This window comes from Pseudoxanthomonas kalamensis DSM 18571 (assembly GCF_010211745.1).
In the GTDB taxonomy this organism is placed as follows: Bacteria; Pseudomonadota; Gammaproteobacteria; order Xanthomonadales; family Xanthomonadaceae; genus Pseudoxanthomonas_A; species Pseudoxanthomonas_A kalamensis.
On the sequence record NZ_PDWQ01000002.1, the window covers coordinates 445,886 to 502,946 of the forward strand.

General features: G+C 62.5%; 56 protein-coding genes (2 of these 56 cut by a window edge). 16 read left to right on the plus strand and 40 right to left on the minus strand.

Translation table 11 applies throughout. The features are described from left to right. The 5 genes from CSC70_RS06085 to CSC70_RS06105 form a co-directional block, all read right to left on the minus strand. A protein-coding gene (locus CSC70_RS06085) for a hypothetical protein (protein WP_162455758.1) crosses the window boundary here: on the minus strand, nt 1-31 show its 5' portion. 455 nt of this gene lie to the left of the window's left edge; only the first 31 of its 486 coding nucleotides appear in the window; the start codon lies at nt 29-31; its stop codon lies beyond the left edge, outside the window. A gap of 30 nt (nt 32-61) precedes the next feature. Continuing rightward, nucleotides 62-796 carry an HAD family hydrolase gene (locus CSC70_RS06090; RefSeq protein ID WP_162455759.1) on the minus strand — a complete coding sequence of 245 codons (735 nt, stop codon included), beginning with the start codon at nt 794-796 and terminating at the stop codon, nt 62-64. A 110-nt stretch (nt 797-906) separates the two neighbouring features. Further along, a complete protein-coding gene (locus CSC70_RS06095) occupies nt 907-1,227 on the minus strand; it encodes an EF-hand domain-containing protein (RefSeq protein ID WP_162455760.1) in 321 nt (106 codons plus the stop codon). 196 nt (nt 1,228-1,423) lie between these two features. Continuing rightward, complete coding sequence (locus tag CSC70_RS06100) at nt 1,424-1,825, minus strand: hypothetical protein (RefSeq protein ID WP_162455761.1); 402 nt, start codon at nt 1,823-1,825, stop codon at nt 1,424-1,426. Between the two features lie 12 nt (nt 1,826-1,837). Then, the gene (locus CSC70_RS06105) at nt 1,838-2,284 is read right to left on the minus strand and encodes a DUF4920 domain-containing protein (RefSeq protein WP_211369429.1); all 447 of its coding nucleotides are present in this window, start codon (nt 2,282-2,284) and stop codon (nt 1,838-1,840) included. 313 nt (nt 2,285-2,597) lie between these two features. Between CSC70_RS06105 and CSC70_RS06110 the strand changes: the two genes are divergently transcribed. Beyond that, a complete protein-coding gene (locus CSC70_RS06110; RefSeq protein ID WP_162455763.1) occupies nt 2,598-3,263 on the plus strand; it encodes a restriction endonuclease in 666 nt (221 codons plus the stop codon). Between the two features lie 28 nt (nt 3,264-3,291). Here the strand turns inward: CSC70_RS06110 and CSC70_RS06115 are convergent, their stop codons facing one another. From CSC70_RS06115 to CSC70_RS06135, 5 genes are all read right to left on the minus strand, one after another. Continuing rightward, nucleotides 3,292-3,498 (minus strand): hypothetical protein, encoded by a 207-nt coding sequence (locus CSC70_RS06115; RefSeq protein WP_162455764.1) that lies wholly within the window; start codon nt 3,496-3,498, stop codon nt 3,292-3,294. A gap of 183 nt (nt 3,499-3,681) precedes the next feature. Next, nucleotides 3,682-4,638 (minus strand): SphA family protein, encoded by a 957-nt coding sequence (locus CSC70_RS06120; RefSeq protein WP_162455765.1) that lies wholly within the window; start codon nt 4,636-4,638, stop codon nt 3,682-3,684. Between the two features lie 257 nt (nt 4,639-4,895). Beyond that, entirely contained in the window at nt 4,896-5,714 is an 819-nt protein-coding gene (locus tag CSC70_RS06125) for an N-acetylmuramoyl-L-alanine amidase (RefSeq protein ID WP_162455766.1), read from the minus strand. A 297-nt stretch (nt 5,715-6,011) separates the two neighbouring features. Next, nucleotides 6,012-6,785, minus strand: coding sequence for an enoyl-CoA hydratase (locus CSC70_RS06130; RefSeq protein WP_162455767.1), 774 nt, complete (start codon nt 6,783-6,785; stop codon nt 6,012-6,014). Then, complete coding sequence (locus tag CSC70_RS06135; RefSeq protein ID WP_211369430.1) at nt 6,782-8,527, minus strand: AMP-binding protein; 1,746 nt, start codon at nt 8,525-8,527, stop codon at nt 6,782-6,784. The genes CSC70_RS06130 and CSC70_RS06135 overlap by 4 nt, the downstream gene beginning before the upstream one ends. A gap of 169 nt (nt 8,528-8,696) precedes the next feature. Between CSC70_RS06135 and CSC70_RS06140 the strand changes: the two genes are divergently transcribed. Next, nucleotides 8,697-10,076, plus strand: a complete 1,380-nt coding sequence (locus CSC70_RS06140) for an aminotransferase-like domain-containing protein (RefSeq protein WP_162455768.1) — start codon at nt 8,697-8,699, stop codon at nt 10,074-10,076. A gap of 77 nt (nt 10,077-10,153) precedes the next feature. Here the strand turns inward: CSC70_RS06140 and CSC70_RS06145 are convergent, their stop codons facing one another. The 4 genes from CSC70_RS06145 to CSC70_RS06160 form a co-directional block, all read right to left on the minus strand. After that, nucleotides 10,154-11,605: an aldehyde dehydrogenase family protein gene (locus CSC70_RS06145; RefSeq protein WP_162455769.1), complete on the minus strand. Its 1,452-nt coding sequence runs from the start codon at nt 11,603-11,605 to the stop codon at nt 10,154-10,156. 44 nt (nt 11,606-11,649) lie between these two features. Beyond that, a complete protein-coding gene (locus CSC70_RS06150; protein ID WP_162455770.1) occupies nt 11,650-12,522 on the minus strand; it encodes a transporter family protein in 873 nt (290 codons plus the stop codon). Nucleotides 12,523-12,587: 65 nt separating this feature from the next. Then, on the minus strand, nt 12,588-14,813 hold the full coding sequence (locus tag CSC70_RS06155; protein ID WP_162455771.1) for a PQQ-dependent dehydrogenase, methanol/ethanol family: 2,226 nt from the start codon (nt 14,811-14,813) through the stop codon (nt 12,588-12,590). Between the two features lie 400 nt (nt 14,814-15,213). Then, nucleotides 15,214-15,867 (minus strand): TetR/AcrR family transcriptional regulator, encoded by a 654-nt coding sequence (locus CSC70_RS06160; RefSeq protein WP_162455851.1) that lies wholly within the window; start codon nt 15,865-15,867, stop codon nt 15,214-15,216. Between the two features lie 130 nt (nt 15,868-15,997). On the opposite strand from CSC70_RS06160, the gene CSC70_RS14800 reads away from it, so the two are divergent. The 7 genes from CSC70_RS14800 (at nt 15,998) to CSC70_RS06190 (ending at nt 24,751) form a co-directional block, all read left to right on the plus strand. Next, nucleotides 15,998-16,123, plus strand: a complete 126-nt coding sequence (locus CSC70_RS14800; RefSeq protein ID WP_281349592.1) for a hypothetical protein — start codon at nt 15,998-16,000, stop codon at nt 16,121-16,123. Beyond that, nucleotides 16,123-17,730: a carboxyl transferase domain-containing protein gene (locus tag CSC70_RS06165; RefSeq protein WP_162455772.1), complete on the plus strand. Its 1,608-nt coding sequence runs from the start codon at nt 16,123-16,125 to the stop codon at nt 17,728-17,730. The genes CSC70_RS14800 and CSC70_RS06165 overlap by 1 nt, the downstream gene beginning before the upstream one ends. Nucleotides 17,731-17,737: 7 nt before the next feature. Next, nucleotides 17,738-18,535: an enoyl-CoA hydratase/isomerase family protein gene (locus CSC70_RS06170; RefSeq protein WP_162455773.1), complete on the plus strand. Its 798-nt coding sequence runs from the start codon at nt 17,738-17,740 to the stop codon at nt 18,533-18,535. 2 nt (nt 18,536-18,537) lie between these two features. After that, nucleotides 18,538-20,526, plus strand: a complete 1,989-nt coding sequence (locus CSC70_RS06175) for an acetyl/propionyl/methylcrotonyl-CoA carboxylase subunit alpha (RefSeq protein WP_162455852.1) — start codon at nt 18,538-18,540, stop codon at nt 20,524-20,526. Then, entirely contained in the window at nt 20,523-21,440 is a 918-nt protein-coding gene (locus tag CSC70_RS06180; RefSeq protein WP_162455774.1) for a hydroxymethylglutaryl-CoA lyase, read from the plus strand. The genes CSC70_RS06175 and CSC70_RS06180 overlap by 4 nt, the downstream gene beginning before the upstream one ends. 76 nt (nt 21,441-21,516) lie before the next feature. Then, complete coding sequence (locus tag CSC70_RS06185; RefSeq protein WP_162455775.1) at nt 21,517-23,643, plus strand: TonB-dependent receptor family protein; 2,127 nt, start codon at nt 21,517-21,519, stop codon at nt 23,641-23,643. 178 nt (nt 23,644-23,821) lie between these two features. Beyond that, a complete protein-coding gene (locus CSC70_RS06190) occupies nt 23,822-24,751 on the plus strand; it encodes a hypothetical protein (protein WP_162455776.1) in 930 nt (309 codons plus the stop codon). A gap of 241 nt (nt 24,752-24,992) precedes the next feature. On the opposite strand, the gene CSC70_RS06195 is transcribed toward CSC70_RS06190, so the two are convergent. The 23 genes from CSC70_RS06195 to CSC70_RS06305 all read right to left on the minus strand — a co-directional run bounded on the left by CSC70_RS06195 (nt 24,993) and on the right by CSC70_RS06305 (nt 47,419). After that, nucleotides 24,993-25,337: a 2Fe-2S iron-sulfur cluster-binding protein gene (locus CSC70_RS06195; RefSeq protein WP_162455777.1), complete on the minus strand. Its 345-nt coding sequence runs from the start codon at nt 25,335-25,337 to the stop codon at nt 24,993-24,995. Beyond that, nucleotides 25,315-25,755 carry a tautomerase family protein gene (locus CSC70_RS06200; protein ID WP_162455778.1) on the minus strand — a complete coding sequence of 147 codons (441 nt, stop codon included), beginning with the start codon at nt 25,753-25,755 and terminating at the stop codon, nt 25,315-25,317. The genes CSC70_RS06195 and CSC70_RS06200 overlap by 23 nt, the downstream gene beginning before the upstream one ends. Nucleotides 25,756-25,774: 19 nt before the next feature. After that, nucleotides 25,775-26,530 carry an SDR family NAD(P)-dependent oxidoreductase gene (locus CSC70_RS06205; RefSeq protein WP_162455779.1) on the minus strand — a complete coding sequence of 252 codons (756 nt, stop codon included), beginning with the start codon at nt 26,528-26,530 and terminating at the stop codon, nt 25,775-25,777. A 4-nt stretch (nt 26,531-26,534) separates the two neighbouring features. Next, nucleotides 26,535-27,593, minus strand: a complete 1,059-nt coding sequence (dmpG, locus tag CSC70_RS06210; protein WP_162455780.1) for a 4-hydroxy-2-oxovalerate aldolase — start codon at nt 27,591-27,593, stop codon at nt 26,535-26,537. Continuing rightward, nucleotides 27,593-28,516: an acetaldehyde dehydrogenase (acetylating) gene (locus CSC70_RS06215; RefSeq protein ID WP_162455781.1), complete on the minus strand. Its 924-nt coding sequence runs from the start codon at nt 28,514-28,516 to the stop codon at nt 27,593-27,595. Before CSC70_RS06215 ends, dmpG begins: the two co-directional genes overlap by 1 nt. Continuing rightward, nucleotides 28,513-28,737 (minus strand): tautomerase family protein, encoded by a 225-nt coding sequence (locus tag CSC70_RS06220; RefSeq protein ID WP_162455782.1) that lies wholly within the window; start codon nt 28,735-28,737, stop codon nt 28,513-28,515. The genes CSC70_RS06215 and CSC70_RS06220 overlap by 4 nt, the downstream gene beginning before the upstream one ends. Before the next feature lie 17 nt (nt 28,738-28,754). Next, nucleotides 28,755-29,561, minus strand: a complete 807-nt coding sequence (gene dmpH, locus CSC70_RS06225) for a 2-oxo-3-hexenedioate decarboxylase (protein ID WP_162455783.1) — start codon at nt 29,559-29,561, stop codon at nt 28,755-28,757. Next, nucleotides 29,558-30,388: a 2-oxopent-4-enoate hydratase gene (gene dmpE, locus CSC70_RS06230; protein ID WP_281349593.1), complete on the minus strand. Its 831-nt coding sequence runs from the start codon at nt 30,386-30,388 to the stop codon at nt 29,558-29,560. The genes dmpH and dmpE overlap by 4 nt, the downstream gene beginning before the upstream one ends. Before the next feature lie 2 nt (nt 30,389-30,390). Further along, nucleotides 30,391-31,050, minus strand: a complete 660-nt coding sequence (locus tag CSC70_RS06235; RefSeq protein WP_162455784.1) for a glutathione S-transferase family protein — start codon at nt 31,048-31,050, stop codon at nt 30,391-30,393. Nucleotides 31,051-31,058: 8 nt separating this feature from the next. Further along, nucleotides 31,059-32,519, minus strand: a complete 1,461-nt coding sequence (locus CSC70_RS06240) for a 2-hydroxymuconic semialdehyde dehydrogenase (RefSeq protein ID WP_162455785.1) — start codon at nt 32,517-32,519, stop codon at nt 31,059-31,061. 80 nt (nt 32,520-32,599) lie between these two features. Next, nucleotides 32,600-33,016, minus strand: a complete 417-nt coding sequence (locus tag CSC70_RS06245) for an NAD(P)H-dependent oxidoreductase (RefSeq protein WP_162455786.1) — start codon at nt 33,014-33,016, stop codon at nt 32,600-32,602. Between the two features lie 9 nt (nt 33,017-33,025). Beyond that, entirely contained in the window at nt 33,026-34,087 is a 1,062-nt protein-coding gene (locus tag CSC70_RS06250; RefSeq protein WP_162455787.1) for an NADH:ubiquinone reductase (Na(+)-transporting) subunit F, read from the minus strand. Nucleotides 34,088-34,091: 4 nt separating this feature from the next. Further along, nucleotides 34,092-34,448, minus strand: coding sequence for a phenol hydroxylase subunit P4 (locus CSC70_RS06255; protein WP_162455788.1), 357 nt, complete (start codon nt 34,446-34,448; stop codon nt 34,092-34,094). A gap of 10 nt (nt 34,449-34,458) precedes the next feature. Beyond that, nucleotides 34,459-35,976, minus strand: coding sequence for a YHS domain-containing protein (locus CSC70_RS06260; RefSeq protein WP_162455789.1), 1,518 nt, complete (start codon nt 35,974-35,976; stop codon nt 34,459-34,461). A 45-nt stretch (nt 35,977-36,021) separates the two neighbouring features. Beyond that, nucleotides 36,022-36,294: an MmoB/DmpM family protein gene (locus CSC70_RS06265; RefSeq protein ID WP_162455790.1), complete on the minus strand. Its 273-nt coding sequence runs from the start codon at nt 36,292-36,294 to the stop codon at nt 36,022-36,024. Nucleotides 36,295-36,305: 11 nt separating this feature from the next. Beyond that, on the minus strand, nt 36,306-37,298 hold the full coding sequence (locus CSC70_RS06270) for an aromatic/alkene monooxygenase hydroxylase subunit beta (protein ID WP_162455791.1): 993 nt from the start codon (nt 37,296-37,298) through the stop codon (nt 36,306-36,308). A gap of 46 nt (nt 37,299-37,344) precedes the next feature. Then, nucleotides 37,345-37,638: a phenol hydroxylase subunit gene (locus CSC70_RS06275; RefSeq protein ID WP_162455792.1), complete on the minus strand. Its 294-nt coding sequence runs from the start codon at nt 37,636-37,638 to the stop codon at nt 37,345-37,347. A 9-nt stretch (nt 37,639-37,647) separates the two neighbouring features. Beyond that, nucleotides 37,648-38,583 (minus strand): catechol 2,3-dioxygenase, encoded by a 936-nt coding sequence (locus CSC70_RS06280; RefSeq protein WP_162455793.1) that lies wholly within the window; start codon nt 38,581-38,583, stop codon nt 37,648-37,650. 335 nt (nt 38,584-38,918) lie between these two features. After that, nucleotides 38,919-40,643, minus strand: coding sequence for a sigma-54-dependent Fis family transcriptional regulator (locus CSC70_RS06285; RefSeq protein ID WP_211369432.1), 1,725 nt, complete (start codon nt 40,641-40,643; stop codon nt 38,919-38,921). Between the two features lie 89 nt (nt 40,644-40,732). Then, a complete protein-coding gene (locus CSC70_RS06290; protein ID WP_162455794.1) occupies nt 40,733-43,126 on the minus strand; it encodes an efflux RND transporter permease subunit in 2,394 nt (797 codons plus the stop codon). Continuing rightward, nucleotides 43,123-44,217 (minus strand): YCF48-related protein, encoded by a 1,095-nt coding sequence (locus CSC70_RS06295; RefSeq protein ID WP_211369433.1) that lies wholly within the window; start codon nt 44,215-44,217, stop codon nt 43,123-43,125. Before CSC70_RS06295 ends, CSC70_RS06290 begins: the two co-directional genes overlap by 4 nt. Before the next feature lie 133 nt (nt 44,218-44,350). After that, nucleotides 44,351-45,721, minus strand: a complete 1,371-nt coding sequence (locus tag CSC70_RS06300) for a DUF1329 domain-containing protein (protein WP_211369434.1) — start codon at nt 45,719-45,721, stop codon at nt 44,351-44,353. Between the two features lie 30 nt (nt 45,722-45,751). Then, a complete protein-coding gene (locus tag CSC70_RS06305) occupies nt 45,752-47,419 on the minus strand; it encodes a DUF1302 domain-containing protein (RefSeq protein ID WP_162455795.1) in 1,668 nt (555 codons plus the stop codon). Between the two features lie 218 nt (nt 47,420-47,637). On the opposite strand from CSC70_RS06305, the gene CSC70_RS06310 reads away from it, so the two are divergent. Beyond that, entirely contained in the window at nt 47,638-48,528 is an 891-nt protein-coding gene (locus tag CSC70_RS06310) for a LysR family transcriptional regulator (protein ID WP_162455796.1), read from the plus strand. Between the two features lie 105 nt (nt 48,529-48,633). On the opposite strand, the gene CSC70_RS06315 is transcribed toward CSC70_RS06310, so the two are convergent. The 3 genes from CSC70_RS06315 to CSC70_RS06325 form a co-directional block, all read right to left on the minus strand. Beyond that, nucleotides 48,634-49,455: a TSCPD domain-containing protein gene (locus CSC70_RS06315; protein ID WP_162455797.1), complete on the minus strand. Its 822-nt coding sequence runs from the start codon at nt 49,453-49,455 to the stop codon at nt 48,634-48,636. A gap of 107 nt (nt 49,456-49,562) precedes the next feature. After that, nucleotides 49,563-50,081: a hypothetical protein gene (locus CSC70_RS06320; RefSeq protein ID WP_162455798.1), complete on the minus strand. Its 519-nt coding sequence runs from the start codon at nt 50,079-50,081 to the stop codon at nt 49,563-49,565. Between the two features lie 155 nt (nt 50,082-50,236). Further along, nucleotides 50,237-52,390 carry an adenosylcobalamin-dependent ribonucleoside-diphosphate reductase gene (locus tag CSC70_RS06325; protein ID WP_162455799.1) on the minus strand — a complete coding sequence of 718 codons (2,154 nt, stop codon included), beginning with the start codon at nt 52,388-52,390 and terminating at the stop codon, nt 50,237-50,239. Nucleotides 52,391-52,989: 599 nt separating this feature from the next. Here CSC70_RS06325 and CSC70_RS06330 point away from each other — a divergent pair. The 6 genes from CSC70_RS06330 to CSC70_RS06355 form a co-directional block, all read left to right on the plus strand. Beyond that, nucleotides 52,990-54,444 (plus strand): Do family serine endopeptidase, encoded by a 1,455-nt coding sequence (locus CSC70_RS06330; protein WP_162455800.1) that lies wholly within the window; start codon nt 52,990-52,992, stop codon nt 54,442-54,444. An 85-nt stretch (nt 54,445-54,529) separates the two neighbouring features. After that, complete coding sequence (locus CSC70_RS06335; RefSeq protein WP_162455801.1) at nt 54,530-54,898, plus strand: hypothetical protein; 369 nt, start codon at nt 54,530-54,532, stop codon at nt 54,896-54,898. A 16-nt stretch (nt 54,899-54,914) separates the two neighbouring features. Beyond that, nucleotides 54,915-55,406, plus strand: a complete 492-nt coding sequence (locus CSC70_RS06340) for a phage holin family protein (RefSeq protein WP_246189335.1) — start codon at nt 54,915-54,917, stop codon at nt 55,404-55,406. After that, entirely contained in the window at nt 55,403-55,819 is a 417-nt protein-coding gene (locus CSC70_RS06345; RefSeq protein WP_162455802.1) for a protein sip-5, read from the plus strand. Before CSC70_RS06340 ends, CSC70_RS06345 begins: the two co-directional genes overlap by 4 nt. Nucleotides 55,820-55,896: 77 nt before the next feature. Next, nucleotides 55,897-56,451 (plus strand): DsrE family protein, encoded by a 555-nt coding sequence (locus CSC70_RS06350; RefSeq protein WP_162455803.1) that lies wholly within the window; start codon nt 55,897-55,899, stop codon nt 56,449-56,451. A gap of 39 nt (nt 56,452-56,490) precedes the next feature. Further along, nucleotides 56,491-57,061, plus strand: partial view of an HAD family hydrolase gene (locus CSC70_RS06355; protein WP_162455804.1) — the 5' portion only. It continues 152 nt past the right edge of the window; only the first 571 of its 723 coding nucleotides appear in the window; it begins with the start codon at nt 56,491-56,493; the stop codon falls past the right edge of the window.

Here is a 57,061-nt window from a genome sequence, read left to right on the forward strand (position 1 = left end):
TCCGGAACAGGCGGGCGCGACGCGGCAACATGCGGGCATTCTGCCAGAAACCGCGCTCGCCTCAGCCGATCCCGGCCGCGCGCGCGGCCTGTTCGATCTCGGCCAGCGCCTGCGGCAATCCGGCCGCTGCATCCACTTCGCGCCAGCGCCCGGCGTCGGCGATTTCGTCGTGCTCGGCCTCGTGCGCCCAGGTCACCGGATACGGCAGGTACACACCCCAGCCGCCCACCTGCAACACCGGCGCGATGTCCGAGCGCATCGAATTGCCGATCATCACGAAGCGCTCGGCCGGCACGTCCAGTTCGCGCAGCACGCGGCGATAGGTCGCCGGATCCTTCTCCGACACCACCTCGATGCGATGGAACAGGTCGGCCAGCCCGGACTGTTCGATCTTGGATTCCTGATGGAACAGATCGCCCTTGGTGATCAGCACGATCTCGTGTTCGGCGGCGACCGCCTCGACTGCGGCGCGGATGCCGTCGATCAGCTCGACCGGGTGCTGCAGCGTGGCGCGGCCGATCTCGATGATCCGGTGCAGGTCGCGCGCACTGATCCGCTCGCCGGTCAGCTCGATGGCCGCCTCGATCATCGACAGGGTCATGCCCTTGGCGCCGTAGCCGAAGATGCGCAGGTTGCGGCGCTCGGTTTCCAGCAGCCGCTCCAGCGTGCGCCGGTTGTCCAGGTCCAGGTAGGTGCCGAGGATGCCTTCGAACTCCAGTTCGGCGGCGCGGTAATAGTCCTCGCTCTTCCACAGCGTGTCGTCGCCATCGAATCCCACCCAGCGTATCGCGCGCATCGCTCCGGCATCCTTCGTTCCCTGACCTCAAGATGATAAGCCCCGGAAAACGCACAGGAGCGATGCCCGGCATCGCCCCTGTGGCGGAAATCGCCCGGCGGGCGAAACGATTACTCCTTGGCCGGGTAATTCTTGCCGACGAATCCGCGGTACTCCTCCGGCGTCAGCTTGCCGTCGGCGTCGGCATCGGCGCGCTCGAACACCTGCGCCAGACCCGGGCTGGCCGCGGCCTCTTCGCGGGTGATGCTGCCGTCGCTGTCGGCATCGATCTGGGCCCAATCCATCTGCGAATCCGTCGCGGCTTCCGGCGTCGCCTGCGCCTCCTGCACGGTGGCGTCCTGTGCCTGCTGCGCTTCCTGGGCGAACGCGGCCGGCACGGCCAGGGCCAGCACGGCAGCAATGGCGATCGGGTAACGATACTTGTGAATCATGGTCTGCTCCTCGGTAGGGAAGGCGTGCCTAGTGCACGTCGCCACGTTGACGTCAGCCGAATGAACCGCGATTGCGTGCCGAACTGAATCTCCACGCGCGCTTAACCACGTCGTTCCGCATTGCGACTACCAACATCGTTAAGCGCCGGTGGCGACGGCGTGACGGCATGCCCCACAACCAGCCTGAAGCGTGATTTCAGTCGCGATTCGCGCCGCTTTCGCCGACTTCACCCACGCTTGATTCGTCCGAATGCCGGTTGAACGCCGCGTATCCGATCGCCACCCCGGACAGGGCGCCGACCACTTCGCACAGCACGCGCGCGCCAAGCGAATCGGCATCGTGGATGCTGGCCAGGGCCAGTCGCGCGTACAGCGGCGATTCCAGCCGGGTGAATCCCAGGTAGAACAGGTTCCAGGCGTCCAGTCCGGCGCCGACCACCAGCGCACTGACGCAGGCCCAGCCGATGGCGCGACCGGCGCTCCAGCCGAAGCGCATAGCCAACCAACGCCAGACGGCGTAAGCGACCATGCCCAGCAGCAGCGCGATCAGGCCGGCCTCGACCACACCGAGGAAACCGAAATGCAAGGGCAGGTTCATCGCTCCGGCCGCTCAGCCGGCCGGCTCGATTTCGACCCCATCGGCGACGATGCGGTATTCCACCGGCGAAACCTCGAGCTTGCCGCCGCCGTCTTCGCGCAGGTGCTCGATCTGCTCCGCGGTGAGCTCGCGGCGCGAGAGCACGCCATGGACCCGGGCCAGGCCGGCGCTGTCCTTGGGGATGACGAAGGCATGGTCCTTGAACTGCACGCGCGCGGACTGGCCGTCGTCTTCCAGCACCATCCAGCAACCTTCGGCCTGGCAGACCTGAGCAATGCGGCCGCTGTACTGCTGCGGCTTGCCGGCATACCGCTCGTATTCCGCCACGGCCTGCGCCACCGGCACCGCGACGGCGGCCGGCACGGGCTGACCGTAGGATTCGGCAGCGGCGGCCTGCGTCGCCAGGGCCAGCAGGCCGGCGGCGACCAGGGCCATTGGGTTCATCACAGTCGGACGCATCACGCTCGGGTGCATCGAATCGATTCCTGACAAAACGGTGGCTACAAGATACCTGCCGAACCGGGCTGATGCAGCGGCGGCATTGCGGTCCGGGGCAAGCGCCCCGTCACCGCCGAAATTTATCCCGAATCGGACAAACCCGGATTTCCCCGGCAATAGCCCGCATACGAATACATGACGCACTGCGTGAATCCGCACGGGGTACCGGGGCAAAAAGTGACCCTGAAGGTCGCCGGATCGGGTATTTTGGACGCGCTAGGGACATGGCATGGAGCTTGCGTAGGTCCCCTCAACGTATTCCGGACCTCACCGCATGGAGCACCAACCCGAGACGCCACGGCCTGGCCAGCGTCCACGTCGTCCCGATCTGATCGCACGCCGCCCGCTGGAGCTGGCGCTGGCCGACTATTACCGCGGCCAGGGTTACGCGGTCACGCGCCTGGAAAGCGATGGATCCAGCCGCGACTTCGACGGCTTCGACCTGTTGCTGAAGCTGGACGAACGATTCATCGTGCTGGCGTGCCGCCATGATCCGCTGCATCCGGTGACGCAGCACACGATCCTGGGCCTGTACGCGCGCCTGCCGCGGCTAGGCGCCAGCGACCTGATCGTGGTGACGACCGGCCAGTTCACCGTCAGCGCGCGCGAAGCCGCTGATCACTACCCCAACCTGCAGCTGGTCGACGGTCGCCTGTTGCGCATCCTGCTCGGCGAAGAGCGGCTGGATACGCTGCACCGCGATCTGGAACTGGCGCGGCAGGTCTCCGAATCGAACCGCGCGACCGACACGAAACCCAAACCGCGACCAGCCCTTGCCCTGTGCGAACCACAGCAGGGCCGGTTGCCTCGCGCCTGCCTGGCACTCGCTTCGCTGGCATTGCTGTCGGCCGTGGTCCTGCTCGGCTGGATGTTCTCGTCGCATTCGGGCGACAAACCTGCGGCCAAGGCCGACGATCCGGTCGAACAGTCGCCGCCCTGATCGACGAAGTCGAGCGTTCGCGCAGACGCTATTCGCGCACGGCGGTGATGTAGGCGCCGGTATCGATGACCTGGAACGTGTCGGTATCCACGCGGCGGACCCAGCTGCCGTTCCGTAACCGATAGACCGGCGCGTTGTCGCGACGCGCGCCGCTGGTGATCTGCGAGGTTGCGATCTTTTCAACGCGATGCAGGTTGCCTGCCTCGTCGCGTGCCAGGAAATGCGGGTTGTCCATGTGGCGTCCTCCCGTTCAACCGTTTTCGTCAGTCTAGGACAAGGCCACGACGGAAAGGTTTGTTTTGCGTGATTGCGGCATCGAACGATGCCTGAACTCCCCCGCAGCACCATCAAGCAGCCAGGAAAGGTTCGTAAGGTATTCCCGGCCCGCGTGAAAACGTGGCCCCGCCGCCGGCCGCGGTCAGAAATTCACGCCCGCGCTGATCATCAGCGGCGACCCCTCGAAACGGTTCTTGACGCTGAACTCCTTCACGTAGCGCAACGACAGGCTGACGCTGTCGCCGTCTTCCCAGGTCTTGCTGAAAGTGACGATCGGGCCGACGCCCAGCGAGCTGCCCTTGAAACCGTTCAAGGCGTCGGCCAGCGCACCTTCGTCGTCCTCGATCTGCTGGATGTAGCCGGCCGCCAGACCCCCGCCCCAGCCCGAAGGCGTGCGCAGGATGGCCAGGCCTTCCAGTCGTCCGACCATGCCGTTGCCGTAGCCGGTATCGTCGTTGTCGCTGTACCAGTCCACCGCCGCGCTGGCGCTCAGCTCCAGCCCGCCCTGCAGGTACAGCTTGGTGAAGCCGACGGTCGGCGAGACCGTCCATACGTTCAGACCCTCGTTGGCCAGTCGGTCGGTCGAATAATTTGCCGTCGGCGCATAGACGTAGGCGGCGAACGACCAGTGCGTCATCGGGTCGACGTGGTAGCTGGCGATCACCGGGGCGAAGAACAGGTCGAACTGGCCCGAGGCGCTCTGCTGCACGCTGCGGGTGCCACCGAGCGCGGACACCGAGGCGGTGACGTCGTTGCCGATGTACGGCAGGGTCACCATCGAGGCGAAATTCCACTTCTGCCCCCGGGTCGGCCAGATGTACACGCCGGTGGCGCTGAACAGGTCGACGTCCGCCTCCAAGCCGAAGGCGATCTGCCCGGCCAGCGGCACTTCGCGGCCGGCGCCGATCTCGCCGCTGTAGTGCACATAACCCAGCGACCACTGCATGCCCGGATCGGGCGGGATCAGGCCGGTGAACGGCTGGATCTGCATTGCCGTGATCGGGCGGCCCAAGGCACCCTCGGTCGCCTGCACATCGGTCATGAATCCCAGACCGGCCATGACCAGTCCCGTCGCCAGCAGTGCACTACGCAAGTTCATGAAAATCTCCGGAAATTCTGGTGGCGGTGCTGCCTGTCGCCTTTGATCTTCGGGACGACAAGACATTGACACACAAGAGAAAAACGGCGCACCGGACATCGACATGCAGCTCGGGATGGCACCTGCCTGATGATCGCGGGACCCTTCGGTCACGGAAGGTAATTAATGTGAGAAAACAACACTATCCCGTTCAGGACGATCCAGCCGATCATCCCCGCAGACGGATCGCGATAGTGGTGTGCCTGCCGTGTCCCGGCTCAGTTGCCGGGTTCGGCTTGCATGCGCATGCCACCGGGCGTGGTGGCCACCTCGAGCAGCGCCGCCGTTTCCGCATCGGGCTCGCCGGCAATATCGGCGGGACGGTATTTCATCTGGAACGTGCTGATCGCCGCGCGCGTGGGCTCGTCGAGTTCGCCGCCGTCGGGCACGCGATAGCCGACTGCCGCCAGCTTCTGCTGAAACCAGGCCACCTCCGGCAACGGCTGTCCACGATAAAGCGCCAACCGCTCGGCAACCTGCGCCGGGTCCGGCCACGGGATGATGCCGGCCTCGGCCAGACGTTTCCACGGGAAAAGCGGACCCGGATCCTGCTTGCGCCCCGGCGCGATGTCGGCGTGCCCCAGCACGTGATCGGGGCGAATGCCGTGGCGGGCGACGATCTCCTTCACCAGCCGGATCACGGTATCGATCTGCGCCGGCGGGTACGGCGCATAGACGCGTCCCTCCGGTGTGTTCACATAGCCGGGATTGACGATCTCGATCCCGATCGAGGACGCGTTCAGCTCCGCTGCGCCGGCCCAGTAGCTGCGGCCGGCGTGATAGGCCATCCGAGATTCGTCGACCAAGCGATAAACCCGCACCGGGTCGTCGCGCACCAGGTAGTGCGACGACACCCGGCCCTTCTCGGCCAGCAGGTACACCGACTCGTCGAAATCGGACACCGTGTAATGCAGGATCAGGTACTGCACGCGGTCGCCCTGCGCGACCGAGTCATAGCGGGTATCGACACGCACCGGCGCGGTCGAGCAGGCGCCAAGCGCCAGCACGAGCAGCAGGGCAAGCAGTGGATTGCGCATGTTCACGTGATCAGGAAATGCCAACGGAAGCCAAGCTGTCCTTCTGCAAGCATGACGACTGCAGCACCTGTACCGCAACCCCTGCCGGAGCCGACATGGACCGATCAGCCAGCGGAAACGATCGCAGGCAGATACCGCATGTCCGTTCCATCCGAGCATGGCCACCGGTCAGGCACATGCTTAACGTCATGAGCCCACCCGGCGTGAAACCTGAACTCCCTCCCGTGGATCCGTCATGCAGGCCTCGCCCTCGGCCACGCACTCAACCCACCATGCCGGCTCGCTCCCGGGTATCCGTTACCGATTCCTGAAAACCGGAAGACGCCGTTCCTCGAATGCACGCATCCCTTCCTTCTGGTCCTCGGTTGCAAACAGCGAGTGGAACAGCCTGCGTTCGAAACGCAGGCCGTCGTTGAGCGAGGACTCGTAGGCCTGATTTATCGCCTCCTTGATCATCATCACCGACGGCAGGGATTTGCCGGCAATCGTCTTGCCGATTTCCAACGCCGCATCATGCAGATCTTCGGGCGGCACCACGCGGGATACCAAGCCCGCGTGCTCGGCCTCCCGGGCATCCATCCGGCGCGCCGTCAGACACATGTCCATGGCTTTTGCCTTGGAAACGGCGCGTGGAAGCCTTTGCGTGCCGCCCGCCCCCGGCATGATGCCGAGCGTGACTTCCGGCAAGCCGAACTGCGCGGTTTCGCTGGCAACGACCAGATCGCACATCAGCGCCAACTCGCAACCACCCCCAAGCGCATACCCGGAAACGGCGGCGATGACGGGCTTGCGGATCTCCCGGATGGCCTGCCAGTCGATGATGTTGCCGGTGAATGCCTCCACGAAACCGTACTGAGCCATTGCGCCGATGTCGGCGCCGGCCGCAAAGGCCTTTTCGCTTCCACCAATAATGATGGCGCCTATCTCCGGGTCCGCATCGCATCGTCTCAACGCAGACACCAGCTCCTGCATCAATTCGTCATTGATTGCGTTCAGCACCTGTGGGCGATTCATCTGAATCACCCCCACCCGTTCCACGACTTCAAGTCGCAAGTACCGGTACGCCGTCATGCCTGCGTACCGGCGACCGCATGCTGCGTACGCATCCGAAGCTCGCGACGCAATACCTTTCCGGTCGTGGTGGTCGGCAGATCGTCCAGGTATTCGATGAGCCTCGGGTACTCGTGCCCGGCCAGCTTGCAACGCACATGCTCCTTCAATTCGCGGGTCAACGCATCATCCGCGCGGTAGCCTTCATTGAGGACGATGAAGGCCTTGACCACTTCCGTGCGCTTATCGTCAGGCACCCCGATCACGGCTGCCTGACGGACGGCAGCGTGCCCCAGCAGACAATCCTCGATCGGACCCGGACCAATGCGGTAACCGGCGCTTGTGATGACATCATCATCCCGGCCAACGAAACGGATGAAACCGGCCTCGTCCATCTCGCCCTGATCGCCGGTGATCAGATACTCGCCGATGAACTTCTCCTCGGTGGCCTTCGGATTGTTCCAGTAGCCCAGAAAAGTGACCGGATCAGGCTGGTGCACGGCAATGAGCCCCAACTTGCCTGCCGGCAGTACCTTTCCCGAAGCATCGATGACCCGCACATCGTGTCCAGGCACGGCCTTGCCCATCCAGCCCGGCTTTGCCGGGAAAAACCGGTCACAGGAGGAAACCACCATGTTGCACTCGGTCTGCCCGTAGAACTCGTTGATCTGCACACCGAGCACGGCACGCCCCCAGTCCAGCAGTTCCGCGCCCAGACTCTCGCCGCCGCTGGCTACCGAACGCAACGACAGGCCGTAATCGCGGCCGACCGTGGTCTCGGCACGCAGTATCTTCAATGCCGTCGGCGGCAACATCACGTTGCGGACACGGTGACGCGCCATCAGGTCGATCGCCAGCTTTGCGTCGAACTTCTCGAAACGTCTTGCAACCACCGCCACTCCGTGGTGCCAGGCCGGCATCAGAACGTCCAGCAAGCCGCCTATCCATGACCAGTCCGCCGGTGTCCACATCAGATCGTCCGAGAGACCCAGCCCCCCGTGCGACATCTCGACACCGGGAAGATGCCCGAGCAAGACACGTTGCGCATGCAGCGCGCCTTTCGATTTGCCGGTCGTGCCGGACGTATAGATGATCAGCGCAGGATCGTCCGAACAGGTATCGACCGCAACAAAGTCATCGCGGCAACCCTGTCTGGCCGCATGAAAATCATCCGCACCGTCCATACCCCCATCAATGCAGAACACGCGCTTCAGCATCGGCAAGCGATGACGGATAGCACGCAGTTTTTCCACGCCCTGCCGATCCGTCACCAGAACCTCGGCACCACTGTCGGACAAGCGATGCTCAATGGCCTCTTCGCCAAACAGCGGAAACAACGGAACCGCAATCGCTCCGGCCTTGTAGATGGCTACATGCACATATGCGGTTTCGGGCCGCTGCGGAGCCATCAGCGCCACCCGGACTCCTGGCGCCACACCGGCATCCCGCAACAGATCGGCAGTTTGATTCGAAAGCGTCTCGATGTCCTGAAAAGTGAATCGCTGGATCGATTCGCCGGTATCGTAGATCAGGGCCAGCCGCTCGGCGCCTTTCGCCCACTTCGTGCAGACATCGACACCGATGTTGTACCTGTCCGGGATAGCCGGCATGCGAATAACCAGCGATGCATCTGCTGCCGCGCTTTCGATCGACCCGACTTTCTTCATGACCCTCCCCTTCAGCGCGAAAAGATGCACGATTTCCGCGCACATCCGTTTACCATGCAGGGAAGGAAAAATTCGGAACTGCGATTTCGCCCGCATGACGAATCATCGGAACGATCCTCGGCAAGCAACCCGGACGATCCCTTCCCGAGACTCCAAACCGGCCAGGACTTGCAACAAATGAAACTAGCGAGGCCTGGCAGGCAGTGAAAGGTACAGTCGGGAAAAACAGTTCGCCGGAACATCACGCTACGATTCTGTTTACATCATGAAAAAAGCAAGTACCGCGGAAACGATTGCGCAAGACATCGCGAAACAAATCCTTAACGGAACCCTGAAGAAGGGCGAGAAGCTGCCATCACTGCGGGAATACGCGCGTCTCTATTCGCACTCCCTGAACACGGTGGTCGCCGCCTTCGAAATTCTCGCGCAATGGGAAATGGTGCAAGCCCATCGAGGTAAAGGGTTCTTTGTCCGCGGCGCTCCGGACAAACCCCAGGCCGAGGACGAGCCTCCACAGGCCTACCACCGTGCCATCGACACGATCTGGCTGATGCGGCAGCAATTGCTGCAGGCCCCGGGCGAATCCAACCTGAGCATTGCATTGCCGCCATCGCAATGGCTGGCCGACATGCGGCTCGACAAGTTCCACCGCCAGATCACCCGCAGCGGCATCGGCGGTCTGTTCCGCTATGGAAGCCGCTACGGCAACCACAACCTACGCACGCACCTGAATCGCAAACTCGCCAGCCACATGATCACCGCGTCCGAGCGGCAGATCATGACGACCCATGGAGGAAACCACGGGTTGGACCTGATCATCCGCCGTTACGTCTCTCCGGGCGATCCGGTCCTGGTCGAGGAACCCGGCTACTACCCGCTGTTCGGAAAGCTGCAGTTGCAGGGTGCGCGCATGATCGGCATTCCCCGCCTTCCGGACGGACCGGATATTGACTGCCTTGAAGAAAAGATACGCCACGAGCGCGCGAGGATATTCTTCGTGCAATCCTGCGGCCAGAATCCGACCGGCTCCGACATCAGCGCGGAAAAGGCCAGGCGCATCGCCCAGCTCGCTGCAAGCTATGACCTCCTGGTGGTTGAAGACGATGCACTCGCAGACTTCAAACGGAATTCATCGCCGAAGATCTCGGCCGTGGACCAGTTGCGCAACACGTTGTACGTGGGCAGCTTCTCCAAGTCCTTGTCCGCATCGCTTCGCGCCGGCTTCATTGCAGGTGACATCAGCCGAATAGAGGAGCTGGCCGACATCAAGATGCTGCTGCACGTCAGTGGCAGCGAATACAGCGAGCGTATCCTGGACGTGATCCTCACCGAAGGACACTTCCTTCGCCATGTCGCAAAACTTCAGGAGCGGGTCAGGCATGCGACCAGCGATGGCATCGGGATCCTGAAGGATCTTGGCGCCGAGCTTTTCTGCGAACCGGAACAGGCGCTTTACCTGTGGGCACGATTCCCGGGCATAGATGACATGAACGAATTGACGCTCCGTCTATTGCCCAAAGGCGTGGTGCTTGCGCCCGGCTCCATATTCATGCTGAACCCGCGCACCAAATCGCCATGGACTCGACTGAACGTGGGCTACCTTCAGGATCCGCTTTTCATCGAAAGCATTCGTTCCTGCATGTAGAGACAGAAGAGAAGGCCCGTAAAACGGGCCTTCCTCCTCTACCCGACCTCATGTCCGGCCGATTCGTCAGGTCTCGATCAGACGCGCGCCACATGGATGACATGGCAATCCGTGAACTCATGGATGCCTTCCATGCCGAACTCCACGCCCATGCCGGATTGCTTGCGACCGCCGAATGGAATATTCGGCGCCAGCGCAAAATGCGTATTCACCCATGTCGTGCCGCTTTCGAGCCGGTTCGCGACGTCGGTCGCCCTGGCAAGGTCCTTGCCCCATACGGAGTTGCCCAATCCGTATTGCGTGTCGTTGACCTTTTCCACGGCCTCGTCGATTGAGGAGTACCGCATGATCGAACGAATCGGGCCGAAGGTCTCTTCCCGGACCAGCCGACTGGACTCGTCGATATCCCGCACCACCGTGGGCGGTACGAAGTACCCCTTGCCCGCCAGCGGCTGGCCGCCGGCAATCACGGTGCCATCCTGCCTTGCGATCTCGAGACAATCCCGCACGGTCTCGAACTGGCGCTTGTTCTGGATGGGGCCGTATTCAGTCGCCTCGTCCAAGCCATGCCCCACCACCGCCGCTTCCGCAAGCCGGGCGAACTCTCCGCAGAACTCGTCGTACATCGCATCGGGGACGTAGATCCGCTTGATGTTGATACATACCTGGCCCGAGTTCATGAAGGCCCAGGTAAAAATGCCCTGGGCCGCGCTCTTGATGTCGGCATCGTCCATCACGATGGCGGCATCATTGCCGCCAAGCTCCAGAACAATCCGCTTCAGCGTCGGCGCGCCACTGGCCATGACCTTCCGCCCGGCTGCCGTCGAGCCGGTGAACGATACTTTCCCGATGTCGGGATGACTCGAAAGCAGCGGTCCGATATCGCCCGCGTCGCCGACGACATTGACGACCCCTGCCGGCACGATGTTGCTCAGGATATCTCCCAGCAACATTGCATTCAGCGGCGACGTCGGTGCCGGCTTGATGACCACGGTATTTCCCGTCAGCAACGCAGGGATCAGCTTGTACATCGTCTGGAAGAACGGGAAATTCCACGGGATGATCGCCGCCACCACGCCTATCGGCTTGCGTCTCACCTCGACATAGGCCTGTTCGTCGTCCTGCACGACCTCCGGCTTCAACTCCACTTCCGACACTTCGCGCGCCCACTGCAGGGCCAGATCGACATCCGCACGAGCCGCGGCAATCGGTTTTCCCACCTCCAGGGTAATGATCCTGGCGATTTCTTCGCGGCGGGCTTCGATGGCGTCCGCAATCCTGCGAATCACAGCCACACGATCTTCATGGCTCGTGTCCTTCCAGGACTCGAATGCGAGTCTGGCAGACCGGACCGCCTGCTCAAGCTGCTCCGGATCGGCGACAGGCGCATGCGCGATCACTTCCTCGGTGGCTGGATCGACAACCGGAACCGTCGTGGCACCGGCGACCAGCTCTCCGTTGATCAGCATGCCGGGCACATCAACGACAACGACGTCCTCGGCCGATTGAATCATTCTGGCGACATTCATTGCTTTCCTCCTGCAGAAGTCGTTATCAGGGCGAATTCGCCCTGTCAAAGCGCCCAGACGAAGCGTACGTTCAACGAATCGCTTACGGGGCGGTTCTTGCCATCCACGGCATGTACCCAGTGAATGGCGGCACTGGGGCCCTTCCGGGAATGGAACATCAGGCCGGCGAGAACATCTGTCTCGCCATTGGCCAGATTGATCGCCGATGCCTTCTGGTGCTCATAGGCGACACCCACGTAAGGCTCGACCAACTCCGTTGCGCGGTAGCTGAAGATGTGCTCCGTGGACCAGCTTTTCCCTGCCTTCTCGTCCAGCTTGGCCGACTCGCCCGGGTAGTTCCATATGACGTCTCCAGTGTAGTCGAACTTGCCGACCTGGACATCGATGAACACGGAGTTCGTGAGCTTCCAGCTGTCCCCGCCTCCCACATCACCATCGCCGATGGGAAGCGTGAACAGGAAGTCGGTTCCGATCGTGACGTTCTCACTGACCTTGTACCAGACATATGGCGCCACGACGGGATCGCCGACGCCGCTGGCGGAGGTGTTGGCCGTCTTGTTGCGGACACCACTGACCGGCAGGATCACTTCCCATGCATAACCAAAGTTCGGGTTGCTCTCCAGGGTCCAGCCCTGCGAGAACTTCGCCAGCGAAACCAGGGTTTCCGTGCTGTCGGCATCGACCTCATTCCCATTGCCGTCGTAGACCTGGTCGGCTTTCTCGAAATAGCCGTACATGAGGAAAACATTGAATCCATCCGGCACATTGGCCGGAAGGGCGTATTCATGCGGTCCCATGAAGCTCCTGCCGGTTGCCGCCTCGCAAGCCGGCACCGCGAACATGCCTGCGATGCCGCCAAGGCAGGCGACACTCAGCAAATGCTTCTTCAACAAACGAACGTCGAATTCAAAAGACATGATTACATTCTCGATTTGTGGGAGCCGCTCCAGCGTGCTGGGGCGGCTCCTCGTGAAGGCGGATTTCAGGGATTGGCCTTGGTCGCCGGGTTGCCTGCGGCTTGCGCTGCCTGCTCGGCGTCTTCGTCGGCCTTGAGCTGGATTGCGCGATCGACCAGGTAGGCACGCAGCGCCTCGACATCCTCACGACTCATGCGGTCTGCGAAGCTCACCATGCCGCGGCTTTCGAGGATGCCGTCGTAGACGACAGAAGCAAAAGCCTCCTTGCTCAGCAGCATCGGCGAGCGGCGCAAGTCGGGAATGACCTCATCGTTGGTGTAGGTGCCATACCCGTGACAGGCCACGCAGTTGCCGTAGAACGGGGCGCCCTTGGCGACGAGCTCCGGCGGGAAGACCTCTTCCGGCACCTGGGCCGGACGGTGCACGCGCTCGTAGGGCGGCAGCGTGCCCTTGCCATCGAGCTTGAACACCAGTACCCGGCCGACACCTGCGCGCGGATCCTTCATGTGCGGGATCTGCAGACCCGCCGAGCCACCCAGGCCCGACAGCACGGCGATGTACTGCGTACCATCGATCTCGTAACTCATCGCGCCGGCCACGATGCCGATGCGTCCGTCGTAGCTCCATACCTCTTTGCCAGTATCTGCCGCATAAGCATGGAAGATGCCGTCGGGGGTTCCCTGGAACACGAGGTTGCCGGCCGTGGCGAGCGTTCCGCCCGCACCGATGGACGGATAGGGGACGCGCCAGACCTCCTTCTGCGCCTTCGGATCCCAGGCAATCAGATCGCCACGGAAGCTTTGCGTGATGCCTAGACGTTCGGCCTCGTTCTGCGGGGCAAGCGTGGCCTGTGCGGAGATGCTGGCCAGGTTCCAGGCGCCGTTGAGCGGGTTGTACTTGTAGTTCGGATCATGCTTGTAGCCGTACGAACCCTGCTGCGCCGGAATGTAGACCAACCCGGTATCCGGACTGTAGGCCATCGGCGGCCAGTTATGCGCACCGAACGCTCCGGGAATGGCGAGGAAGTCGTTACCGTGCTTGGAGTAGCGTGCCGCCGGATATTCGATCGGACGACCGGTCTCCAGGTCGATACCGGTTGCCCAGTTCACGGGCATGAAGTTCTTGGCCGAGATCAGCTTGCCGTTGCTGCGGTCCAGCACGTAGAAGAAACCGTTCTTCGGCGCCTGCATCGCCACCTTGGTCGATTTCCCGTCCACCTCGAGTTCGGTCAGCACGATTGGCTGGGTCGCGGTGAAGTCCCACTCCTCTGCAGGAGTCGACTGGTAATGCCACTTGTATTCGCCCGTCTTGGCATCGACCGCGACAATGGAGGAAATGAACAGGTTGTCGCCGACGCCACCCGAACGCGCCATGTAGCTCCAGGGCGTTCCATTGCCGGTGCCGATCAGCACCTGATCGTAGTCCTTGTCGTAGACGATGGCGTCCCACGCCGTGCCGCCACCGCCGGTCTTCTTCCACCAGCCATCGCCCCAGCTCTTGAAGCCGATTTCCGCATGGATCCGATCCGAGGCCGCGCCGTCGGGTTTCCCCTCGGGATTCGGCGTGATGTAGAAGCGCCACGCCAGCTCACCGGTTTCGGCATCGTAGGCGGACACATAACCACGCACGCCGTATTCGGCACCGCCATTGCCGATGAACACCTTGCCATGCGCGACTCGTGGCGCACCGGTGATGGTGTAACTGCGCTTCACGTCGGTGGTCTGCGTATCCCATACCTTGGTGCCGGTCTTGGCGTCGATAGCCACCAACCGGCCGTCGTATGTACCGACATATATTTTTCCGTTCCAGGCCGCCAGTCCGCGGTTTACGACACCGCAACACCCGTCCGGGGCTTTCTTGCCCGGAACCTGGGGATCGAAGAACCACAGTTGCTTGCCCGTGACGGCGTCATAGGCATACACCTTCGACCACGCGGTACTGGTATACAGGACACCGTCGATTACCAGCGGTGTGGCTTCCTGACCGCGATTGGTATCGAACTCTCCATACCAAGCCAGGCCCAGCCTGGATACGTTCGAGACGTTTATCTTGTCCAGCGGACTGTAATGCTGTTCATCGGTGGTACCGCCTCGCGTGACCCAGTTCTTCGGATCCGAACCGGCATTGATCAGTCGCTTCTGGTCGACCGACGCCGGCGATACTTCCTTGCCCGCGATGGAGGCCAGTATCGGCACGGCAGCTGCCAGTACGGCCGCCACGATAAGCGTCACGACAATGGGGAATTTGTACCTTCCAAGCAGCCGCAGCCGGCTCTCTTTCACTTCGCTCATTGCTCCCTCCGGATATTTGTTCCTGTCTATGCCATGCGGACATGACACGCGCACTCCACCCAGCCAGTCGCGAGGCATGATCTGTACAACCAAGAAGGCCTTCGGTCCGACGCCCGAGATGGCCTGTATGCGCTAGCGCCGAATCGAAAGGTCGACGAAAGCAGTTTCGGGTTGCTACTTCACTCTCAAGAGATTGAGCATCGGGCGATGCTGAACCCCACCCGCCGCATCAAGCGACACATCCCAACCCGAGCCAAACGTCAGACGCCGATGCGCTTTCATAGTCTCCTCCCATTTCCGACATCACACCGAAGCAGAAAATTTCCACAGTCGGCTTGACGCCACGGAGCCAATCCTAGGCGCTATCGCACTGCACAATGAGAGGGCAAGAGATACAGTTTCACGAAACAGTTTTCGTCTTGCGGCGCACGGACCTTCTGCTCGAGTGGCCGGAACAAACCACTGCACGACAGCAGAAATGAACGATCTCGTCGACCAGCTTTGCGTCGCTGCCCGGTTTTTTCGTCAATGCCGTTGGACGGACCAGCGCCTCCGTGAACGCGCCGACAAGGCACGCGGCACCCACCTCCACCGACTGTTTCGGAAACTCTCCGGAAGCCACGCCCTGCTTCAATACCGTTTCGAATACTTTGCTGAACTTCCGGCGGCAGACCAGGCGCACTGTTTCGATTTCCGGATCGACTGGCTCGACGATGAAAGCGTAGGCCAACTGCGGGCCGGCCAGTGCGCGTCGCGCGAAAGACTCCACCGCTTCCTGCAGGTGCGTCATCGAATTGCCAGGCCTGGCGATGACCTCCCTCAGAATCCCGCATTCGCGCTCGACCGCATTGGTCAGGACCTCAACGAACAGATCCGCTTTCGACGGAAAATAACGGTAAACCGCTCCGGTCGAAAGCCCGGCCCCTGCCGCCACAGCGGTGATTGTTGCGTTGCGGAACCCGCCTTCGGCAATCAGGCTGCGCGCGGCCAGCAAAATGCGTTGCCGATTGCCTGCCAGGCGTTTCTGCATCTCCAGCGAACGACGATAGGCCATTTCAACAATCCCCGGATAACTTTTGTGAACCATACTTCACTTCTTCAACGGAACACAGTACATTGCGCTCTCGCTGCGACTGCAGACTCGCCGCAAGGTCTATGATCACACGCTGGAACAGGAGGCACCCATGAGCCCGACATCCAATGGAGCCATTGCCATCCTCCGCATGGATTTCCCGCGTTCACGTTTTTGGTTTTCTGTTGCAATACGCGATCCGCGCGTATCCGCCGAATACTCCTACGGAACTGCCTGATGCCCGTCATCCATTCCAAGCTGCGCACCAGTTCCGACGAGTTCAGGACAAACGCTGCTGCCTTGAAGACGCAGGTTGACGCGCTGCGCGAACTGAGCGCACAGGTGGCACGTGGCGGCAGCGACGCGGCCCGCGAGAAGCACGCCGCACGCGGCAAGCTGTTCGTGCGCGACCGCATCGATGCCCTGCTCGACCCGGGCACGCCGTTCCTCGAGATCGCGCCGCTGGCCGCACACGACATGTACGGCGGCGAAGTCCCCAGCGCCGGCGTGGTCGCCGGCATTGGCAGCATCGAAGGACGCGAATGCGTGATCGTCGCCAACGATGCCACGGTCAAGGGTGGCACCTACTACCCGATCACGGTCAAGAAGCACCTGCGGGCGCAGGAAATCGCCCTGCAGAACCGTCTGCCCTGCGTTTATCTGGTCGACTCCGGCGGCGCCTTCCTGCCGATGCAGGACGAAGTGTTCCCGGACCGCGAGCATTTCGGCCGCATCTTCTACAACCAGGCCAACCTGTCCGCACAGGGCATTCCGCAGATCGCCTGCGTGATGGGGTCGTGCACGGCCGGCGGCGCCTACGTGCCGGCGATGTCGGACGAAACGGTAATCGTGCGCGACCAGGGCACGATCTTCCTCGGCGGCCCGCCATTGGTGAAAGCGGCGACTGGCGAGATCGTCGATGCCGAAGACCTCGGTGGCGCCGACGTGCACACGCGCATCTCCGGCGTGGCCGACCACCTGGCCGAGAACGATCACCACGCACTGTCGATCGTGCGCAATATCGTCGCCGACCTGAATCTGCGCAAACAGGTCGGTCTGGACCTGCGTACGCCGGAAGCGCCACTGTACGATCCCGAGGAACTGTACGGCGTGGTACCCGCCGACACCCGCAAACCCTACGACGTGCGCGAGGTGATCGCCCGCCTCGTCGACGGTTCGCGGCTGGACGAATTCAAGGCCCGCTACGGCACCACCCTGGTGACCGGCTTCGCCCACCTGCACGGCTACCCGGTCGGAATCGTCGCCAACAACGGCATCCTGTTCGGCGAGAGCGCGCAGAAGGGCGCGCATTTCGTCCAGCTGTGCGGACAGCGCGGCATTCCGCTGCTGTTCCTGCAGAACATCAGCGGCTTCATGGTCGGCCGCAAGTACGAGAACGGCGGCATCGCCAAGGACGGCGCGAAGATGGTCACCGCGGTCTCCACCGTGCAGGTGCCGAAATTCACCTTGCTGATCGGCGGCTCCTACGGCGCCGGCAACTACGGCATGTGCGGCCGCGCCTATTCGCCGCGCTTCCTGTGGACCTGGCCGAACTCGCGCATCTCGGTGATGGGTGGCGAGCAGGCCGCCAACGTGCTGGCCACGGTCCGGCGCGACGGCCTGGAAGCCCGCGGCAAGACCTGGAGCGCGGAGGAAGAGGAAGTCTTCAAGGCGCCGACCCGGCAGCAGTTCGAGACCCAGAGCCATCCGTACTACGCCAGCGCACGGTTGTGGGACGACGGCATTGTCGATCCTGCCCAGAGCCGGCACACGCTGGCGCTGGGCATTTCCGCCTCACTGAACGCCCCGATCCCGCCGACCCGCTTCGGCGTGTTCCGCATGTAAGGACGCCATGAACGCAACGACCATCGCCATCGAACGCCGCAACGCCGTCGCCACCCTGTGGCTGGACCGGCCGGAGGTGCACAATGCCTTCGACGAACACCTGATCGCGGCGATCACCACCGGCCTGCGCGAACTCGACGCCGACGACACGGTGCGGGTAGTGGTGCTGGCAGGACGCGGCAAGAGCTTCTGCGCCGGCGGCGATCTGGACTGGATGCGGCGCATGGCCGCCTACGACGAAGCCGCGAACCTCGAGGATGCCGGCCGCCTGGCCGAAATGCTGCGCACGCTGGCCACGCTGTCCAAACCGACCGTCGCCCGCGTGCACGGCGCGGCGCTGGCCGGCGGCACCGGTCTGGTTGCCGCCTGCGACATCGCCGTTGCCGGCCCGCGCGCCAGCTTCGGCACCACCGAGGTCCGCCTGGGCCTGGTCCCGGCCACCATCGGCCCCTACGTGGTCCGCGCGATCGGGCCGCGCGCGGCACGCCGCTATTTCCTCACCGGCGAACGCATCGATGCACAGCGCGCGCTGCAACTGGGCCTGGTTCACGAACTGTGTGGCGAGGACGAACTGGACCAGCGCATCGATGCCATCGTCAAGGCTCTGCTCGCCGGCGCGCCGGGCGCGCTGCATGCCAGCAAGCGACTGCTCGACGCCATCGACCACCAGCCGCTGTCGCCGGCGTTGATCGAGGACACCTGCCGGCGCATCGCCACCGCACGCGCCAGCGAGGAAGCGCGCGAAGGCATCGCCGCCTTCTTCGACAAGCGCAAGCCCGCCTGGGCCGACGACGGGACCGAATGAGCATGTTTACCCGAATCCTGATCGCCAATCGCGGCGAAATCGCCTGCCGCATCATTCGTAGCTGCCAACGCATGGGGATCGACACGGTCGCCGTGCATTCCGACGCCGATGCCGATGCCCTGCACGTGCGGCTGGCCGACCAGTCCTGCCGGATCGGCCCGGCCGCCTCGGCCGACAGCTACCTGCGTGGCGACCGCATCATTGAGGCTGCGTTGCGCTGCGGCGCGCAGGCGGTGCATCCGGGCTACGGCTTCCTGTCGGAAAACGAGGCCTTCGCCGAAGCCTGCACCGCCGCCGGGCTGGTCTTCATCGGTCCGCCGGTCACGGCGATCCGGGCGATGGGGTCCAAGTCGGCGGCCAAGACCCTGATGGAACAGGCCGGCGTGCCGTTGGTGCCCGGCTACCACGGCGACGAGCAGTCGCCGGATCTGCTGCGCGAACAGGCCGGGCGCATCGGTTACCCGGTGCTGATCAAGGCTACCGCCGGTGGCGGCGGCAAGGGCATGCGAATCGTCGAGAGCGATGCCGAATTCGACGCCATGCTCGCCTCCTGCCAGCGCGAAGCTGCCGCCTCGTTCGGCGATGCGCGGGTGCTGGTGGAAAAATACCTGCAACGGCCGCGCCACATCGAGATCCAGGTCTTCGGCGACAGCCACGGCAATCTCGTCCATCTGCACGAGCGCGACTGCTCGGCGCAGCGCCGTCATCAGAAGGTGGTGGAGGAAGCGCCGGCCCCCGGCATGGATCCGGAACGGCGTGCGGCGATGGGCCAGGCCGCCTGCGACGCGGCGCGCGCGGTCGGCTACGTCGGTGCGGGCACGGTGGAGTTCATCGCCGATGCCGACGGCGCCTTCTACTTCATGGAGATGAACACCCGCCTGCAGGTCGAGCACCCAGTCACCGAGATGATCACCGGCATCGACCTAGTCGAGTGGCAGCTGCGCATCGCCAGCGGCGAGCCGCTGCCGCTGACACAGGACCGGATCCCGCTGCGCGGGCACGCGATCGAAACCCGGATCTATGCCGAGGAGCCGGAGAAAGGCTTCCTGCCCTCGATCGGCACCCTGGCATATTGCGTTCCTCCGACCGCCTCGGCCCATGTCCGCATCGACGCCGGAGTGGAACAGGGTGACGCGATCGGTCCGCATTACGACCCGATGATCGCCAAGCTGATCGTCTGGGACGACAGCCGCGAACAGGCGATCGAACGCATGCTGCACGCGCTGCGCGAATTCCGCATCGTCGGCGTCGGCAACAACATCGGCTTCCTGTCGCGGCTGGTCGACCATCCCGCATTCCGTGCCGGTACAGTCGATACCGGCCTGATCGGCCGCGAAGGCGATGCCCTGTTGAAGGCACCTACCACCGTTCCGGCTACCGCCTTCCAGGCCGCCGCGCTGTGGTCGGCACTCGAGGTCGCCAGACAACAACAGGCACGTGCCGTCACCGGCGGCGATCCGCATTCGCCGTGGGCCATCGCCGATGGCTGGCGCGTCAACGGTGCGCTGCAACGGTCGCTGACATTCCGCCATGACGAACAGGAAACCACGGTCGTGCTGGTCCATGCCGGAAACGGCTATCGGCTGGATAATCAGCCGGCTTCCTGCACGCGATACGGCGATCACGCAATCGACTGCCGGATCGGCGACGACACGCTCCACGCCACCGTCGTGCCGGCGGGCGAGCAATTGCACGTGTTCTGCGGCGACGGCCATTTCGCGCTCGATGTCGTCGATCCGCTGGCCCATGCCGGCGAGCAATCCGAAGCGCATGGCGGCCTGCTGGCGCCGATGCCGGGCAGGATTGTCGCCCTGCTGTCGGAAGCCGGCGCCGACGTGGACAAGGGCACGCCACTGCTGGTCATGGAGGCGATGAAGATGGAATACACACTGGACGCGCCCGCGCGCGGCACGGTCGAAGGCTATTTCCACGCAGTCGGCGACCAAGTGCAGGACGGCGAGCCGCTGGTCGATTTCAAGGCGACGACATGAACGCCTCCGCCCTGCCATCACAGGTCAAGCTGGTCGAGGTCGGCGCGCGCGACGGCCTGCAGAATGAACCCGGCACGGTGCCGACGCCGGTCAAGCTGGGCCTGATCGAACGTCTGGCCATCGCCGGCTTGCGCAATATCGAGGCCACCGCCTTCGTCTCGCCGAAGTGGGTGCCGCAGATGGCCGACCATGCCGAGCTCATGCGTGCCCTGCCGAAGGGCGGCCCGGTACGCTATTCCGCACTGGTGCCGAACCTGAAGGGCTTCGAGGCCGCGCTTGCCGCCGGCGCCGAGGAAGTGGCCGTGTTCGGCTCGGCTTCCGAGGCGTTTTCGCAGAAGAACATCAACTGCTCGATCGCCGAGAGCCTGCAGCGCTTTGACGATGTGATGGCGGCTGCGGCGGCGCACGGCATTCCGGTGCGCGGCTACGTGTCCTGCGTGCTGGGCTGCCCGTATCAGGGCGAAGTCGCGCCGGCGGCGGTGGCCGACGTCGCCGCGCGATTGCATGACATGGGCTGCTACGAAATCTCGCTCGGCGACACCATCGGCGTCGGCACCCCGGAAAAGACCAAGCGCATGCTGGAGACCGTGCTGGCGCATGTGCCGGCCGGACAACTGGCCGGGCACTACCATGACACCTACGCACAGGCGCTGGCCAATGTCTATGCCTCGCTGCAGATGGGTATCGCTACTTTCGACAGTTCGGTCGCCGGCCTCGGCGGCTGCCCCTACGCGGCCGGCGCTTCCGGCAACGTCGCCAGCGAGGATCTGGTCTACCTGCTGCATGGACTGGGCATCGACACCGGCGTCGACTTGGACAAGCTGGTTCGGGCCGGCGAGTTCATCTGCGATTTTCTCGGCCGAGCGACCCGCTCCCGCGTCGCGCAAGCGTTGACAGCCAAACGTCGCGCATGAACAACCACATCCCTGGCCCCGACCGCTGCTGGTGCGTCCGGGGCAGCCAAGACGCCTGCATTCCGAAGAGGTAGCGATGAACCCCCTCCGGCCACTGTTGCCTGCCGGCCTGGTCGCCCTGCTGGTGTCCGGTCAAACCCTTGCCGATGAGGCCACCGTGCTCGACCGCATCGTGGTCAGTGCACGGCTGGAAGGAGTGACGGCGTTCGACACTCCGGCTTCGGTTTCGGTCGTGGATGTCGACGGCGATGCCATCAGCGCCGGCATCAATGTCTCCGACTTCCTGCAGACCGTGCCCGGACTCAGCGCACGCGACCGGCAGAATTACGCGCAGGACACCCAACTCTCCCTGCGCGGATTCGGTGCCCGCTCGACCTTCGGCGTGCGTGGCGTGCGACTGTATGCCGACGGCATCCCGGCCAGCATGCCCGATGGACAAGGCCAGGTATCGCATTTCGCTCTGGCCGGGGCGGAACGCATCGAGGTCCTGCGCGGACCGTTCTCGGCACTGTACGGAAATTCCTCGGGCGGCGTGTTGCAGATTTTCAGCGCCGAGGGCCAGGCGCCGACACAGGGGCATCTTCAGGCCAGCATCGGCCGCGACGACAGCCGCAGCATCGGCGCCAGCCTGCGCGGCGCCAATGGCGGCTTCGGTTATGCCCTCAGCGGCAATCGCTTCGACACCGATGGCTGGCGCGACCACGGTGCGGCGCAGCGCGAATCGCTGAATCTGAAACTGCATTACGACACTGCCGGCAATGGCCGACTGCAATTGGTTGCCAACCATTTCGATTCCCCGGACTCCCAGGATCCGCTTGGCCTGACCTGGGCGCAGGTACGGGAGGACTCGCGGCAAGCCACTTCGGTGGCCTATCAGTACAACACCCGCAAGTCGGCTGGCCAGGACCAGCTTGGGCTGTCGTTCGAACAGCAGCTGCGCAATGGCCATGGCTTGCGTGCAATGGCCTATGCCGGGCAACGTGATGTCGAACAATACCTGTCGGTCCCGACATTCGCCCAGGCCAACCCGCTCAGTTCGGGCGGCGTGATCGACCTGGATAACGACTTCGGCGGCGGCGACCTGCGCTGGAGCTGGCGCGGCGATCTTGGAGGCCACGGGCTGGAACTGACCGCAGGCCTGAGTGCCGACCGCCAGCGACAACACCGCCGCGGCTACGAGAATTTCATCGGCGAGACCCTGGGCGTACCCGGCGCATTGCGGCGCGACGAGCGCAACACGGTCGAAAACTTCGACCAGTACGCCCAGGCCTGGTGGCAGTTCGCACCACGCTGGTCGCTGCTGGCCGGCGTGCGTCACAGTGCCATCCAGTTCCGTTCGCGCGATGGCTACATCGCCACCGGCAATCCCGACGACAGCGGCAGCATCGAATACTCGAAAACGCTGCCGGTTGCCGGCCTGTCGCTGCAACCCAACGACTCCCTGCGCCTGTACCTGTCGGCCGGACGCGGTTTCGAAACCCCGACCTTCAACGAACTGGCCTATCGCGCCGACGGTGCCGCCGGACTGGCCTTCGATCTGCGTCCGGCGGTCAGCCGCAACCTGGAACTGGGCGGAAAATGGCGCAATGGCGACGGCGCCTCGCTCGAGGCCGCACTGTTCCGCGCCGACACCGACGACGAACTGGCGGTGGCACGCAACGTCGGCGGGCGCAGCAGTTACCGCAACGTCGGCCGCGCACGGCGGCAGGGTTTCGAGCTGGCCGCAGCACTGCCACTGGCCGCCCGCTGGCGGATCGACCTTGCCTACACCTGGCTGGATGCGCGTTTCCGCGACAGCTTCCCGATCTGCACCGGCAGTGGCTGTACCGACCCCACCACCCAGGTGGCGGCCGGTACCCGCATCCCCGGCAGCGTACGTCAACAAGCCAGTCTGGCCCTGCGCTGGGACAGCGGCCCGTGGCAGGCCGCGCTGGAATGGCTCGGCGTCAGCGACGTCAGTGTCAACGACAGCGGCAGCCAAAGTGCGCCCGGATACGGTCTGCTGAATGCCGAATTGGCCCACAACTGGCAATTCGACGGCCAGCGACTGCGCGCCTTCGCGCGGATCGACAATCTGACGGACAAGGCCTACATCGGGTCGGTCATCGTCAACGAAGGCAACGGCCGCTATTACGAACCTGGCCCCGGCCGTGGCCTGTTGCTGGGGCTGCGTCTGGATTGGTCCGCATCACGCGAAGAATGATCCCCTATGATGGCTGCGTCCCGGAACCGGCGCAGCCGTCATGAAAAACAACGGGTTCAAGCCGACCTGCTTCGCCTATCCCTACCTGGACGACCGGCACGTCCTGGGATCGGCGACGGCCGCTGGCCTGTGCTTCCACGACCTGCATTTCCGCGACCCGAACAATATCGACGCCTTCGTGCCGGAAGAGATCACGCCCTTGTTCGCGATTCCCGGCAGAGGTCTCGACAGCCTTGATGGCGCCGTCCAACTGGACGGCCGCCGTTTCGCCGGCCTGCATTGCGATGTTCCTGCAGTGTATTTCGATCCCGGCGATGGTCGGTTCAAGGTCCGCAGCCCGCAGGACGGCACCGCGGTCGACCGCATGGCCACGCACCGGGAAGGCCTGACCTGCATGGACGCCCATGTCTGCATGGGCATGTCGCTCGAACAGCTGAAGCTGCGATTGCTGGACATGTCCTTCGGCGTCATCCCCGGCTTTCAGCACAGGATCGAAGCGACTTATCGCTCCCTGTTCGATGCTCGCAGGAATGCGATCAAGGGCAAGGACGCAGACTTCACCGCCAAGGTCCGCGGCAAGGCCTTCGACAGGATTTTCGCGGACAAGATCCTGCCGTTCCTGCAGCCGCACGGATTCGAACGGCACACGAAGACCTCCAGGCGACTGGTCAAGCGGCTGGCGAACGGACTGTCCGCGTGCCTGTTCTTCGAATACATCCGCTTCGGCTCGGGCTCGTACCGGGTCACTCTGGTCTATTTCGACGACGACATCGGCACGATCGAGCACGACGACTATCTGGCCCATGTCGATCTGGCGTTTCCGCTCCGCGACATGAAAGCCCGCAATGCCGAACTGCTGGAATTCGATTCGGATTACTGGCTGCGCGGGATGGAACTGTACGTGCTGCCCTTCATCGAAAAATATTCCGACCACCGCAGCATCCTAGACAATATCCAGGCCAGATCGGCCCTCGCCCCACTGCGGGAAAGACTCGGAGCCGATACGTTGTCGCCGAAGCCGGCATATTTTTACGAGCTGCCCCCAAGCAGGAGGGAGCGTTGCCTGGAAATCCTGAGCCGGAAATCTGCACTGACCGCAAAACCATGAAAATGCAATCCAGGCCACTTCAATGTCTGGCATGACGACGCCTCCATTGAAGACTCCGAACACTACAGGTCGCGCCAAGGCCAGATGGCAATGCATGTAGATACCCACCAACCCGATGTCGGCAAGCAGTGCCTTCGTTCTGAATTCGCCATTCAGATATGAATGACTCCTTGTCTGACCTTGCTGATCCGGCAACCATCCGGCGCCATTGGCCCAACACAAACCATCAGTGGTTTTTAGCTTATTGCGCCGAGGGGCCTTCGGCTCCAAGGCCCTTCTTCATCGCCTTGCGCATTCCACCCACGACGCGGAGGCTCAGATTACCGCATGCGCGGATGCGGCATGCCAACGCGATGCCTTCGGCCTGATCCGCCTCGGTGACATGTGATCGACTCATCGGTCCCGCCACATATTCGCCGGAAATCACCTGCACCTTGCAGACACCACAGCCCCCTCCGCGGCAACCTGCGGGGATGCCTCTGCGGCCGGTTCGAGCCATTGCGCTCAGAACGGGCTCATCAGGGCGACAATCGAAACACTCGCCCGTATCTTCAATGCACACCTCATGCGGCGGCATGATCATCATCCTTCCGTGCTTCCATCCGCGCATCGATCTCGTGCCGTCGCAATTCCGATGCCAGTACTCCGCCAATTGCCCAATCTTCGGGATCGAGCTGGATGCACCTGCCTCGAACCCGTTCCCGGCGCACATCCATGATTCTCACCAGCAGGTCCGTGAACCCCGCCAACAGTTTTTGACGTTCCGACAGTGGGCGCCCCTTCAGGACAAAAAATTCGAACAAGGGTGCATCAGGGCCGTGCTCTGAAATTTGCACTCCGGCGACGGCAACACAGGATGCGGGATATGCCCTGATGAAGACGCGTACCCGCTCGATGGGAGCGGCCAATACATCTGCATACAGCGTACTGGCCTGCACGAGCAGGTCCTTCTCCCGCTCGGCGGTGACGCAACCTTCACTCAAATGGAACCATACGACGGGCATCGTTCGTTTCTTCCGCCTCTCAGGAGCCGCGACGCCTGCCGGCATCGACCATGAATGCAGAACCTGTCGACGATGACGCTTCCGGCGCCAATAGCACCGAAACTGCCCAGGCGACCTGCTCCGGCGTCGTGAATTCCCCAAGTGCCGCTTCATCACGCATTTCGCTCAACACGGCCTGCGCTTCGACGCCCTTTTGCAGGGCGCGCCGTTCAACGATGCGACGCAAGCGCGGGGTGTCCGCCGGTCCTGGCACCACCAGGTGCGCGGTAATGCCGCGGCGCCCGTATGCAAGCGCCAATTGCCTGACCAGATTGGTCAGCGCCGCGTTCGCGATACCCGGAGCGCAGGCATAGTCCGTCGGCTCGAAACCATAATGCCCGCCGATCGCGATCAATCTGGCGCCGCACACGAGCCGGTCGTCCAGTGCACGCAACACCCGCAGCAAGCCCCCCGCCTTGATATTGGTGGCCTCGCCAAGTGCGCCAGGCGCTATCTGCGCCACGCCACCGGGTTGCGACAAACCCGGACCATGCACCACTACCTTGACCTCTTCATCGACCGCGAGGCGGATGGCCTCGATCGCCTCGTCCGAGCCGATATCGGCCACGCATGGCACCAGTCCGGGAATTTCGTCTCGCAGGATATCCAGAGCTTCGATGCTGCGCGCAACCGCGACAATGCGAAGCCCCTCACAAGCCAGTCGTCGGACGATGGCATTGCCGAACTCGCCGGTAGCGCCTACCACCACCGCAACCCTGGCACCTGCTGAAGACATGCCTTTATGCCGCCTGACGGGACGACCCGCGCTCCTTGGCCATCGTCATCGCGGTATCGAAGATCATGTCCTCCTGGCCACCGATCATCTTTTTCCTGCCCAGCTCCACGAGGATGTCGCGCGAGGAAACCCCGAAGCGTTCGGCCGCGCGTTTCGCATGAAGCAGGAAGGTCGAATACACCCCGGCGAATCCGAGCGTCAACGAATCACGATCGACGCGGACCATGTGATCCATCATCGGCACGATGATGTCTTCCGCAACATCCATCAACTTGAACAGGTCGGCTCCGGTTTCGATTCCCATGCGGTCGCAGACCGCAACGAACACCTCCAGCGGCGTGTTTCCCGCTCCTGCACCCAATCCGGCTACCGATGCATCGATCCGGGTGGCACCCGCTTCGATCGCAGCCAGCGAATTGGCTATGCCCATTCCAAGGTTGTGATGACCATGGAATCCGATCTCCGTCTCCGGCTCGAGCACTTCGCGCAAGGCGGAAATTCGTGCAATCACGTCCGCCGGCAGCATGTAGCCCGCCGAGTCGGTGACATACACGGTGTGCGCCCCATAGGACTCCATCATCTTGCCCTGCTTCGCGATACCCGATGGGTCGTTCAGGTGGGCCATCATCAGGAAACCGCTGGTGTCGAATCCGAGTTCGCGCGCACAGGCCATGTGCTGCGGCGACGTGTCGGCCTCGGTACAGTGCGTGGCGACATGCACGCTGCGGGCACCATGATCCCAGGCGGACTTCAACTCCTTCATCGTGCCCAGCCCGGGTATCAGCAGCACCGAGACCTTGGCTTGCTTCATTCTCGACGAAACGGCTTCTATGTACTCTTCGTTGCTGTGCATCGCGAACCCATGCTGAAGCGAGTTCCCGCCCAGCCCTGCACCATGGGTCACCTGAAGATACGGCACACCCGCATCATCCAGCGCAGACCCGACCTTGACCATCTGCTCGATACTGATCTGTTCACGCTTTGCGTGCATGCCGTCGCGCAGACACATGTCATGAAGAACCACCTTGCGCCCTTGCAACGGAGATAGGGATTCGGTATTCATTACGCGGCCTCCACGGCGGTAGGGATGAAGTTTCCTGCAAGCATCTCTTCTGCGAACATCTCGGCAGTACGTGCCGCCGAGGCAGTCATGATGTCCAGGTTGCCCGCATAGCGCGGGAGGTAGTCGCCCAGACCGGCGACTTCGAGGAATACCGAGACCTTCCTGCCATCGAAATCGGGACCATTGACTAGTTTGTACCCGGGCACGTAGCGCTGCACCTGTTCGATCATCTCCATGATCGACGCGGTGATCTTTTCGCGGTCCGGATCGCTTTCGGTCAGGCAATAGATGGTATTGCGCATGATCATTGGCGGTTCGGCCGGATTGATGATCGCCAGTGCCTTGCCCTTTCCGGCTCCGCCGACAACCTCGATCGCGTTGGACGTGGTGTAGGTGAATTCGTCCAGATTGGCGCGCGTTCCCGGGCCAATGGATTTCGACGAAAGGCTTGCAACGATTTCCGCATATGGAACCGTTTGCACGCGCGATACCGCGTTCACGATGGGAATCGTCGCCTGTCCCGCACAGGAGATCATGTTGACATTCATCTCCAGCTTCTCGGCATGTTCGCGAAGATTGACCGGCGGCACGCACAACGGGCCTATCGCCGCAGGAGTCAGATCGATCATCATCACACCGAGCGCATTCAGCTTCCGGCTGTTCTCCGGATGAACGTAGGCGCTCGTTGCATCGAAGGCAATTCGGATATCGTCTTCCTTCACATGCGGCAACAAGCCATCGACACCATCCGACGTTGTCTTCAACCCCATGTCGCGGGCACGTGCCAAGCCCTCCGATGCCGGATCTATTCCGACCAACCACACAGGCTCGAGGATTTCGCTGCGCAATAGCTTGTAGATCAGATCGGTACCGATATTGCCTGAACCGATGACGGCACAGCGTATCTTGGTCTTGTCGTTCATATCGCCTTCTCCACACTGGATCCATTCGGGCGCGACGCACGTTGCGTCTTGTGCTTTCCGGCCACAAAGAATTCCATCGGACCGTGTTCCGTAATCAGGATGCGTACGCTTTCCGACCTCACCCCGAGCGTGCGCACTACTGCCTCGGTAACCGCCTCGGCCACCGCACTCTTCTGGTCATCCGTACGCCCCTCCATCAGGTGCATCTCGATGATTGGCATGTCATCTCCCCACTGATTCATTCAACGAACCGCATCGAAACATCACCCAACTCCTGGAACCGTGCGACGATGCTGTCTCCCGGCGCTACCGGAATTGCCTCGGTGATTCCGCCACTCATCACGAAGCTTCCTGCCGGCAGGCTTTCGCCGAGCTCGGCCAGGATGTTCACCAGCATCGCGACGGCTCTTGCAGGGTGACCGAGCACTGCAGCAGCAGCGGCAATGCCGACGGCTTCTCCGTTCTTCTCCATCACGACGCCGAGACTTCGCAGATCAAGCTCGTCCGGATACCTCGGGCGACCTCCCGTCACGAAACGGGCGGAAGATCCATTGTCGGCAACCACGCTGGGCAGATCGAACTTGAAGCCTGAAAACCGCGAGTCGATGATCTCCACCGCCGGCAGCACGAAATCCGTGGCTGCCAGAACCTTTTCCGGTGTACAGCCAGGTCCGGACAGCGACGCCTTGGTGACGAACGCGATCTCGCATTCCACGCGCGGATGGACCAGGTCGCTGACTGAAATCGCCGAACCTTCCGGGCGCGCCATGCGATCGGTGAGAAAGCCGATGGAAGGCTGATCCACACCCATCTGCTTCATCTTGGCCAACGACGTCAACCCCGCCTTCCAGCCTACCAGCCGCTGTCCCTGGGCGATGAATCGGCGGCGCAATTCAGACTGCACTGCATATCCATCGGCGAGCGTCATGTCCCGGTATTCGTCGGTAAGCTTCGGAATCGCACGGGCCCGTGTTTGCGCCTCCTCGATGCGCCCGGAAAGGCGCACAATGTCCTCCCGCGCAAGCGTGACATTCGAAAGACTCATACTGCCGCCCTCCCGGAAAAACGTACCCGGCACTGACCGAGTCCGCCGACGGTGCAAACCAGCTCATCGCCGTCTTTGACCGGCACCAGCGACGACTGCGAACCGGACAGGATCACTTCTCCCGCCCGGAACGGAAGACCCAATTCGCCCAAGGTGTTGGCCAGCCAGACCACCGCATTGACCGGGGAGCCCTGTACCGCAGCGCCTGCCCCGGTGGAATACAATTCGCCGTTCTTGTCCAGCACCATTCCCGCCAGGGTGAGATCCAGCTTTCGCGGATCTCCCTTGGACTTGCCGAATACGAACACGCCGCAGGACGCATTGTCGGCCACGGTATCCTGGATCCGGATTTTCCAGTCGGTGATCCGAGAATCGACGATCTCGAAGCACGGCGCGACATAATCCGTCGCCCGAATCACGTCCGTCGCCGTGATACCCGGCCCCACAAGATCGTGCTTGAGCACGAACGCCAGCTCCGCTTCGGCCTTCGGCTGGATCAACGCATCCAGGTCGATGTCCTCTCCTTCCGCATACACCATGTCCGACGTCAACTGCCCGAAATCCGGCTGGAACACCCCGAGGAAGTCCTGGACCGGCTTGCTGGTCACGCCGATCTTCTTGCCGACGATGGTTTCTCCGGCCTCGACCCTGCGCTCGACGTAACGCGACTGGATGCGATAGGCATCCTCCAGCGTGATGTGCGGCTCCCGCTCCAGCAGGGGCGCAACGGTACGACGCGAACGCCAGCATTCGAACAATTCATCGCCGTAGAGCTGGATTAATCTATCTTCCATGTGCAGGTCCGTTGTTGAATGAAGAATGCTCATCGCTACCCATCGATCCGGATGCCTTCACGTTCGACGATTCGCTTCACCGCAGGCCTGGAATGGACGATGTCCATAAGCGTGGAGTAGCGCGGATAGTCTTTCCACATATCCAGGCCAATACGGTTGCCCCACCGGTAAAACACGAGCAGATAGGCATCCACGACGCTGAAGTTTCCGCCAAGGGCATGACCCTGCTTCGGCAGACGCGCCTCGATATCCCGATAACTCTCGACCGCCAAAGCCCGTCCCTGCTCGGCAATGCCTTCGATGACGACGGGGTCCCGAGCGAATCGGTCCGGTCGGAGCACAGCCCTGATGCCGGTCTGGTGCAGATTGGACGCCAGCCAACTCATCCACTCCAGGCTGCGCGCGAACAATTCCGGATCGGAGGGCAGCAGACCGGCTTCGACATGCTTCTGTCCAAGATACGCAAGGATGGCGAGCGACTCCGTGAGGACTCGCTGGTCTTGTCCGGGATCGATCACCAACGCAGGAACACGCCCACGGGAATTGATCGCCAGGTATTCCTCTGTCCGGTGCTCTCCTTTCGCGATTTCGGCACGAACGGCCTCGTAGGCAACGCCCAATTCCTCAAGCACGATGTGCGACGCCAGCGAACAGGCACCTGGCGAGTAGAAGAGCCGATATTGCAAACTGCTCATGCCCAGATTCACAGCTTGATGCAAACGTTTCGGGTTTCGGTATAGAACTCGAGCGAGTGCACGCCACCCTCGCGACCAATGCCAGAATGCTTGCTGCCGCCGAATGGCGTGCGCAGATCTCGCAGGAACCAGCTGTTGATCCAGGTGATACCCACATCGATCCGCTCGGCGATGCGGTGCGCACGAGCCAGGTTCGTCGTCCATACCGTGGTCGAGAGTCCATATTCGGTATCGTTGGCCAGCGCGACCACTTCATCTTCGCCATCGAACGGACGGATGTGACAGCACGGCCCGAAAATTTCTTCGCGCACGACGGAGGCGGTTTCGGGAAGACCTGTCCAGATCGTCGGCTGCACCCATGCGCCCTCCGCGAGTTCCGGCGGCAACTCGGGTATGCCGCCGCCGGTCACCACCTCGGCGCCCTCTTCCACGGCACGCCTGTAGTAGGACAGGACCTTCTGGCGATGTTCGTGGGAAATCAACGGTCCGTAGTCGTTGGCCTTGTCCTGCGGGCGGCCGTATCGAACCTTCTCCACGCGGGCCTTCAACGCCTGAACGAACCGATCGAAGATCGGACGTTCGACGTAGACACGCTCGGTGCCCAGACACACCTGTCCGGTATTGAGGAAAGCGGATCTGAATATGCCATCTACCGCCGCGTCGAAATCGGCGTCGGCGAAAACGATACCGGCATTCTTTCCACCCAGCTCGAACGAAACGTCGCGGATGCCTTCGGCCGCGGCCTTCATGATCGCGGTACCCGTACGGGTTTCTCCGGTGAAAGTGATCGCATCCACGCCCGGATGCATGGTCAGGAATTCACCCGCAGACCCCGGGCCAAAGCCATTCACCACATTGTAGACTCCGGGCGGAATGCCGACCTTGTTCATGACCTCACCGAGCAGGGTGGCGGTCGCCGGAGTCTCCTCGGATGGCTTGACAACGACAGCATTGCCGCATGCCAGCGCCGGACCCAGCTTCCAGGTCATCAGCAGGAATGGCGCGTTCCACGGGCAGACCACGGCCACCACGCCCTTGGGCACACGGATCGCATAGTTCAACGCGCCACGGCCATCGGGCGTGGCCATGCGGAAGGCCTCGGTTGGTACATTCTTCACGACATCCGCGAAGATGCGGAAGTTCGCCGCACCGCGCGGGATGAACACATGCTCCATCACATGGCGGGGTTGGCCGGTATCGGCCATTTCCGCTTCGACGAAGTCCTCGAAACGACGGTTGATCTCCGTCGCGACCGCATAGAGGAGTTCGACGCGCTTTTCGGTGGTGAACTTGCCCCAATCGGACTCCATCGCACGCCGCGCTGCCTGCACTGCAGCATCGACATCGGCCTGCTTGCCTTCACCGACTCGAGCAATGACGCTTCCATCCACCGGCGACCGTTTGTCGAAATACTCCGCGTTCGCGGGTGCGACGAACTTGCCGTCGATGAAATGCTCGATGCTGCGCATGACTCCTCCCTTGCGTATCTGCAGCAGAGCATCAAACGCGCCCAATCAGAGAGCGCAAGTACTCTGCCCCTGTCGTTTGCTTATGTACTGCTCAGTCTAGGAAGCACCGGGAGATACCGTCCAATACCTTGTTCTCCGGCTATCGATACGCCTGAGGCATCGACAGCATCGCGTTCCAGCGGCCGGGTCCTGTCGTCGAAGCGCGCCAGGTCCGGCATTGTCGGTACCGGGGGCTGGTCTATCCGCCCGAGATACGCCCGATATCGCTCCAGCAACGCCACTCGCTCGTCTCCCGGCAGACCCAGAGCATGGGAAGTATTCGGGACCTTGCCTCTCCATGAAACCCGATCCCCTGCCACAGCATCGAATTCCTGACAATAAAGGTCCGCGACCACGACATCATGTTCTTGTTGGCGGGACACCCCGCCAACCGCCTCGCACATGGCGCTGCAGAACGACCGGGGCTTCGGATATGCGTGAACGATCAGAACGTTCATCCTGGTTTCTTACAGGGTGCGGAATAGCGGACTGCGGACCTGCTGTGCATCGGCTGCCGAAATGAATTTCTCCGTATGAATGTCGCGCTCGAACAGGCGGCCCTGCATCAGGGTGGAAATGCAGGCCTCGATCATAAGAGGCGGACCGCACAGATACGCCTTGTGGCCGCGAAAATCTCCACCGAAATGCGCCTTCGCCGCCTCATGCACATAGCCGCGGAATCCCGTCCAATCCGAATCTTCCGGCTCGTGCGAGAGGGCCGGAACGTAGGTGAAGCTCGCATGGCTGTTTGCCAGCTCCATCAATTCATCGTGGTAGTACAGTTCGTCCCGGTTGCGCTGGCCATAGATCAACGTGATCGGCAGCGTACTGCCTTCGGCAAGCAGATCCCGGATCATCGATCTCGGGCTCGACAAACCAGAGCCGCCTGCCATGAAGATCGACGGCAGACCGGCGGATTTCTTCACGAAGAACCGGCCATACGGGCCGGAGAGATGCACACGATCGCCGACCTTGAGCTTTTCATGTACGTAGGTCGTTCCCGACCCGCCCGGAACGATGCGAATGTTGAGCTCTATTTCGTTCGCACTGGTTGGAATATTCGCGAGCGAGAACGCACGCGTGCCGATGTTATCCGGCAGGTGCAGGTTGACGTACTGGCCAGCCTGGAAGCGCAAACCCTCGGGAGTATCTAGCCTCACGAAAACGCCTTTGATCGTCGGCGTCAACGACTCAATCCGCACCACCGTGCCATGATAGTCATGTACCGGAAGGTTCTGCGCATCTTCGTCTTCCTCGATTTCCGCTTCGATCACGATATCGCTCTGCGCGCGCGCGCAGCACGCCAGCGCTTTTCCTTCCTCCCGCTCGAAGTCCATCAGGGCAAATGGAGATGCCTCTCCGAAATCGACTTCGCCATCGACGACTTTCACTTTGCAGGTCGCACACAAGCCGTGCCCGCACGCGTGCGGCAAGTAGATTCCCGCGCGCAACGCAGCATCCAGGATGGTCTGATCGTCCTCGATCTCTATCGTCTGGCCGAGCGGCTCAATGGTCAGCTCATAACCCATTGCGTCAATCCTGCGGCGCGAGCGAGTTGAGACCCGGGGTGTCGAAGCGCAACATCGCCTTGTGGTGGATTCCATTATCCGAAAGCGTAGCGTCGAAATCCGGCGTGAACTTCCGGTTCGCCTTCAACCATTCGACTTTCCCCCAATCGACCTGCGAAGCATCAGGGTCGGGCTGTATCAGCGCCGTGATCGGCCCATTCACCAGTTCGCGGAAGGTCATGTCGGGGCTGACGTAAAGCAGGAACGGTGCGGCGAAGAGCAAATGCCGGTCCCAGCTCGCGTAGACGAGCTGGTTTCCGTGAAAGCCAGCGACCGAATCCTTGTGGTCGAACACGTAGGGTTTGGTGGACTTGACGGCCATGACGGATTCCTCAAACGTTGTTTGACGCGGCAGCCGCGCGCCAATTGTTGAAATTGCGTTCGTCATGCGAACCCACGTAGTCGTGGTTGTCCTTGCCCTCGACCATGCCGACCCAATCCATCCATTGGGGGATATCGCCCTGCAGTTCGCGGAACAACGCGGGCATCGGCATCCAGGCCTGGATGTATTTCTCCGGCTCGTTCTCGAAGATGTGCTGGCAGCCGTCCGAGCAGAAGTGATATGTCTCGTCGCGATACTCGGTTTCACGATGGCAAGTGAGCGTCGGGTCGTCCGGCTCGGTGAAGATGCAAGGCAACTGGCACACCTGGCACAAACGCGCCAGACCAACGTTCTTCAACGGCGTTCCGGCCGCGGCCAGCTTCTTCAAATGCTCCCAGCGCGGACGATAGTAACGATCGAAGGTTTCCGGGTACTTCTTCGACAGCCACTCGAAATCGTCGTCCGAGGGAATCCAGGTGTGGAATGCAGTACCGAAGTTCCATTGGTACAGCGCCAGCATGAACTGATGCGGCACGTGATCGATGCTCTTTTCTGCATCTTCCCAATGCTTGGGCGGCTTGATTCCGTAGCGCGCCAGATCGCGGAACAGCGCATTTCCGTTTTCGACGCCGTAGATGTTCCATGCCTCGCGCCAGCTCATGACCCGCTTGGGCAACATGTAGTCCATCATCGCCCCGACTAGGCCAAGGATGCGAATGCCTCGCCAGAACCATTTGTCGATCCAGCCCTGCACGATGGGCAGGTTGTCCGGATCCTGCTCCAGCATGAACTTGATGCATTCCAGGCCGAGCGTCATGTGGCGCGCTTCATCCGATTGCGCCGAAAAGCCGAAAGTCACGGTCGCAAGGTCGCCATTGTAGGCGGCGCCCGACATGAATGGCACGAACAGAAGATTCGTCAGCACATACTCGAACGAAAATCCGATCGCGATCATGAATTCGAACGGGCCGGCTGTCATCGCATCGTCGAAGAACGAGCGCGGAACGGTGGCGTACCAGATTCGATCCCGCTGCTGCGCGAAGGCGTGGAAGCCCTCGTAGTATCGGTTGTAGTTGCTCATCGCGTGGATCTGCGTCTGTGCATGACGCAACTCATCGAGCGCCTGCATCTGGCACGCGACCTGCGTGCCCACGCCGGCGAATTCCCGGCCAGCACGCGCGAACCCCTTGTGCGCGCAGTATTCGTTCGGGCTGATGGCCTGCAAGAACAGCTTGATCGCAGAAAGATAACGCGCGTCGGTAAGATTCAGATGACCGTTGTTCTGGGCATGCGCATCGATGATCGCATAGAACTTCCGCTCCTTTTCCGCCTGGTACTTCCAGTACGAGTCCATGGTCAACCGGAACGGGTCTTCCCACTTGTCCCAGTCATGGACCTTGATCCCCTCGAAATTCAGATAGGGATGGATTTCCTCATGAGTGCGGTAGCTCGGCTCCCAGCCGAGGTCGCGCGTGAGCAGGCGATATTTATCCTTCAGTCCGAGCTTTTTCTTGGCGTGGGTATCCATGGTGGTTTCCTTGGGGGGGGGTATCGTTGCGTTCGCTATTCGGGATCAACCGTTCCAACTGATCGTCAGGGCGTCCTCGTCTTCATCGACGTTGCCGCCCAGAGAAATCAGGTTGACGAGCAGTTCCTGCAAGTTGTAATCGTCCCGGCCCAGTAATTCGGCAATGGTTTCCCGCTTGACGACCAGCCTGCCTGGCGCATCGATCTTGACCATTGCGGGTTCCCGGTTGACGCGCGCTTCCGGATTGTCCTGCTGGATGGCCTCGATCACCGGGCGGGTTTCTTCATTGGCCTGCAAGGCCAGGAATACGGTAGACATCCTGCTCTCCTTCAGATCGAAATGCCGGCCTTCGACAGCCGCATCTTGAACGCATCGAAAGTTTCAGCCAGGGCATCGTCGGCCTCGCTTCCGAGTGCGATCGCCGTGATCGGCAACAGCGCCGAAGCGGCGCGACCGCTCCAGTGGCCGCTCCACTCCTCGAGCGCCGAGCGGTTCTCGTCCGACTCCGCGGCCATCGTCTTGACCACCGAGTCCACCCACTTGCGGGTCTCCTCGAACCAGTCGCGCATGAAGCTGGTCAGCATCGCAACTGCCTGCCCTCCCCTCGATGCAATTTCCTGATCGACGATCCGCTGATACACCAAGGGATACAGCAGGCCATCGAGCGCAAGGTTCTGAGCTATGAAGTTCTCGACCGGATCACGGACCACGAGCGTGTCTTCCACATAGCGGCGCAGCCCTTGCCATGCTGGATCCTGCATCCATGCGCGCTTGCCCTCATCCAACGCCTTGACATCACCCAGCAACAGGCCAATGCGCGAGAGGTACTGCGCGATGCCAAGATCGTCCATCGCCTGATAGTTGCATGGCTGCGTGAACGTGGTTCCATAACCGTACCCACAGACAAAAGTATTGTTCAGATTCGCGCCCCAAGCCGCATGGCGCAAGGGCACAAGAAGCTGCAAAGTCAACGCCAGAATCTCGTCGGGAAGCATCTCGACCAGTCCGCGGGATTCGACGAATGCGAAGTTCGCCTCCGTGTTCTCTTGTTGCCGGGCGCGTGCCAGTGTGTAAGTGCTGTAGTAAAACTGTCGCGGATCGCGGATCGCATACCAATCCTTCATCCGCACGCGCGAGAGGGTTGGATCGTACAGTTCCTGGTCCGGATCCCAGGTCGGGCGGTAGTGCATGTTTTCCACGACCTGGACGTCGTAGCTGCCTTCCTGATAGCGCGATGCGGGCTTGTCGCCGAAACGGCGGGCCAAGTGATCGTAGGTCTGACGCACAGGCTGGATCGCTACGGTTCGAAGATCAATCTGCATGGGTAAGCCTCTGGTTCGGCCCGCGGAAGACGCGGGCCGTAAGGATTCAGTTGCGGAAACGCTGCTCGCGCGCGTCGGACAGATGCCAGTCGAATTCGTTCTCCTCCTCATTGCACTCCAACATCGGCCTGTCCGCGGAATTCGGCGGCAAATGTACCGGCTTGCGATCACGGCAGAAATCCTCGAAAGCGTCACGAGTCAGGATCATCTCGATGAAAAGCTCGGGCTCTCCGATCGCGAACTCGAATTCGACGAAATCTCCACGCTCGCCGGTGACACGGACGAAATTCCGACATGTGTCGAACGAGGCCGGCGCCTCCATCGTCAATGGAATGGACATGCCGCGACCTCAGGTGACCACGGTGAGGAAAGTGTCGTGCAGCTTGCGTTGCACGTAGTCCAATCCTCCTCCTTCGCCAAGACCATCGAATGTCCAAGTCAGCGGCTCCTGATCGGGATACGCCTGACGATCCTCCCTGAAGGTCTCGAAACGATTCCCGGACGGATCCCACGCATAGATGGTCTTACCGCGCGTGACGCCGTGCCGGGTTGGGCCGATATCCACCGGAACCTTGTAGAAATTCATGATGTCACCGGCACGCAGCACGTCCTCCCAGCTGTCCATCAGGAAGGACAGGTGATGCAGCTTCCCCGGTTCCGGGTATTCGGCGAAGGCGATATCGTGGGACTTGATCGAACATGCCAGGAACACGATCAGATTTTCCGTACCCTCCGGATTAAGAACCCGCTCGGCCACGGTGAATCCAAGCACCTCGGTGAACAGCTTCTGCACCGCCGAGACATTCGGCCCATACAGCAGCAAGTGATCGAAGCGAATCGGAGCGATTCCATTCCGCGTGTCCGGCGCCCACGGCGTCGGATTGACATCTCCGCAACTGTTGCCGATCGACTTTTTATCCGCATACAACTCCATCACATGTCCGCTGGGGAGCGTGAAGCGTACTCGCTCGCCAGTCGCCAACAAGTCGCCCGCCGGAACTCGCTCCGTCTGTACTCCGTATGCGTTCAAATCCGCTTCGAGCTTGTCGAGCGTGGCCGCGTCAAGCACCTTGAAACCGAAAAAATCCAGGCCGGCATGATCCGCCTGCCGAAGGATGACGCTGCTGTGGTCGAACTCGTCACGACACTTCAGGTACACCCGCCCCTGGTCATCTCGGCCGGTCTCCTCCAGACCCATCACGTCGCGGTAGTGTCGGACACCTTCATCCAGATCCAACACCCGCAGCTGAGCATGTCCTGGCCGCAGGACGCCTGTCATTGCCATGGTTCTTACCTCCCAGTCGATTGCTTGAATGTCGATGCCTCGCACGAAGACGAGCGCGCTTCGATTTACGGCAGCGCATTGGCTGTCCATCAGCTACCTAGCAGAAGGCGTGCCAACCGGACAACCCTTGTATTTGCTGACGATCAGGGCACCCATGCGGCGACGCACCATGACGTTTTTGAACGCAATGGCAGTCCGGGTTGCAGTTCGGTAAAGCTGCACTGCAGCATCAAGAATCGCGAACACACGGCATTGTTTTCCGCACGCTGATTAGGCAACGGACGAATAGGTGCGAATACGATGGAGGATGCTGCGCGGCAGCGTCCGATGCAGTGTCAGGAAGAAGAAGCTTCGCCGCCTGTGCCCTGCTTCAGCCGATAAGACAGTTGCCGCCTCGTGATGCCCAGTGATCGTGCGGCATGCGTCATGTTGCCACCCGAACGCTGCATGGCCAGAGCCAGGAGTCTGGCCTCGTGACGCTCCAGGTCGAAGCCATCCTCCAGCAACTCGTCGTACAGGCGGGAAAGCCGGGCTTCACGCTCATTGCCCAGTGCTCCGCTGGAATCCAGTTCGGCCCCCGTTTCTTCTCGTGGCGCACCGCTGGCAAACAGATGGTCGATCTCGACAAGCCCCCCGGGGGGAGCCAGCAATACGGCACGCTCGATCATGTTCTCGAGCTCCCGCACATTGCCGGGCCACGAATGCGCGAGCAGGGCATGCATCCCTCGCTCGGAGATGCCCTGAACCTTTTTCCCGTAGGCCTCCTGGTATTTCTCCAGCAGGCTCGCTGCCAGCATCGGGATGTCGCTGCGTCGCTCCTGCAACGGCGGAATCGTGACCGGATAGGTCGCCAGGCGGTAGTACAGGTCCGCCCTGAACCGGCCCATGGCGATGGCCTGCTGCAAATCGACGTTGGTGGCTGCAATAAGACGCACATCGACCTTTCGCGAGCGATCATCCCCCAGCCGTTCCACTTCCCCGGTCTGGAGCACCCTCAACAATTTCACTTGTGCCGCAGGCGAGAGGTCGCCCACCTCGTCGAGAAACAGCGTTCCACCGTTGGCGCGCTCGAACCGACCGGCTCGCGATGCATCGGCGCCGGTGTAAGCACCCTTCTGGACACCGAACAATTCCGACTCGATCAGGTCATGCGGGATCGCGGCACAGTTCACCGCGACGAACGGGGCATCGGAACGCGGCCCGTGATCGTGCAGCCAACGCGCGAACATCTCTTTGCCGACACCGGTCTCGCCGAGCAGCAGCACCGTGATCGGACTGGCCGCGGCCTTGCTCAGCAGGTCGAAGGCGGCGCGGAATGAAGGCGCCATGCCGACCAGATCGCCAGCGGGAATCTGTTCCCGTGACCGGCCGCGCAACTGCGCCAGTTCCTCTTCCATCGCACGCATCGGGTCGTCGCTGTCGTTCTCGCCGAAGTAGTCGGAATAGACGTCCTCTCCCCACGCTTCCGCCGGCTTGCCGACGATGGTGCAGGTGTCATCGCCGCAGCAAACACATTGGGTCTCCTTGAAGACGATGAAGCGGTTGAAGTACCGGGTGACGAACCCTGTCGCATAACCCATGACGCTCCAGCAGGCGGCATCGTCTCCCACGCCGAAGGCGTTCAGATGAGCCTCGGCCTCCCATGAGTCCTTCAGATCGACCTCGCCGAAGAAACTGCCGTTCTCCCAATCGATCTTGGCATCGGTAATCGTGGACTTGACGATACCTTCGAAACCGTGCAACTCCGGCCCGAGCCGGAATACATCGTAGTTGTCTCCCCCATCATGCAGCTTGAGTGCCACCTCGGCGTCGATGGAACCCGAGATGAAGCCCATCCGCAACATCAGGATGCGGGCGCGCCGGGTGCCAAGCACACGGATCAGTTCCGCCCTGAGCGCGCCCATCGCCCTGGCGTGGGTCAGCAGCATCCGGTTTTCGTCCAGCCAGATCCGCCCCGCACCCAGATCGAAGCGCAGATGCGAACGCAGATTGAACTGCTCGATCAGGCGCTGCATTTCGGGCGCCATCCCGCTGCCGCATACTGCAGTGACCGAAGACACGCTGCCTCCCTCCACGTTCCTGCCAGTGGTCTTGCGCACCCTCCCAGGGACGCCGTGGATAGCATAAACCTAATCTGCCCGCGCCACCGTCAACCGGCCTTGGCCGGTTCCGTCGGACGCAGCAGGAAGTGCGCGAAAGCAGGCAGCAGGATCAATGCCCCCAGCATGTTCCAGATGAACATGAAGGCCAGCAGGATGCCCATGTCGGCCTGGAACTTGATCGGGGAGAACGCCCAGGTCGCCACCGCGATCCCCAGCGTGATGCCGGTCAGGACCACCACCCTTCCAGTGAACAACAAGGCCCGATAATAGGCCTGCGAAAGGGTCATGCCTTCCTTCAGCCGGGCGAGCGTCACGGTAAGCACGTACAACGCGTAATCCACGCCGATCCCCACGCCCAGTGCGATCACCGGTAGCGTCGCCACCTTGACACCGATGTTGAGCCACACCATCAGGGCTTCGCACAACACGGAAGTCAGGACCAGGGGCAGGATCGCGCAAACCACCGCACGCCACGAGCGGAAAGCAATGAAGGCCAGGATCGTGACGGCCGCGTATACCAGCAACAGCATCTGGACATTGGCCTTTTTCACCACGATGTTGGTCGCCGCCTCGATTCCGGCATTCCCTGCGGCGTTCAGGAACTTCAGCTCGTCGCTGTCATTGCGCTCGGCGAAGGCCTCGACCGTGTTCACCACGCTCGTCAACGTATCGGCACGATGGTCCTTCAGATAGGCGGTCACCGTCAGAAGGTTGCAATCCTGGTTGAACATCTCCCGCGGCGCACGGGTAACGATCGCGTTCAGCATGCCCTGGGACCGCGGAACCTCGTACCACTTCATGCTGCCTTCGTTCATGCCGGCACTATCGATCTTCGCCAGACCTGCAAGAGAGTTGGTCGTCTCGACCCCGGGCAACGCCCGCAATTCCTGTTCCAGGGCATCGACCGCCATCAGCGTGGAATAATTGGCGCATGCATATTGCGGTGTTTTCACCATCACGATGTACACATCGCTGCTGGCGGCATAGTGCGCAGTCATGAAGGCGTTGTCCCGGTTATACCGGGAATCCGGCCTCAATTCCGGTGCACCGGGATCGGTGTCGCCGATTTTCAGATGCGTGCTGACGGTGAAGCCGATGACGCCGAGCACGACCGCCGTGCCGATTGCGATCAGCGCGGGACGGCGTTGCGTGAACAGATCGAGAAACGCCCAGAACGGGTGTTTGCGGGGTTCACCTCCCTCCACGCTTTCTTCGCGCAAGGTACGCTGAACCGCCTTCTTGCTGACGCCGGTGTAGGACAGCAAGATGGGCAAGAGCACCAGGTTGGTGAAGATCAGTACCGCGACACCGAGGCTGGCGGTTGCCGCCAGGTCCCGGATCACCTGGATATCGATCAGCATCAGCACTGCAAAACCGACCGCATCCGCAAGAAGGGCGGTCATGCCCGCCAGGAACAGGCGGCGGAACGTGAAGCGCGCTGCGATCAGCTTGTGAGTGCCACGCCCGATGTCCTGCATGATTCCGTTCATCTTCTGAGCGCCGTGGCTCATGCCGATGGCGAAGACCAGGAACGGCACCAGCACCGAATACGGATCCAGCTCGTAGCCGAGCGTGGGCAGCAGGCCGAGAAGCCAGATAACCGCGATGATCGAACAGAGCACCACCAGCAGCGTGCTGCGCCAGCAACGCGTGTACCAGAACAGTACGGCGGCACAAACCACGATCGCCGCAGCGAAGAAGAACAGCACCTGCTTCAGTCCGTCGATCAGGTCGCCGACGACCTTGGCGAAACCGGTGATATGGATCGCGATCCTGTCGGATTCGTACTTTTCCCGGAGCGATTCGATGCTCCCGGAAAACTCGTGATAGTTCAGCCGGGTTCCGTCCCCGGTGTTTTCCTGCAGCGGCACGGAAATGATGCTCGACTTGTAGTCGGCGGCCACCAGCCTGCCGATCTCTCCGGAACGCTCGACGTTCAACCTCACCCGCTCCAGGCTTTCAGGCGATGCGTCATAGTCGTCCGGAATCACCGGCCCACCGTCCAGCCCATCTTCGGTCACGCCGGTCCAGCGCACTGCAGGCGCCCACAACGACTTCATGTACGGCCGGTCTACGCCCGGATAGAGGAATACCTCATCGGACATCTTGCGGACTACATCGAGGTACTCGGCGTCGAAAATCGTTCCCTGTCTGGCTTCGACCGCAATCTGCACCGAATTCCCGACACCTGCCAACTGATCGCGGTTTTCGAGGAAATTGGTGATATACGGATGACCGGTCGGGATCATCTTCTCGAACGCGGCATTCAACGTCAGCTTGGTCGCCTGGAAGCCAAGCACGACCGTGATGATCAAACAGATGATCACGATGACCAGACGATGATTGAACAGCAAGCGTTCGACCCATGAACCGGACTTCGGATCGAACTGGGCTGGATCTCCTATTACCGGCAGCGGCCCGGTGCCATGGGCATGGCTCATTTCACAACTCCATTGGCCAGTCGCAATGGCCCACGTGTCGACGTTGCGACCAACTCGCCATCACGAGATTCAACGATTCCGGTCAGACCCGTCGGCGCCTGCAGTGCCGACGCCAGGAAGGCTCCCGTTGGACTCGCCCTGGTGTAAAGGTTTCCCGCCTCGTCTGCCAGAACAAGATGGCCATCGGCTTTTCGAACTGCAGCGGTCAAGCTGATCTGTCTCGGGAGCTGGATCTGGTGCCAATCACCTTCGCCATCCTGCTCCCATGCATTGCCACGCAAACCGTACGCGAGTGGACCGGAAACGCCCTGCACTACGCCGAAGAACGTGCCTTCGTAAGGCGTATCGACGGCGGAGAAGCTTTCTCCGCCGTCATCGGAGCGAATCACCAGACCCTGCTCCCCGACCAGCAGCACATCGGCAGCCCCGGAACGGATGGCATACAAGTGGCGCCCGCCGGGATTCGGGATTCGGCCGACGATTGAACGCCAGTGCATGCCACCGTCGCGGGTTTCCAGCGCAAGGCCATAGGCGCCTACAACCCATCCGTGCTTTTCATCCACGAATGCCAATGCGAGGAACGGCTTGTCCGGCCCCTCTTCGACCAAACGCTCGGCATTGCTCAGCGCACGGCTCGCCTCGACATCTGCTGGAGTGGGGGAGGTCGAACCCTCGGGGAGTGCGTCTTCCCCGGCGGCCTCTGTGGTCCCCTGCATGCGCGCTCTCGCTTCTTCCAGCACCAGCGTCGCAGCCTGGGAGCCCGTCAGCTGCAATCGCCATGTATCGCCACCATCGTCGCTGCGAAGTATGACTCCGCTGTGCCCCGTGGCCCAGCCGATCTTGTCCGACACGAAGAACACATTCGTCAGCGCCACGCTGACAGGAACGCTTGCAGCCTGTTTCCAGGTACGGCCATCGTCATCCGACAACAGCACGATTCCGCGCTCTCCAACGGACACCAACCGCTTGTCACCTGCCCGTGCGATCGCCAGTTGGACCGACTGTGCCGCATTCGGATGCTGCACCGCAGGCAGCTGCAACAGGTCAGGAAGCGGTGTGGGCCGCAGCGCCAGCGGCACAAGCGAAGCCATTGCCAGCAGGCCTATTGCAGCGAACCTCGCTATGGGTCGAAAAGGATACCTTCCTAACATGTGTTGCATGTCCTTGCTATAAGCCGGCTTTCCTTCCGGATGCCGGAAGGAAAGCTCGGCCTAGAGGGCTGCCTCAGCGCACACCTTCTGCCGCCACCGCGTCTCCGGTGAAGTACGACTCCGGCTTCTTCGGCACGATTTTGAACTTCTCGCCGTTGAGCGCCTGGATCACGCTCATCGTTCCCGCCTGCAGATTGAAGACAACCGCCGTTTTCATCAGGGTTGCAGGCAGCTTCGGCACCAGATACGGCGTGACTTGCGAGGTGCGCCACAGCGAGCCTTTGGCGTCATAACCATCGACCAGGGCGATCAACCAGGTGTCCTCGTCGAAATAGTACCTGCGCTTGGGCACTGCATGGCGCTTGCCGGCGGCCACCGTGGCCTCCACGACCCAAACCCTTCTTTTCTCCCAGCGGACATACTCCGGGTTCAAGTGGTTTCCCGATATCGCCTTGTCGTCGCTGACAGAGAGCAGGTTGTTGTTGTTGGCCGGGATCAACATCTCGCGCTTGCCGATCAGCTTCCAGCTGTAACGATCCGGCGCCCCGAAAAAGCCCTGAACTTCATCGAAATAGTTTGCACCGGACGCCACGAAATCAGGCGTATCATAGGCCACTGTTGGTGCGCGCCGGACACGGCGCTGCCCGACCAGATACTGCCATGCTTGACGCGGGTTCTTCGGATCGATGCTGTCGCGAATCACCAGGGATTCGCCGGCCTTGAAAGGCGGGGCCAGCGTATTGAACCGGAATAGCGCATATTCGCCATTCCAGCTATCCGCTGTAGCGCCATCGTAGTAATAGGGGTACTGGAATGCGATGTCATTGCGTGTCGCCAGGGTATGAGCACCTTTCGGGCTGCTGATGATGTTCTTGAAGCTGTACTCGATCGATGGCGCCTCGACTCGCATCAGGAAGTTCCAGATGACCTCCGCTCCCTGCTTGGGTATCGGGAACGGCGTCCCTCCGATGCAACCCTGAATCGAGTTGCCGCCCTCGGTCAGCTTGCAGCTGGTCGCGTTTTTCAACGCGGCCGAATACACCTTCTGTGGCGCGACCGCCACGCGGTGCGTCGGGTACACATCCAACCTGAACGTCTTCGGATACTTGGCCAGAAGCGCACGCGTGCCCTCCGAAAGCAGTTCCTTGTACTGGGCCGCATTGGCGGCCGTCACCTGGAATATCGGCTTTTCGTTGGCGTAGACACCGGTCGGGATGTCGCCAACGCTGACCTTGCCGGTGAATGCCGGCATCTTTCCTTCCCAGGCCGGGATACTGCCGTCCGCATTTGCCGCACGCTCGCCGCCCAACGGAGTCAGCTCGCTCTTGAGCTTGGCGGCTTCACCCGCGCCAACCGCGGCCATGCTCGTGCCCGCAGCAAGGCAGGCCACTGAAACAGCCGCCATCCGGCACATCTCACGGAATTTTCTGGTTTGATTTTTCATGATCTTTTCCTCGAAAGTACTTGCACGACGTCAGAACGTGCGCTGGATCGACAAGGCGACGAAGTCCCTGTCGCCGTGAAAATTCCTGTAGGAAAGTTCAGGAACAGCCGTGTCATAAAGGACGATCGACCCTGCCTTCCCGTAGTAGTGGCTGAAGGAAATCCCGGCCTGCCATGTGCGCCTGACATCCGCCATCAGACCCACACTGACCGTGCCGCCGTGCTCGCTCGGGAAGAGAACCCCGTTCACCGACGACCTGCCGGACACCCCAAGGCTGGCCCCTATCGGGACCGACAGGTCCACTCCGGAAAACACCTGGAAATATTGGGGAGTGAACAGGAACTGGAGTGCAGTCGCGTCCCGCGTCGCGTGCGGATCAAGTTGGCCTTCATTCTTCTCCACACTCAGACGGCGGTTGAATGCCACCTCGCCAAGCAGGGTCGCCCCGTCCCACAATGCCGAGCCGCCCAGAACGCTCAGAACCGAGATGTTCGCATGCAGGGTTTTGCCAACCGGGAACGCGGCGTTGTCTCCACCGTCAGATATCGCATCTCCCGGCAGTATCACGGCGTTGCCGCTGGCCACCAGCGGCATGTTGTCGCGCACTGAAACCTCGGCGGCAACGTTCGCGTCCCCGACCAGCGTGCTTATGCTTGCGCCTAGCGTCCTGATGTCCTCGGCGAATACCTCGACGTAATCGCCGATGCTTCCTGCTTCCACGTTGACGCCGGGACGCAAATAGAATTGCGGCATCTTGTCGTGGAATTGCGCAGCATAGAATCCGAACTCGGCATCCCCGGACTTGACCCGGAGCTGCACGCCTCCCTGTCCGGAATTGCTTGCTTCGATGTCCTTTCCGCGGAAAACGACCTGCCCCGGCCCGAGGATGACCGATTCGCCGCCCTTGTCGACGAAATCCGCAAAGCTGAAGTAACTGCCCGCGCCGGGAATTCGCGTCCGTTCCCACTCGAACTGGTAATAGGCGCCGAAGGACACCTTCGTGCTCAATTGCACCTGCGTGGAAATCTGGCCCACGGGCCTCATGATTTCCTTGAACTGCGAATTGGGCACCGACAGCGCCTTCACCAGGTCAAGCGTCGTTTGCGCTGCGGCAATGCCATTGCTGCCGAAGAACAGACTCTCTCCGTACAACTGTGTGAACCGTCCGGCCTTGAGGTTGATGCTTGCGTCACCCGCCGAGAAATTCCCGTAGACGAACGCATCCAGGAGTTCCGCTTTCTCCCCATGCAATTTCTTGGTGGCTTCGGTGAATTCCCTGGGCCCGACAGAGCGCGAATTCACCAAGGCTCCGCCCAGTTCGGCCGGGTTGTCGTTGCTTTGATGGTAGACGCTGTCGTACCACGCCGCGCCGGTGATGCGGAAACCGAAGTTGCGACGGTACCGGAGATCGAATTCGGTAAGGATATCCAGGCGATTTGATATCAGCCCACGATCGAAATTCAGATCGCCGTCGTTGGTATTGGCCTGTACCCCGATGGTGTTGTCGGCCACGCCGGGATCGGATTCTTCCACGCGCCAACCGGCGCTGTACTTTATGGTGTTGTCCCACGTGATCTGCAGATCCGGATTGCTGGTCGTGATCTGGGACGCGATCGCTGGCGTGGCCGCCAGTGCTGAAGCGCAAGCAACAGCCAAAACCCCAGACCGCGGCCATGAAGCCACGGATATCTTGCTCATCGGGTCCCCCTCCTCAAGTTCCCGTTCGGTTTTGATTCGGATCCGGGGCTTGAGCACCGAGCGTCGCATTGCCGCTTGATGCCTCCGGGTCCGTATCCAAGCTATCGACCCGGAGCTGTGCCGTCTAATACTATTGATCTGCTTTTCTGATACCTTTTTCGCATCGGGTTATCCGGAAGCCGCTTACCTTTCCTTCCTTTTTCCGACATTCAAAGATCATGGAATTCCGCCATCTGCGTTACTTCATTGCCGTGGCTGAAGAGCAGCACATGGGCCGTGCAGCCGCCCGCCTGCATCTTTCCCAGCCGCCGTTGACCCGGCAAATCCAGCAATTGGAGGGAGAGCTAGGAGTCTGTCTGTTCGAACGAACGCCTCGCGGCATGGAGTTGACTCAAGCGGGCAGCCTGTTCCTCGAGGAAGCACGCAACATCCAGTCCGTAATCGAGCGCGCTGTCGAGCGCACTCAGCGCGCGGGACAGGGTCAACTCGGACGACTGGACATCGGCATATTCGGATCCGGGATTCTGGGCACCATCCCGCAGTTCGTGCTGGCGTTCCGGAATGCCTATCCCGAGGTCAATGTCGTATTGCACACGATGTCCAAGGACGAACAGATAGAAGCGCTTCGACAACGCCGCATCACCATCGGCTTCAATCGTCTGCTTGGACCGGATCCGGACATCACCAGCGAACTCGTTCGTACCGAGCAATTGCTTCTGGCGATCAACGCCAACCATCCGCTTGCATCAAGGAAGCGGATTCCGGCTAATGCGCTCCGGGATATGTCCTTGATCCTGTTCCCGGCAGGCGTGCATCCCGGCTTCGTGGACAAGGTCCACGGCATCTGCCATAAGCTGGGCTTCGTCCCCCGCGTATCGCAGGAAGTGGGCGACGCGGTGACGGGCGCGGCATTGGTTGCCAGTGGTTTTGGCGCTTGCCTCGTGCCGGAATCGGCTACCGTCTTGAGCCTGCCCGGCGTGGTCTACCGCAGCTTGTCCGGCATGCCGAAAGACTCCGGCGTCGATTTAAGTTGCATCTACCGACGGGATGACCGCTCGCCGTTGCTCGCGGCATTCCTGGAATCCATTCGCACTCGGCGCGGTCACTGAGCTTGCGCATCCCCGAAGTCCTGCCGTCAAGCTGCGAGCGTCATCTCCCATCGACTGCACCGGTTTGCTGAAAAGCGATCCAACGCATTCCCGGCAAAGATCATGTCACCCGCACTTGCTGTATCCGCAATTCAGGCAAGTGGCACAGCCGTCCATGATGACCAGGGCCTTGGTGCTGCACTTGTGGCACATGGTGGCGCTGGGCGGGAAGCTGGCGCCTTCGCCGGTGACGGCGATGTCCTCGCCGGCGCCATCGCGGCCCTGCTCGGCCAGCAGTTCGCCGACCGGGCCGGCGTCCTCCTGGCGGGCGATTACTTCAGCGTTTTTTTTTGAGCGCTCTTCGTACTGCTTGCGCTTCTCGGCGATCAGTGCGCGCTGGTGCTCGCTCATCTCCGGATCGTGCAGCATGCCGATCGACTTCAGGTGTTCCTCGACGATGCTGCCCAGTTCGGCCACCAGCGACGGCATGTACACGCCGCCAGCCTTGAAGTAACCGCCGCGCGGATCGAACACCGCCTTCATTTCCTCGACCAGGAAGGTCACGTCGCCGCCCTTGCGGAACACCGCCGACATGATCCGGGTCAGCGCCACGATCCACTGGAAGTGGTCCATGGACTTGGAGTTGATGAAGATCTCGAATGGGCGCCGATGCTCGTGCTCGGTACCGGCGTTGAGCACGATGTCGTTGATGGTCACGTACATGGCGTGTTCGACCAGCGGCGACTTGATCTTGTAGGTGCTGCCGATCAGCACTTCCGGGCGCTCGATGCGCTCGTGCATGTGGATGATGTCGGCCGAGGGAAACTCGGACTCGGCGTCGGCGCGGCTGATCGACCCACCCTTGGCCGGCGCAGCCTTCTCGCGCGCCTTGTCTTCCGGGGTGATGACGCTGTAACCCTTGATTTTCTTCTCGATCTTGACGGCCATGACGCTGAAATCCTGTGTTGTGTCTTGTTGTATGTTCGGGTGCAACGGCCGGTCCCTCCGGACCGGCCTGCCCTCCCCCGCATGGTGCGGAGGAGGGTCGGTACCGCCTATTTCTTCTTCGCCGCCTTGCGGGCGGTTTTCTTCGCCGGCGCTTTCTTTGCCGCAGCCTTCTTCTTGGCAGCGACCTTCTTCACCGGGGCTTTCTTCGCCGCGACCTTCTTGGTCGGCGCCTTCTTGGCGACCGCTTTCTTTGCGGCTGCCTTCTTCGCCGGTGCCTTTCTGGCCGCTTTCTTCCGGCTCAGCGCGGCGGCTTCCTTCTTCGCGCTGGCGCTGGCCGCGGCCAGCTTCTTCTTGGTCTTGGCGACAGTCTTCTTGACCGCCTTCCTGGCCGGCGCGGTCTTCTTGTCGATCGCTTTCTTGGCCTTCTTCGCGACCTTCTTCGCCTTGGCGATGTCGGCCTTCACCACTTTCTTCACCTTCTTCGCGGTCTTGCTGGCCGCCTTCCTGGCCTTGGCCACGGTAGCGCCGGTCTTGCTGGCGGCCGCCTCGCCGATTTCCACTGCGGTTTCCTTCACGCTTCCGGCGACCTCGGACAGTGTCGCCGTCACACCACTACCGTTGCTCATGGCGCCCTCCTGGGGCATTGGGGGGTTGTCACGACGGCGATGCTATACCTGTTGCCGGGCACTGTGGAATGGGTGGGTGGAACGGGAAACGAAGCCGCGGCGGGGACTGTTCCGGCGACCTTGGCAGCGGTCGCCGGGAACTGCCCCCGGCAGGGTCAGAACTTGCCGTAATAGCCTTCCTTGAGCGCATCGAACAGGTTGGCGGCGGTGTGCATCTCACCGTCGTATTCGATCTGTTCGTTGCCCTTGACCTCGACGCTCGAGCCGTCTTCCAGCTCGAAGCGGTAGGTGGTGTTCTCCAGGTCGGCTTCCTTGACCAGCACGCCCTGGAAGGCGGCCGGGTTGAAGCGGAACGTGGTGCAGCCCTTCAGCCCCTGCTGGTAGGCGTAGCGGTAGATGTCCTTGAACTCCTCGTACGGGTAGTCGGTCGGGACATTGGCGGTCTTGGAGATGGAGCTGTCCACCCACTTCTGCGCCGCGGCCTGCACGTCGACATGCTCCTTCGGGCTGATGTCGTCGGCGGCGATGAAGTAGTCCGGCAGCCGCGCCTCGGCCTCCTCGGCGAACGGCATCGCCTTCGGGTTGACCAGTTCGCGGTAGGCCAGCAGCTCGTAGCTGTAGACGTCGACCTTTTCCTTGGACTTCTTGCCCTCGCGAATGACGTTGCGGCTGTAGTGGTGGGCGAAGGACGGTTCGATGCCGTTGCTGGCGTTGTTGGCCAGGCTCAGCGAGATGGTGCCGGTCGGGGCGATCGAGCTGTGATGAGTGAAGCGCGAGCCGATTTCGGCCAGTTCATCGACCAGGTCAGGCGCCACTTCGGCGACCCGCTGCATGTAGCGGCTGTAGCGGGCGTGCAGGACCTTGCCGGGGATCTGCTGGCCGACGCGCCAGCCGTCGGCGGCCATTTCCGGACGCTTGCGCAGCATCTCAGCGGTGACCTCGAAGCGCTCCTCCATGATCGGCGCGGCACCCTTCTCGCGGGCCAGGGCCAGGCCGGTTTCCCAGCCGGCGACCGCCATCTCGCGCGCCACCTGCTCGGTGAAGGTGCAGGAATCGGCGCTGCCATACTTCATCTTCAGCATGGTCAGGGTCGAACCCAGACCGAGGAAGCCCATGCCATGGCGGCGCTTGCGCATGATCTCGTCGCGCTGCTGCTGCAGCGGCAGGCCATTGACCTCGACCACGTTGTCCAGCATGCGGGTGAACACGCGCACGACTTCCTTGTATTCCTCCCAGTCGAAGCGCGCCTGGTCGGTGAACGGGTCGCGCACGAAGGTGGTCAGGTTGACCGAGCCCAGCAGGCAGGCGCCGTACGGCGGCAGCGGTTGTTCACCGCAGGGGTTGGTGGCGCGGATGTTCTCGCACCACCAGTTGTTGTTCATCTCGTTGACCTTGTCGATCAGGATGAAGCCCGGCTCGGCGTAGTCGTACGTCGAGACCATGATCATGTCCCACAGGTGGCGCGCGCGCAGGCTGCCGTAGACCTTGCAGGCGACCAAGCCGTCGTCGCGGACCACGTAGCCGGCGGCCTGCGGCCAGTCGCGCCAAACCACCTGCTCGGCGTCGTCCAGGTCGACGTCGCCGGACTCCTTGGCGCTGATCGGGAACACCAGCGGCCATTCGTCGTCGTTCTCCACCGCCTGCATGAAGCCGTCGGTGATCAGCAGCGACAGGTTGAACTGGCGCAGGCGACCGTCCTCGCGCTTGGCGCGGATGAAGTCGCGCACGTCCGGATGGGAAACGTCGAAGGTGCCCATCTGCGCGCCGCGGCGGCCGCCGGCCGAGGACACGGTGAAGCACATCTTGTCGTAGATATCCATGAACGACATCGGCCCGCTGGTGTACGCGCCGGCGCCGGCGACGAACGCCCCCTTCGGCCGCAGCGTGCTGAACTCGTAACCGATGCCGCAACCGGCCTTCAGGGTCAGGCCGGCCTCGTGGACCTTGTCCAGGATGCCGTCCATCGAGTCGGTGATGGTGCCGCTGACGGTGCAGTTGATGGTGCTGGTGGCCGGCTTGTGTTCCAGCGCGCCGGCGTTGGAGGTGATGCGGCCGGCGGGAATGGCGCCACGGCGCAGCGCCCACAGGAAACGCTCGTTCCAGTACTGGCGCGCCTCCGGCGTCGCCTCGGCCTCGGCCAGGGCGTGCGCAACCCGCTGGTAGGTGCCATCGATGTCGGCATCGATAGCCTCGCCCTGCTTGGTCTTCAGGCGGTATTTCTTGTCCCAGATGTCCTGGGAAGCCGGCTGCATCGGGATGGCCGCGGCCATGTCTGCCGATTTCACTGCCTCAAGGCGCACCGTGCTCATGTTCTGGTTGTTCTCCCGCTGGATCTTTTGTTGTTCGAATTAGTGAAAAATGCTGAACCGGATACCAATACTTACCTGTTCCGGCCAGGCATTCCCGACCGGAAAAGTCGCTGCTATACCGATGAAAACCGCCGCAAGCGAGGCTCGCGGATTTTCACGCTCATCGCCGTGTCCCCCGACCCCGGCTGCCACCGCGATTGCCACCCCTGAACGCTGCCCATGTCATCCCACTTGCCAAGTTTCACTGCGCCTGATCCCCAATTGGGCGCCCCGACCTCATGAAACCCCTACTGCTTGGGTTTGTTTCACGCTGGCGACGCAACATCTAGTGGCGGCACGAGGTTTGAAAACTACCCCTGCCGATCCGGGCTGTCAACATAAAACTGTCGTCTTCGGCCATATCGCCCGGCGAACACCGATGGGCCGGCGCCGGGGCGGGGCCGGGAGGCCCAGATTGGTGAACTTCACCGCCGGTTTAACGGTCCATCGGCAGACTCGTTCAGGTTGGCCGCCCCGCTTCCGGCTCCCCGGCAAGGCTTGGGAACCGGGGCGGCGGCCCGATATCCCCACTGGCTCGATCCGGACCCTGCCCCGACACCATGCGCCCGCTGCCTACCCTGCTTGCCCTGACCGCCGCCGCGGCCTTCGGCGGTTTCGCCGCCACCGCCCTGCACCAGACCTTCGACCAGCCAGCGCAGGCCGCGCCGCCGCCGGTCTCGGCTCCGGTCCAGCCCGTCGCCGCCCTGCCGGCCAGCGTGCCCGGCCAGATAGCCACGCCCTCGCTGGCGCCGATGCTCAAGCGGGTGATGCCGGCGGTGGTCAGCGTGCACACCAAGCAGGTGGTGCGGGTCAGCGCGGGGCCGTTCGGCAACGATCCGTTCTTCCGCCGCATGTTCCCCGACCTGACCCAGGAACGGATCAACGAATCGCTGGGCTCGGGCGTCATCATCGACGCCGAGCACGGCTATGTGCTGACCAACCACCACGTCATCGACGGCGCCGACGACGTGTCGGTGACGCTGGCCGACGGCCGCACGCTGGAGGCCGAGTTCATCGGCTCGGACGCCGATACCGACGTGGCGCTGATGCGGATCCCGGCGCAGGCCCTGACCGAGATCCCGCTGGCCGACAGCAGCCGGCTGCAGGTCGGCGACTTCGTGGTCGCGATCGGCAATCCGTTCGGGCTCAGCCAGACCGTCACCTCGGGCATCGTCTCGGCGGTGGGCCGCAGCGGCATCCCGATGGCCGGCTTCCAGAACTTCATCCAGACCGACGCCTCGATCAACCCCGGCAACTCCGGCGGCGCCCTGGTCGACCTGGACGGCCGCCTGGTCGGCATCAACAGCGCCACCTTCAACCCGCAGGGCAGCCGCGCCGGCGCCATCGGCTTGGGCTTCGCCATCCCCAGCAACCTGGCCAGCAATGTCATGCAGCAGCTGCTCAGCACCGGCGAGGTCCGGCGCGGCACCCTGGGCCTGGAAAGCCAGAACGTGGACGCGCGGCTGGCGCAGGCGCTGGGGCTGGACACCCCGCGCGGCGCACTGGTGACCCGCATCTATCCCGGCTCGGCCGCCGCCACCGCCGGCCTGCAGGTCGGCGACGTGGTCCTGTCGGCCAACGGCCAGCGCATCGATAATGCCGCCGCCCTGCACAACTTCGAAGGCCTGCAGGCGGTCGGCAGCGCAGTCAGGCTGGACGTGCGCCGCGACGGCAAGCCGCTGCAACTGAATGCGAAACTGAAGGAAAGCGTGCGCCAGCTGGGCGGCGCCAACCTTGATCCGCGCCTGACCGGCGCCACCTTCCGCGAACTGGACGAATCCGAACGCCAGCGGCTGCGCAGCCGCGGTGCGGCCGGCGGCGTGCAGGTGCTGCAGGTCGAGCGCGGCAGCCGCGCCGAACAGAACGGCTTGCAGTCCGGCGACATCGTGCTGGCCGCCAGCAGCGGCGAGTTCGGCGACCTTGCCGGCTTCCAGGCCGGCTTCCAGAAAAAGCCCGAGCAGTTGGTGCTGCGGATCTGGCGCGCTGGCCGCACCGGCAACCTGATCATGCAATAGCCGCCGACCACGTCCACGGTCACGCACGCGCCGTCGCAACGCGGTAGGCTGTTCCTCATTCCCGCCCGTCCAGAGGAGTCCCGCCATGAGCCAACCCACCGCCAGCGACAGCTTCAAGAGCAATCTGGGCGAAGCCGGCTCGCACCTGAAGTCCGCGGCCAGCGCCGCCGGCGATGCGATCAAGGAAGCCGCTGGCGTTGCCGGCGACGAACTGAAGCTGGGCAAGGCCAACGTCAAGGCCGAACTGGCCGATGGCGCGTTGTCCGGAATCGCCGCCGCCGAGGTCAGCGGCGCGGCCGCCAAGGAACAGATGGACGCGCTGATGGACAAGGGCCGCGACCTGATCGACAGCGCCGCCGAACTGATCCGCGAACGTCCGCTGGTCTCGTTCGGCGCGGCCTTCGCCGCCGGCTGGATCATCGCCAAGCTGGCGCGCAGCGGCGGCGACAAGTGAGCCGCCGCCTCCGCGCGTGAGCCGCACGCCCGAGCAGACGCCCGCCGGGGAGAACGCCGGCCCGGCGCAGGAAACGCCGGCCCCGGAATCGTCCGCGTCCGAATCGCCTTCGCTGGAAGACAGCCTGCGCCAGTTCGGCCAGGCCGGGCGCGAAGGCCTGTCCGCGGCGGTCGATGCCGGCCGCGCGCTGCGCAACCTGATCGCCGCCGACATCGCCCTGGCCCGCGCCGCGCTGGTCCGCGCCCTGGTCTGGCTGGTGGTCGCCGCGGTGTTCGGCGCCTCGGCCTGGCTGCTGCTGATGGCATGGCTGGTCGCGGTACTGAACGGCTTCGGGCTGTCGTGGCCGCTGGCGCTGGCCATCGCCACCGCCTTGAGCGGCGCGGTGGCCGCGCTTGGCGCGTGGAAGATGCTGCGTTACTTCGGCGACGCCAATCTGGAAACCAGCCGCCGCCAGCTGGCCCGGTTCGGCTTGGGTCGCGATGACGGCGACGACGGAGACAGCGAATGAACTACCGCCAGCTGCAGCGCCGGGTACAACGCGCCGAGTCGGTGCTGGACGGACGCCTGGGTCAGGTCTCCGAGCGCTGGGGCGCGTTGCGGACCACCTGGCGCGAAGGCTGGACGCCGCTGCGGATCGTCTCGGCCGGACTGGTCGGCGGCTTTCTGGTCGGTCGCAGCGAACCACTGTCGGCGCTGGACGGCCCGCGCGCGTTGCGCATGCTGAGCTCGGTCTCGGGCCTGTTCGCCACCGCACAGGCAGCGATGGAAGAACTGTCCGGACTGGCGGCCGGCAACGACGACGAAACCCGCGACGATGCGCCACCACAGCCAGCGCCGACGACCGCCGGCAACACCACCGACGACACCGAACCAGTGCAACCGCGGCCGGCCGAGGCCGCGACCGAGCTGTCCGAACGCTGAGCCGGCGATCATGCGCGCCGCTTCGCCGATAGCCTGCCAACGGACAAGCACATGAATACCACGATGGAACCACGCCAATGACCAACACGCTTTCCCTTCTTCCACGCTGCGCGGGCGTGCTGCTGGCCGCAGCCATGATCAGCAGTCCCGCCCGCGCCGCCGATGTCCTGCAGCATCCGCGGATCGCCATTGCCGGCGGCGTGGCCGACATCGGCGAGCATCCAGACGCGCAGGACCCTCGTGCGCGCAAACTGCTGTTCGACCTGACCGATCCTGCGACCAATGCCGCAGGCCTCAATCGCGGCCTGGATACGGTGGCGCGGGCACTGAACCTGTTTGCCCTGACCGGTGTGCCGAATGATCGCGTGCAGACAGTAGTCCTGCTGCACGGCGGGGCGGCATCGCTGGCGCTGCGGCCGGAAGCGTTCGAGGCGCGCGAAAATGCGCCTCACGCCAACGCTGCGCTGATCGATGCCTTGATGGAAGCCGGGGTGCGCTTCGAAATCTGCGGCCAGTCGGTCAACGCACGCGGCTTCGCACGGGACGAACTGGACCCGCGGGTAACGGTGTTCCTGTCGGCCATGACCCGCCGCGAAACCCTGCTGCACGAGGGCTATCTGCTGATCCGCTGAGAACCGGCGTCGGTTCCCCGGCACGATTACAATGGCCGGGTGAGTTTCACCGTCCGCGCCATCACCCTCGATCTCGACGACACCCTGTGGCCGTTCGCCCCGGTCGGCGCCCGCATCGAGCGCGTGCTGGACGACTGGCTGCGTGAACACAGCCCGGCGACCGCATCGATGTTCCCGGTCGAACGCATGCGCGAGCTGCGCGAGCGCGTGTTCGCGCAGAACTGTCACCTGCTGCACGACCTCAGCGCGTTGCGCCGGCTGACGCTGGAGGTCGCTCTGCGCGACAGCGGCGCCGACCTTGATCTGCTGGACGCGGCCTACGAAACCTTCTACGCCGCGCGCAACCAGGTCGAGCTGTACCCGGACAGCCTGGACGCGCTGCAGCGGATCAGCGCGCGCTTCCCGCTCGCCTCGCTCAGCAACGGCAACGCCGATCTGGAGCGGATCGGGCTGGCCGGGCACTTCGTCGCGCAACTGCATTCGCGCGAACACGGCGCGGCCAAGCCCGAGGCCAGCATCTTCCACGCCGCCTGCCAGCGCCTCGGCGTCGCCCCCGGTGAAGTGCTGCACGTCGGCGACCATGCCGACCTCGACGCCGCTGGCGCCATCC

Bases quoted from the DNA above. Each gene is read 5' to 3' on its own strand.
- CSC70_RS06125 (WP_162455766.1), bottom strand. From the start codon at position 5,714: ATGCGCAATCCACTGCTTGCCCTGCTGCTCGTGCTGGCGCTTGGCGCC.
- CSC70_RS06120 (WP_162455765.1), bottom strand. From the start codon at position 4,638: ATGAACTTGCGTAGTGCACTGCTGGCGACGGGACTGGTCATGGCCGGT.
- CSC70_RS06320 (WP_162455798.1), bottom strand. From the start codon at position 50,081: ATGAGCAACGGTAGTGGTGTGACGGCGACACTGTCCGAGGTCGCCGGA.
- CSC70_RS06270 (WP_162455791.1), bottom strand. From the start codon at position 37,298: ATGCAGATTGATCTTCGAACCGTAGCGATCCAGCCTGTGCGTCAGACC.
- CSC70_RS06195 (WP_162455777.1), bottom strand. From the start codon at position 25,337: ATGATGATCATGCCGCCGCATGAGGTGTGCATTGAAGATACGGGCGAG.
- CSC70_RS06335 (WP_162455801.1), top strand. From the start codon at position 54,530: ATGAGCCAACCCACCGCCAGCGACAGCTTCAAGAGCAATCTGGGCGAA.
- CSC70_RS06095 (WP_162455760.1), bottom strand. From the start codon at position 1,227: ATGATTCACAAGTATCGTTACCCGATCGCCATTGCTGCCGTGCTGGCC.
- CSC70_RS06240 (WP_162455785.1), bottom strand. From the start codon at position 32,519: ATGCGCAGCATCGAGCATTTCATCGACGGCAAGTTCGTCGCACCCGCG.
- CSC70_RS06180 (WP_162455774.1), top strand. From the start codon at position 20,523: ATGAACGCCTCCGCCCTGCCATCACAGGTCAAGCTGGTCGAGGTCGGC.
- CSC70_RS06295 (WP_211369433.1), bottom strand. From the start codon at position 44,217: ATGGCTTCGCTTGTGCCGCTGGCGCTGCGGCCCACACCGCTTCCTGAC.
- CSC70_RS06150 (WP_162455770.1), bottom strand. From the start codon at position 12,522: ATGTCTTTTGAATTCGACGTTCGTTTGTTGAAGAAGCATTTGCTGAGT.
- CSC70_RS06255 (WP_162455788.1), bottom strand. From the start codon at position 34,448: ATGGCCGTCAAGTCCACCAAACCCTACGTGTTCGACCACAAGGATTCG.
- CSC70_RS06100 (WP_162455761.1), bottom strand. From the start codon at position 1,825: ATGAACCTGCCCTTGCATTTCGGTTTCCTCGGTGTGGTCGAGGCCGGC.
- CSC70_RS06275 (WP_162455792.1), bottom strand. From the start codon at position 37,638: ATGTCCATTCCATTGACGATGGAGGCGCCGGCCTCGTTCGACACATGT.
- CSC70_RS06200 (WP_162455778.1), bottom strand. From the start codon at position 25,755: ATGCCCGTCGTATGGTTCCATTTGAGTGAAGGTTGCGTCACCGCCGAG.
- CSC70_RS06300 (WP_211369434.1), bottom strand. From the start codon at position 45,721: ATGAAAAATCAAACCAGAAAATTCCGTGAGATGTGCCGGATGGCGGCT.
- CSC70_RS06145 (WP_162455769.1), bottom strand. From the start codon at position 11,605: ATGAATGTCGCCAGAATGATTCAATCGGCCGAGGACGTCGTTGTCGTT.
- CSC70_RS06165 (WP_162455772.1), top strand. From the start codon at position 16,123: ATGCCCGTCATCCATTCCAAGCTGCGCACCAGTTCCGACGAGTTCAGG.
- CSC70_RS06090 (WP_162455759.1), bottom strand. From the start codon at position 796: ATGCGCGCGATACGCTGGGTGGGATTCGATGGCGACGACACGCTGTGG.
- CSC70_RS06215 (WP_162455781.1), bottom strand. From the start codon at position 28,516: ATGAACGACAAGACCAAGATACGCTGTGCCGTCATCGGTTCAGGCAAT.
- CSC70_RS06265 (WP_162455790.1), bottom strand. From the start codon at position 36,294: ATGTCTACCGTATTCCTGGCCTTGCAGGCCAATGAAGAAACCCGCCCG.
- CSC70_RS06170 (WP_162455773.1), top strand. From the start codon at position 17,738: ATGAACGCAACGACCATCGCCATCGAACGCCGCAACGCCGTCGCCACC.
- CSC70_RS06345 (WP_162455802.1), top strand. From the start codon at position 55,403: ATGAACTACCGCCAGCTGCAGCGCCGGGTACAACGCGCCGAGTCGGTG.
- CSC70_RS14800 (WP_281349592.1), top strand. From the start codon at position 15,998: ATGAGCCCGACATCCAATGGAGCCATTGCCATCCTCCGCATGGATTTC.
- CSC70_RS06330 (WP_162455800.1), top strand. From the start codon at position 52,990: ATGCGCCCGCTGCCTACCCTGCTTGCCCTGACCGCCGCCGCGGCCTTC.
- CSC70_RS06310 (WP_162455796.1), top strand. From the start codon at position 47,638: ATGGAATTCCGCCATCTGCGTTACTTCATTGCCGTGGCTGAAGAGCAG.
- CSC70_RS06115 (WP_162455764.1), bottom strand. From the start codon at position 3,498: ATGGACAACCCGCATTTCCTGGCACGCGACGAGGCAGGCAACCTGCAT.
- CSC70_RS06135 (WP_211369430.1), bottom strand. From the start codon at position 8,527: ATGCGGGCGAAATCGCAGTTCCGAATTTTTCCTTCCCTGCATGGTAAA.
- CSC70_RS06185 (WP_162455775.1), top strand. From the start codon at position 21,517: ATGAACCCCCTCCGGCCACTGTTGCCTGCCGGCCTGGTCGCCCTGCTG.
- CSC70_RS06235 (WP_162455784.1), bottom strand. From the start codon at position 31,050: ATGAGCAGTTTGCAATATCGGCTCTTCTACTCGCCAGGTGCCTGTTCG.
- CSC70_RS06105 (WP_211369429.1), bottom strand. From the start codon at position 2,284: ATGCGTCCGACTGTGATGAACCCAATGGCCCTGGTCGCCGCCGGCCTG.
- dmpH (WP_162455783.1), bottom strand. From the start codon at position 29,561: ATGAGTCTTTCGAATGTCACGCTTGCGCGGGAGGACATTGTGCGCCTT.
- CSC70_RS06175 (WP_162455852.1), top strand. From the start codon at position 18,538: ATGTTTACCCGAATCCTGATCGCCAATCGCGGCGAAATCGCCTGCCGC.
- dmpE (WP_281349593.1), bottom strand. From the start codon at position 30,388: ATGAGCATTCTTCATTCAACAACGGACCTGCACATGGAAGATAGATTA.
- CSC70_RS06160 (WP_162455851.1), bottom strand. From the start codon at position 15,867: ATGGCCTATCGTCGTTCGCTGGAGATGCAGAAACGCCTGGCAGGCAAT.
- CSC70_RS06140 (WP_162455768.1), top strand. From the start codon at position 8,697: ATGAAAAAAGCAAGTACCGCGGAAACGATTGCGCAAGACATCGCGAAA.
- dmpG (WP_162455780.1), bottom strand. From the start codon at position 27,593: ATGAATACCGAATCCCTATCTCCGTTGCAAGGGCGCAAGGTGGTTCTT.
- CSC70_RS06245 (WP_162455786.1), bottom strand. From the start codon at position 33,016: ATGAACGTTCTGATCGTTCACGCATATCCGAAGCCCCGGTCGTTCTGC.
- CSC70_RS06325 (WP_162455799.1), bottom strand. From the start codon at position 52,390: ATGAGCACGGTGCGCCTTGAGGCAGTGAAATCGGCAGACATGGCCGCG.
- CSC70_RS06110 (WP_162455763.1), top strand. From the start codon at position 2,598: ATGGAGCACCAACCCGAGACGCCACGGCCTGGCCAGCGTCCACGTCGT.
- CSC70_RS06290 (WP_162455794.1), bottom strand. From the start codon at position 43,126: ATGAGCCATGCCCATGGCACCGGGCCGCTGCCGGTAATAGGAGATCCA.
- CSC70_RS06280 (WP_162455793.1), bottom strand. From the start codon at position 38,583: ATGGCAATGACAGGCGTCCTGCGGCCAGGACATGCTCAGCTGCGGGTG.
- CSC70_RS06130 (WP_162455767.1), bottom strand. From the start codon at position 6,785: ATGACGGCGTACCGGTACTTGCGACTTGAAGTCGTGGAACGGGTGGGG.
- CSC70_RS06220 (WP_162455782.1), bottom strand. From the start codon at position 28,737: ATGCCAATCATCGAGATGCACCTGATGGAGGGGCGTACGGATGACCAG.
- CSC70_RS06350 (WP_162455803.1), top strand. From the start codon at position 55,897: ATGACCAACACGCTTTCCCTTCTTCCACGCTGCGCGGGCGTGCTGCTG.
- CSC70_RS06155 (WP_162455771.1), bottom strand. From the start codon at position 14,813: ATGAGCGAAGTGAAAGAGAGCCGGCTGCGGCTGCTTGGAAGGTACAAA.
- CSC70_RS06260 (WP_162455789.1), bottom strand. From the start codon at position 35,976: ATGGATACCCACGCCAAGAAAAAGCTCGGACTGAAGGATAAATATCGC.
- CSC70_RS06205 (WP_162455779.1), bottom strand. From the start codon at position 26,530: ATGTCTTCAGCAGGTGCCAGGGTTGCGGTGGTGGTAGGCGCTACCGGC.
- CSC70_RS06305 (WP_162455795.1), bottom strand. From the start codon at position 47,419: ATGAGCAAGATATCCGTGGCTTCATGGCCGCGGTCTGGGGTTTTGGCT.
- CSC70_RS06315 (WP_162455797.1), bottom strand. From the start codon at position 49,455: ATGGCCGTCAAGATCGAGAAGAAAATCAAGGGTTACAGCGTCATCACC.
- CSC70_RS06250 (WP_162455787.1), bottom strand. From the start codon at position 34,087: ATGGGTTATGAGCTGACCATTGAGCCGCTCGGCCAGACGATAGAGATC.